We start from the raw sequence: 52,534 nt of genomic DNA on the forward strand, positions 1-52,534 counted from the left end.
TCAACGCTTTATGAAATTATCTTGAGTGTCCTGCCGCCTCCAGCGTCTAAGGAGAATGGGCGGAGGCCAGCTTCATATAGGGATACGGAATGGAATATCGCACATTGGGACGCACCGGGATCGAAGTCAGCCTGATCTGCCTCGGCACCATGACATGGGGCTCGCAGAACAGCGAGGCGGAGGCGCATGAGCAGCTCGACCACGCGGTGGGCCACGGCGTCAACTTCATCGACACGGCGGAGGCCTATCCGGTGACGCCCGTATCCCGCGAGACGCAGTTCCTGACCGAAACCTATATCGGCAACTGGATCGCGGGCCGGAAGCGGCGGGACGACGTCATAGTCGCCACCAAGATCGCCGGTCCCACCCGCGACGCCGTGCGGGAATTTCGCGGCGGCAACAACCGGCTCGACCGGCGCAATGTCGAACAGGCGGTGGAGGACAGCCTGCGCCGGCTGCGCACCGACTATATCGATCTTTACCAGGTGCACTGGCCCGACAGGCCGGTGCCGTCCTTCGGCGCTCGCGGCCTCACGCGACTGGACGATACGCCCGACACCGTGCCCATAGAGGAAACGCTGGGCGCGCTGGCCGACCTGGTGCGGGCAGGAAAGATCCGCCATTTCGGCGTCTCCAACGAAACCCCCTGGGGCGTGTCCGAATATCTGCGCCTGTCGCGTGAGAAGGAATGGCCGCGCGTCGCCTCGATCCAGAATGCCTATAATCTGCTCAACCGCACCTTCGAACATGGGTTGTCGGAATATGCGCTGCGGGAACAGGTGTCGCTGCTCGCCTATTCCCCTCTGGCCGGCGGCAATCTGACGGGAAAATATCTGGGCGGCCGCATTCCCGCGGGTTCGCGCAGGGACGTGAGCCGCCAGTTCGTGCGGTACGACCTGCCCGGACAGCCGACCGCCAGCGCGCGCTATGTCGCCGTCGCGCAGGCCCATGGCCTGCCCCCGGCGCAACTGGCGCTGGCCTTCGTCAACAGCCGGCCCTTCGTCACGTCGACGATCATCGGCGCGACATCGCTGGAGCAGCTCAAGATGGATCTCGCCAGCGTCGACGTCCGCCTGGATGCAGATGCGCTGGCCGCCATCGAAGCGATCCATCGCGAACTGCCCGATCCCTGCCCCTGATCGCGGGGATCGGCGGCGATCCTTTTAGAATGCGTGCCGGCGGCGCGCGCGATCACCGTATCGATGCAAAATACCCCAAGCCGGGCGCGGCAGGAGCGATTCCGGCCAGGCGTTTCCCGCCATCAATCCCACGACCCCTGCCGCGCCCGCTCGCGCATCGCCTCCAGGAACAGCCGCACAGCGGGCATTGCCGCGCGCCCGGCGTCGTAGAGCAGGCTGACCGGCACGGGCGGCGGCGCGTGGTCCTCCAGCAGCCGGACGAGCCGCCCGGCCGCGACCGCCTCCGCAGCCTGGTAGCTCAGGACATTGGCCACTCCCACCCCAGCCTCGGCCGCCGCGATCGTGCCGTCGATCGTATTGACGGTCAGGCGGGGAGCGACCTCGACCGTGCTTTCCGCCTTCCCGCCGAAACGCCAGGCGGCGCCGATCCTGATGCCGCTGCCGACGATGCAGCGATGGCCGGCCAGATCGGCCGGCGTCGCCGGAACGCCATGCGCAGCCAGATAGGCGGGGCTGGCCACGATGGTCTGCCGCACCGAGCCGATGCTCATCACCCGCAGCGCGCTGTCGGCCAGCGGCCCGATCCGCACGGCCACGTCGATCCCTTCCTCGACGATGCGGACATTGCGGTCGATCAGCATCATGCGCGCGCTCAGCCCGTCATGAGCCGCCAGCAGCGCGCCTATGGCAGGCAGCACATGCAGTCGCCCGAACATCACCGGAGCGGTCACGTAAAGCTGGCCGCGCGGCGCCGACCGGCCGCCCATGACGATCTGCTCGGCCTCCCGCAGCTCGGACATGATCCGCCGCGCCCGGTCCAGAAAGGCCGCACCTTCGTCCGTCAGCGACACCGCGCGGGTGGAGCGGTGGAACAGCGTCACGCCCAGATGCCGCTCCAGCGCGGCGACGGCGCGGGTGACGGCGGGCGGGGACATGCCCAGCTTGCGCGCTGCGGCGGCGAAGCCGCGCTGGTCGGCCACCGCGACGAAAGCGGACAGGGCATCGAAGCGATCCATTATTCCCCAAACTGAAACAGTGAAAGCCAATCATCGGCCATTATCATGCAGCGCGCAATGGCTTAGCTTGTCCGGCATGGCACAGGTCTATCTCCACACCATGTTCGGCAACGGCGCACGCGCCATGCAGGAAGCCGCCGGTTCGCGCGCTTCCTATGCGCGCATGGAGGCGAATGCGGGCGCGGCCGACATGCTCACCGACCGGGAGGCGGATTTCATCGCCGCCCGCGACAGCTTCTACATGGCCAGCGTCAGCGAGGATGGCTGGCCTTACGTCCAGCATCGCGGCGGCCCGGCCGGCTTCCTGCGGCGGATCGGGGACAACCGGATCGGCTTTGCCGATTATCGGGGCAACCGCCAATATCTCTCGGCCTCGAACCTCGCCGCCGACGACCGGGTGTCCCTGTTCCTGATGGACTATCCCAACCGCCGCCGCCTGAAGCTGATCGGCCATGCCCATGGCAGCGACGATCCGGCGACCATCGCGGCGCTGATGACGCCCGGCTATGGCGTCGAACCTGAGCGCGCCTTCCTGATCGATGTCGTGGGCTTCGACTGGAACTGTCCGCAACATATCACCCCGCGCTTCACGCAGAAGGAGATCGAGCGCCTCACCGCCCCCCTGGTGGACGAGATCGACCGGCTTCGCGCACGCATTGCCGAACTGGAAGGATAGAAATCATGAAAGACAAACTCACGCGCGGCGTCCATCATGTCGGGCTGACGGTGCCCGATCTCGACCAGGCGCGGGCCTTCTTCTGCGGCGTGCTCGGCTTCGACGAGGTGGGCGGCGTTCCCGATTATCCCTCCATCTTCCTGTCGGACGGCGCGATCCTCCTCACCCTCTGGCGCGCCGCCGATCCGCTGAGCGCCCGGGCCTTCGACCGGCGGGCCAATATCGGGCTGCACCATCTCTCGCTCGCGGTGGCTGACGATGCAGCGCTGGACACCGCGTGGGAGAAGGTGCGCGCCCATCCGGAGGTGGTGGTCGACGCCCCGCCCGGCCCGATCCGCGCCGGATCGGCCACCCGGCACTTCCTGGTCTTCATTCCGGGGGGCATCCGCCTGGAATTCGCCACGCCCTTTTCCTGAACCGCCATCCTCCGATGTGAAAAGGGCTCCGGAGCATGCATGCTCCGGAGCCCTCTCCATGCGACCCGGCGAAGGGATTACATGCGGATGCGCAGGCCCACCGAAACCATGCGCCCGATCGGGTTTGACACGAAGCCGTTATAGCCCCATGCGCCGCCCAATATGCCGTTGGTGTTGCCGTTGTAGAAGGGCGGGTTCTTGTCGAAGATGTTCTGGGCGTCGACATAGATCTGCCATCCCCGGGCGAAGCTTTCACCCTGGAATTCATATTGCAGGTGCAGGTCGAACGTGTCGTTGGCCTTGACCTTGTCGCCGCCGCCGATCGGGTTGCCGATCGAATTGACGATGATCGGTTCCACCGTCGTGCTGATCCAGTTGCGGTAGGAACCCGTATGGTTCCAGAACAGATCGGCGGACAATCCATCCTTGGCCCAGCCCAGTTGTGCGCGGTTCTTGAACCGCACCGACGGGAAGGTGGTGTTGTAACCGGAAGTGTTGAGGATGCTGAAGTCCGTACCGCCGCCGAAATTCTGCCGGAACTTCGTGAAGTAGGTGAAGCCCGTGCCGATCACGAAGCTGCCCAGTTCACCGATCTCCGTGCGATAGTTGAACTGCCCGTCGATCCCCTCCACCGTCAGGTTGAGCGCATTGCGGCTGCTCTGGTCGATCAGGAAATAGACCTGCGGCGGGATCGCGCCCGACACCGTCGCGCCATTGGCGATATTGGCGAACTCGTCGATCTGCGCCTGCGAACAGGTCTGCGGACAGATGGTCAGCAGGTTGCGCAGCCCCGCCGAGTTCACGATGGCGCTGGGGCTGGGGGAGGAGACGCCGCCGATGAACTTGTTGTGGAAATAGGTGAAGGCGGCGGTGAAGCCGGGCAGGAAGCGCGGCGCCAGGTCGATGCCCGCCGACCAGCTGCGGCCCTTTTGCGGGGTCATGTTGGAAAAGCCGCCGCCCAGCTGGCGCCGCATGCCCTGGATCGCCGGCGTGCCGATGGTGCAGGTGGTCGCATTGCACTGCACGCCGGGGATGTTCGCCACATCGGGATAGTTGGCGATGGGCACGGCGATCTGCGTGCCGTTCACGCCGACGCTGCCGGATGCGTAGAGATAGCCCTGCGTCGGATCGCCGATCACTGCTGTCGGCGGCGCCACGAAGGCGCGGGAATAGTTGCCGCGCAGCTTGACGCCCTCCACCGGCTCCCAGTTCGCGGCGAACTTCGGATTGGTGGTCGATCCCACGTCGCTATAGCTGTCGTAGCGGCCGGAGATGCTGAGGTCGAAACTGTGCACCAGCGGAATGCCCATATCCGGTGAAACGACCGGAATATAGAGTTCGGCGTAAAGCGACTTCACGTCGCGCTTGTAGTTATAGACGCGGAAGTTCGAACCGGTCGTGGTCGGGCCGGTATTGTTGGAGCCCGTGATCTTCTGGGTCTGTTCATACCAGAGATATTCGCCGCCGACCGCGATCTTGAGCTTGCCCGCGGGAAGATTGAACAGCGACCCGTTGAGGTCGAGCTTCATCTGGTTGAAGGTGTTGTAGTTCGTATTTTCGCTATTGTTGCGATAGAGCGAGCGGATGACCGCTTCGGAAGTCCGGTTGGTGCCGTCGAAGGGCCGCCAGACGTCCAGCGCGTTCGCCGCCGTCAGCGGCAGGTTGAGCGCGATGACGTTCTGGCCCGGAATGTCGGTCGCCGTGGTGCTGCCGCTCAACTGCGCCGTGCCGTTCAGCGCCAGCAGGGCGCAGGCGGAACAGAAGCCGTTGACGGTGTTGAGCGCCGAGCGGTTCCAGCCGAAGGCGTCGCTGAAGGTCAGCGTCCAGTCGTCATTGACATGATATTCCGCGACGGCGGTCGAATAGATCGAATCCGACTGCGATTCCTGTTCGCCATAATCCGCGTCGGGCAGCAGGGCGAGCCATGTGACCGTCTGCTGCGTGGCGCCGGGCGCGCCCGCGGGCGCCTGGTAGAAGGGGTTGATCTGGCCGCCCCGGCCCGATCCGGGACCGAATACGGTGGCGTTGGTCAGGCCGCCGGGTCCGGACGCATTATGCGTTTCCTGGCGGTTATAGTTCATCATCGCGGTGACGGTGAACTTGTCCGAAAAATCGTTCGTGACCTTGATCATCGCATTCGCGCGGAACTGCGAAGGCAGAAGATTGGCGTAGACCGAATTGTTGCAGGGCGCGTTCGCCTGAATATTGGGAACTGTCGTCGTCGCGCCAGGCGAAAGGAAGACGCCGCTGACCCCCGGCGCGATGATCGTCGCGGGGCTGCACTGATAGCTGTTGGTGTTGGTGCCGCCGACCGGACGATAATCGCCCAGGCTGGAAAAGCGGCGGTCCCTGTTCTTCAGTTCCGACTGGTCGGAATAGGAGCCCGCGACATAGACGCCGCCCGTGTCCCACTTCTTGCCCCAGATGAAGTTGAAGTTGGTATTGTGATAGCTGTCGGCAAAGCCCGCCTGCGCATTCGCCTCGAACCCGTCGAAGGTCCGCCGGGTGATGAAGTTGACCACGCCCGCGACCGCGTCCGACCCGTAAACGGACGATGCGCCGTCGGCCAGCACCTCGACCCGCTGGATCGCGCTGACCGGGATGATGTTGGGGTCGGTCTGGGCGAACTGCGTGCCGCCGCCGGGCAGGCGCAGGCCGTCCAGGATCACCAGAGTGGTGTTGGACGACGATCCCGCAAGGCTGTGGATCTGCGGCGAATAATAGGAATAGGCATTCTCGCCCTGCGCGACCGAACCGGCCGTGGAAATGGACGGCACGGTGTTGACGAGTTGCGACACGTTGACGGGCGCGGTCTTCTCGATCGTATCCTGGCCCACCGAAATCAGGTTGGACCCGACGGGCGCCACGCCCCGAATGGCGGAACCGGTGACGACGATGTCGCTGTCCGTTACCGACTGGCTGTTCTGGGGCGGCGGCGCGATCGTCGCATTGTCTTGGGCCAGCACGGGCTGGCCGGCCACCATCGCCGCCGCGATCGCGATCAGCGAACTGTTCAATCGTGCAGGCAGATATTCTCCCAACATGGCTCTCTCCCTCATTATCATATACTATAGGATTTTTATGTGAGTTTATGGCTGTCCGGAGGCTGAAAGTCTCCGGATTCCGGGGTATTGACGATGGCCCCGAGGGGCGCGGTTCAGTGCGGCTGGAAGCTGTGCAAGCCGCGGGGATAAGGGTTGATCGCGACGCGCGTGGCCATCTGCCCCGGCTGCCCGCCGAAGCTGGCGCGATGCCACCGGCCCTGGGCGGCGGTCACGACGTCGCCGGGCGACGCGGTGAAGAACGGCACGCCTTCGATCTGGTAATCGACATTGCCTTCCATGATGAACCAGAATTCATCATAGCCGAAGTGGAAATGGCCAAGATCGCTGGCCGGCGGAGTCTTGATGCCCTTTCCGCGAATATTGTTCACGAACAGATGATCGCCGGCGATGAATGCGCCGGCTCTTTGCCCGCCGGTCACCACATCCTTGTAATAATCGAGATAAGGCCGGTCGGCGGCGCCATAATGCCCGTCGCCGCCCATCAACGCGGCCTTCACATAGGTGAAGCCCGGCACGTCCCTGGGCTTGTCCGGCCTGGTCGCGGCGGGATAGAGCGGCACGTCGCCCGCGCCGTGCACCTCCAGCCACAGCGCCGGCTCGTCGCCCACGCTTTCCAGGGTGAAAGGCAGGCGGAAGGGAATATTGACCTCTCCGCCCTTGACCGCGACGAAGGGTTCCTGCCCCTTGATGCTCACCCGGAGCTGCCCGCCCCAGACGATGAGGGCGGTCGCATTGTCGGCATACATCAGCGGTTCGGTGCGCTGCCCGGCCGCCATCTGGTGCCAGTCCGCCTCCAGATCGCGGTTGCGGACGATGGCGTGCGTCCAGCTTTTCTGGCCCTTGTGCGCGGCAAGGATGTCGGCGAGCTTCCACCAGGGACGATTGGGCGCGTCATAGGCGCGCGGCGGCGTCCGCTTGGGCGACCAGGCATTTTCCATGGGCGGGCGGGCGGGCGGCGCAGACGGTGCCGGCGCAGATGTCTGGGCCGACGCACCCAGGATGAGCAGGGCGGGCGAACACAGATAGAATGCGGCCTTTATGATTGCCATCAATCCTCCCCTTGAGCAGACTTTTGCGTCTTGCATTTGATCATATAGGATATGATGTTAGAGCATTAGTCAAACAAATTATCACATGAAAAGAGGAGAAGGGCGTGAAACACATCTGGAAACTGGCCGTGATCGGCGGGATTGCGTTGTTTCCGCAATGTGTCGCGCTGGCGCAGGAAGATGGCTGCGCGCGTCTGGACGACCCGTCGGAACGCCTGGCCTGCTACGATCGCCGGTCTGGCCGGGCCGCGCAGGACAGCCGCCCGATTCCCGTCCCCGCGCCCCCCGCCGCGGCATCGGCGGCTGCGATCAACAGCTATCAGGACCGTCGCGACGCCCTCAAGAGCCGCACGGATTTCGACAGCCGCTTGAAGGCGGCGATCCCGCTGCGGCACGGCTATCACCGGCTGGAGCTGGAGGACGGCACCGCCTACGACACGACGACCGTCGCGCCGCCGCCGCCCGTCGGGGCGGCGATCCATGTCCGCCGCACGCCGTTCGGCACCACCTTCTTCGACATGGAAGGGCGCAAGCCCTTCACCGTCAGGCTGTCGCGCCGCCAATAGGCGTCCGGGCGCCTTCCCCGGCCGGCTGCTCCAGCAGCCGGTTCGGGTCCACGATCACCCAGGCGAGCACGCCCGCCAGCACCACGCCGGCCCCCGCGATGAAGGCGGCGGTCCAGCCGAATTGCGCGGCGATCATCGGCGTCAGGGTGGAGGTCAGCGCCCCGCCGATCTGGCACCCCATGTTCATGAAGCCGGACACGACGCCGCTATGCGGGCCCGCTATGTCCGCCGTCACCGACCAGAAGGAGCTTTGCGAGAGGTAGATCGCCCCTGCCCCCCCGGCCAGGATCAGCACCGCGAGCGGCGCATTGTCCACCATCGATCCGCTGGCCAGGAACAGGCCGGTCAGCACGAAGGAGAGCACGCCCAGCCCGGAGCGTCCCCAATAAAGGCCGTAGCGCGCCGACACCCGGTCGTTGATGACCCCGCCCAGCAGGCAGCCGAAGGTCATGCACAGGAAGGGCAGCATGGAGAAGACAGCGCTGGATTTGACATCCAGATGCCGCGCTTCGGCAAGATAGATGAAGAACCAGCTGAAGAAGATCCAGATCACATAGCCGAAGGCGAAATAGCTGACGAACAGGCCCCAGACATTGCGGCTGGAAAATATGGCGCCCCAGGGAATGGGTCCGGCCGACGCCGTTTTGGCAGGGGGCAGGCCCGCCTCGATATGCGCGAGTTCGGCTGCGTTCACCGACGGATGCTCCTGTGGCCGGTCCCGCGCGAGCCAGAACCAGACCGCGGCGGCGGCAAGGCCCATTGCCGCGCAGGCATAGAAGGATGCGCGCCAGCCGCCCCACAGGATGATCGCGGTGATCAGCGGCGGCGTGATGCCGGAGCCGGCGCCCACCCCGGCGAAGATCCACCCGTTCGCCTTGCCGCGCTCCTGCGCCGGTATCCAGCGCGACAGGAACTGGTTGCCGCACGGATAGACGACCGACTCGCCGATGCCGAGCGCGAAGCGGGTCAGCGCCAGCAGCAGCAGCGCGGCGCTGCCCTCCGGATGGATGAGCGCCGTCGCCGCGGTGAACACGCCCCACCAGAGCAGCGCGCCGGTCAGCACGATGCGGGGACCGTAGCGCGCGGCGAGCCAGCCCGCTGGCACCTGGAACAGCGCATAGCCGATCAGGAAGGCGCTGAAGACCCAGCCCAGCTGCACCTGGTCGATGGCATATTCCTTCCGCATCTCCACCCCCGCGACGGAGATGTTGGTGCGGTCGAGAAAAGCGATCGCGCTGATGATGAACAACAGGAAGATCAGGCCCAGCCTGACCCTGGACCGCGCGGCTCCATTCATAACCATCCCTCCCGCTTGGCTTCTGCGCCAAACAATATACTATATGATTCGTGATAAGATGATGTATGTCGGCATAAGCAGGCAAGAGCAAGCATTGGAGAGGGGAAGATGGGCATGGGCACGCCGCGCATGGCGCTGGTCGCAGCGCTGATGGCCTTTGGCGGAACGGCCATGGCGCAGGCCGCGCCGCCGCTGGCGCAACGCATCGGCCACAGCGATCCGGACAAAATGCGGGTTGCGAACGGCGTCCATGGCGGTGCGGGATCGATGAAATTCGGGCCGCTGCTCGGCGCCAATGCGCTCAGCACCAACCTCATCTTCGTCCATCGCGGGACGATCGCGCCGAAAAGCGGCATCGGCCAGCATTTTCACAATGATTGCGAGGAGATGTTCATCATCCTCGACGGCGAGGCGGAGTTCACCATCGACGGCCGCACCTCGCGCCTGGCCGGGCCTGCCGGCGTGCCCGACCGCAAGGGGCACGCCCATGGCATCTACAATCCGACCGACAGGCCGCTGCAATGGCTGAACATCAATGTCGGCATGACCAAGAGCTATGACAATTTCGATCTGGGCGACCCGCGCACCGACGCGACGCTCGATCCCGTGCCGCAGTTCATCAGTATGCGGCTGGACCGCGCCCTCCTGAAGCCGGCGGCGGCCGCCCTGCCCGATGCGACCGGCGGCGTCCTCTTCCGCCGCGCGCTGGGACCGGCGGTCTTTTCGACGCCCTGGTCCTATGTCGATCATGTCCTTCTGCCCGCAAATGCGGCGCTCGGCCGCCGGATGCAGGCGGATATGAGCGAGGTCTATTATGTGATCTCCGGCACGGGCGAAGTGACGCTGGACGGGGAAACCGCGCCGATCAGCGCGGGCGACGCCGTGCCCGTCGACCTTGGCGAGGCGCGGGCGATCCGCCAGACGGGCGCGCAGCCGCTCGAACTGATGGTGATCGGCGTGGCGCGCGATCTGGCGGCGAAGGCCCGCTACCGCGCCGAAGCCGAAGCGCGCATGCAACCGCGGCGGTAACATCGCGCCGATCCTCTCGCGTCCCTCCTTTCGATCATCCAAGAAGGAACCAAAGCCATGTCATCCCGCCTTCGCGCCGCCCTGCTTGCCGCTGCGCTCTGCCCCCTGACCGCGCCATTGCTGGCGCAGGAACCCGCCGCACCGGCCGCCGCGCCATCCTTCGAGCGGCTGGACCCGGCGCTCGACGCGATCATAGCGCCGGGCACGCCGATCGAGCGGGTGGCGACCGGCTTCGGCTTTACGGAGGGGCCGCTATGGCATGAGGGCCGGCTCTGGTTCTCCGACGTCACCGGGGACAGGATGCGGGCCGTCAGCCCGGATGGAAAGGTGGAGGAACTGGTGGCCAATTCAGGCGGCCTGCCCCATCCCCCGGCGGGCGCCAGCATCGGCTCCAACGGCATGGCCCCCGCCCCCGACGGCACGGTGCTGATGACGCAGATGGGCGCTCGCCGCATCGTCAGGGTCGGCAAGGACGGCAGCCTGCAACCCTTCCTGTCGGAATATCAGGGCAAGCGGCTGAACAGCCCCAACGATCTCGTCTACGACAAGAGCGGCGCGCTCTGGTTCACCGATCCGCCCTTCGGCCTGTTCAACGGCATGGACAAGGACCCGGCCAAGGAACTGCCCTTCAACGCCGTGTTCCGCTATGCCGACGGCAGGCTGACGCCGGTCATCACCGACATGACGCTGCCCAACGGCATCGGTTTCTCCCCCGATTTCAAGACCCTCTATGTCGGCAATTACGGCCCCGAAATGTATATTCGCGCCTATGATGTGCGCCCGGACGGCAGCCTGTCCGCGCCGCGCGAGCTGATCCGCTTCCCCGGCGGTCGCGGCGGTCCGGACGGGCTGAAGGTCGACACGGCCGGCAATATCTGGATGACGGGCCCGGGCGGCATCCGCATCGTCACGCCGCAGGGCAAGGTGCTGGGGCAGATCAGGCTGCCGGAAACCGCGGCCAATCTGGCCTTCGCGGAGGATGGGCACACGGTCTATATCACCGGCAGCACCAGCATCTATCGCCTGCGCAGCAAGGTGAAGGGGATGCTGCCGCTCTACGCCGGGGGCCAATGAAGGGCAGCGGGCGGCGACGCGCCGCCCGCTTGGGCCGAACCGCGTTTAACGGCCGCCCGCGCCCGGCCCGGCACCGGGCGCGGGGGCATAATTTTTCGCCAGATAGGCCGTGATCGTCTTGACCTCCTCCGGCGAGACCTCGGCCCCGCGATCGGCCATGCCCTGCACGGTCGCCGCCCATTCCGCCTCGCTCCGCCGCTTCTGGAAAACCTGCCCGGTCGTGTGGCAGAAACCGCAGCGTTCGTTGATCAGGTCCAGGCCAGGGCCGGGCGGCGGCGTCGCCACGGCTACGGTCGCAGGCGCCTGCTGGGCCAATGCCCCCGCCCCGATCAGGGGCAGGGTCAGGGCCATGATCATCAGTCCGACTTTACGCATGTCATGTCCTCAAGGAAGCGCATAGGCCACCACCTCGTCGCTGGTGGCCGGTGAAAAGGCGAAGCCCCCTGTCGCCACGACGGCGACCATCTGCCGTTTCCCCACGGCATAGGTCATCGGCGTTCCGTAGCTGGAACCGGGCAGTTCCGCCGTCCAGAGCAGCTTGCCCGTCTTCGTTTCGAACGCGCGGAAGCGCTGGTCCTTGGTCGCGCCGATGAAGGTCAGCCCGCCCGATGTCGTGAACGGCCCGCCCGCGCTGGTGATCCCCGCATCCTTGAGCGCGGGATGGCCGGTGTCGCCCAAGGGCCGGCGCCACGCCACCGTGCCCTTGGCGACATCTACGGCCACCAGCTCGCCCCATGGCGGCTTGTGACAGGGGAAGCCGGTTTCCATGTCCGCGAAATAGGCGTAGCCGCCCTTCATGCCCCAGCTTCCGTCGGGCTGCTGCTCCAACTGCTGGGGGCTGGCGAGTTCGTTGAGGTTGATGACGTAGAGGCCCAGATCGGGGTCGAACGCGCCCCCGCCCCAGTCCACGCCTCCCAGGCTGCCGGGAAAGAAATTGATCGCGCTGTCGGCGCGCAGCGGCTGGAACGGCTTGCTGGGGGTGATGTTCAGCTTCTTGACCAGCGCCTCGCACCGGGCCTTCAGCTCCGGCGTGACATCCAATATGTCCTCGGCATTATAGGACAGGCGGGTGAGCGGCGGCGGCGCGACCGGCATGGGCTGGGTCGGCCAGGGCTGCTCGCCCGGCACGTCGGTCTCGGTCGGCACCGGCACTTCGCGCACGTCGAACAGCGGCTTGCCGGTCACGCGGTCGAGGATGAACATGATCGCCGTCTTGTTCATCGCCACCAGCGCGGGCGTGACCCGCCCGCCGCGCCTGATGTCGACCAGCGTCAGCGTGGGCAGGTCGAGGTCCCAGATGTCGTGATGCACGGTCTGGAAATGCCAGAGATATTTGCCGGTCGCCGCGTCCACCGCGACCACCGAGTTGGAATAGAGATTGGCGCCCTTCCGGTCAGCGCCCCAGCGGTCGAAGGTCGGCGCGCCGACCGGCAGATAGGCGATGCCGCGCTTTTCATCGACCTGCACGAAGGTCCAGACATTGGTGCCCGATCGCGCCTTCGCGCTGTCGCCCTCCCAACTGTCCGCGCCCTTCTCCCCCGCCTGCGGGATGGTGTGGAAGGTCCAGACCAGCTTGCCCGTGCGCGCGTCCCAGGCGCGCACATCGCCCGCCGCGCCCTTGACCGGCATCTCCTGCACCCGCGATCCGGTGATGACCAGGTCCTTGTAGATGGCGGGCGGGCTGCTCATGCCCAGCGGCGCGGCGCGCAGGCCGTTCATCACCTCGGGCGTCTTCATGTTGACGATTCCCGCCTCCCCGAAAGCGGCGGCAGGCTGGCCGGTCGCGGCATCGAGCGCGATCAGCTTGCCGGACCGGGTGCCGAAGAAGATGCGCGCGCCCTTCCCCCTGGCTCCGGGCCAATAGGCGACGCCGCGAGTCGAGGGCTGGTCCTTGTTCGCCAGCGTATAGGCCCAGCGTTCCTTCCCCGTGGCGGCGTCCAGCGCGACAACGCGATTATAGGGCGTGGCGAGATACATGACGCCGTCGACCACCAGCGGCGTCGCCTCCGACGCTGAGAATCCAGTGGCGAACTTGGCGCGCATGCCGTCCGGCATCGGTCCCACATCGGCGGTCACGCCGGGCGGGCGCATATGATATACCCAGGCCTGCCGCAGCGTGCCCACATTGGCGGTCGTGATCTGCCTGAGGGGCGAATGGCGCGCACCGCCGGGATCGCGGCCATAGGCGGCCCAGTCGGCATCGGCGGACGGCGCCGCCGTGGCTGCGCCGTGCAAGGCGCCGGCGGCAACGGAAATCAGGGAAGCCAGTGCGATGGACCGGCGAAACGAAGATGTGATTTTCAACGACATGCCTCTCCTGAAGGCGGGGTTTGACCTTTGGTCGACAAGCCCGGTTGTTCTTTTGTCAGGGGAATGCTAGCAGAGGGTCAAATCATATACAATATGATCTATGACTCAAAATCGGCGCCCCCATATGGCGTATAAGGGAGAAGGAATATGGCGACGCTGCCATTGGCGGGCATCAGGGTACTCGACATTTCGCAGGTCATGGCAGGCCCGTTCTGCTGCATGCTGCTGGGCGACATGGGCGCCGACGTCATCAAGATCGAACCGCCGGTCACGGGCGATTCGACCCGGCATTCGATGGGCTTCCGCCTGAAGGGGGAGGACAGCCCCGGTTTCCTCGCGCTCAACCGCAACAAGCGCAGCATCGCCCTCAACCTGAAGGACGATGCCGATCGCGAGGTGCTCTATGCGCTGGTGAAGAGCGCCGACGTGCTGGTGGAAAATGCCCGCCCCGGCGTCGCGGCGCGGCTGGGCATCGACTATGACACGCTGGCGAAGATCAATCCGCGCCTCGTCTACGCCAGCATTTCCGGCTTCGGCCAGACCGGCCCATGGGCGCAGCGTCCCGGCTTCGACCTGATCGCGCAGGCCATGTCGGGGATTTTGAGCTCCAACGGCTTTCCCGGCATGGAACCGGCGAAGAACAGCATCGCCGTGGCCGATCTGGGGGCCGGTCTTTTCTCGGCCTATGCCATCCTCTCCGCCATTATCGGCCGGGAAAAGAGCGGGCAGGGCCAATATATCGACGCCTCCCTGCTGGAAGCGGCGCTGGGCCTTTCGATCTGGGAGACGACGGAGCTTTGGGGCACGGGCAAGTCGCCCACGCCCATCGGTTCGGCAAACCGCATGTCCGCCCCCTATCAGGCGATGCAGGCGTCGGACGGCTGGTTCGTCATCGGGGCGGCCAATCAGGGACTGTGGCTGACCTTCCTCGACGTCCTCGGGCGTCCGGAGCTTCAGGACGATCCGCGCTATTCCAGCAATGCCGCCCGCGTCGTCAACCGGCTCGCGCTGATCGATGATCTTGCGCCCACCTTCCTCACCCGCACGCGGCAGGAATGGATCGACGCCCTGCTGGCGGCGGGCGTTCCCGCCGCGCCGATCCTCGACTATGGCGAGGCGGTGACCAGCGAACAGGCCGTCGCGCGGGAGATGGTGATGCAGGTGCCCCATCCGGTGGAGGGCGAGTTCAAGGCGCTGGGCTTCCCGGTGAAGATGCGGGGCACGCCGCAGGAGGTCCGCCTGCCCCCGCCGCTGCTCAACGAACATAGCGACCTGATCCGGCAGGAACTGGTGGAAAAGGGCCTGCTCGCCCCGCAGCGGGAAGCCGCGAAATGAGCGAGGCGCGCCTCATTTACGAGAAGCGGGGCAATCAGGCCCATATCCGCTTCGACAATCCCGCCGCCCATAATGCGCTGACCGGCGCGATGTGGCACGACCTGCGCGATGCGGCGCGGGACATAGCGGCCGACCCCTCCATCCGCGTCGCGGTGTTCCGCGGCGTCGGGGGGAAGGCGTTCATATCCGGCACCGACATTTCCAAATTCGCGGATTATACGACCGGCCGGCAGGGCGTCGATTATGAGCGCGACATCGACGAATGCATGGGCGCGGTCGACGCCATCCCCTGCACCACCATCGCGGTCGTGGAGGGTTGGGCCGTGGGCGGCGGCATCAACATCTCCTCCGCCTGCGATTTCCGGATCGCGACCCGCGATGCGCGCTTCGGCTCTCCCATTGGCCGCACCATAGGCAACTGCCTCTCCGCCGCCAGCGTCGCTCGGATCGGCGCGGCGGTCGGCGTGCAACGGGCGAAGCGCATGGTGCTGCTGGGCGAGATGCTGACGGCGGAGGAGCTGCTCGCCAGCGGTTTCCTGCTGCGGATCGTGGAGCGGGAGACGCTGGATGCGGAGGCCGACGCGCTGGCGCGGCGGGCCGCCGAAAATGCGCCGCTCACCACCCGCGCGACGAAGGAGACGATCCGGCGCATGGCCTTCGGAGCTTTGCCCGATGTCGAGGATCTGATTGCGGAAGTCTATGGCAGCGCCGATTTCCGGCAGGGCGTGTCCGATTTCCTGGCGCGCACGAAGAAAGTGCCGGACTGGACCGGCGCCTGATGGGGAAGCGGGCGGCGGGACGCCGCCCCGCCCTCATTTACCGCATTTGCATTCCGGCGCGGGCTTGGCCGGTTCGGGCCTTTGCGCCACGATCCTGACATTGGGCATCAGCGCCGCATTGGGCGGCAGCGCCAGGTCGCCGGCGGGAAAGCCGTTGGCTTCGAACATATAGGCTTCGATGTCCGCGACCTTCCGCCCGCCCAGGCTGCCCGGCGCGTTGAGCGGCATGGTCGTCTGGATGCGCGCGAACAGATCGCCGGCGGACGTGTTGTTCCAGTTGTTGAGGAAGGTCGGCCCGACCAGAGCGGGCGCGACATCGATCCCGGCGAGCGTTTCGCCATGGCAGGCCGCGCAATTCTCCGCATAGGCGGCCTTGCCGCGCTCGGCCTGATCCTTCGTATAGACCCCGGTCCAGACATGGCGCTCGGGCGCCTGCGCGCGCGTCACGACCGCGCCGCCCGCAAGCAGCAGCGCGCCCGCCAGCCAATATCCCCGCGTCACCTTGCCCATCGAGCCACTCCCGCCATTAAGCCACTCCTGCCATCAAGCCATTCCTGGAAGTCGGAACGCCACCAGTTCGGCGCTGTAATTGCCGCCGCCAATGGCGACGACGATATATTGGCGGTTGTTCAGCATATAGGTCATGGGCGATCCGCTCTGCGGCGCGGGCATGTAGACCGCGCCCTTCTCCTCGCCCGTGGCCTTGTCATAGGCGCGCAGCATCGCGCCCCTGATGCCATATTCATTGGTGTAGAAGCCCGCCTCGCCGCAGATCACCAGGCTCTTGGTGCACAGAGGCCCCAGATTGCCTGCCCGGCCGGTGCGGGGAATCTTCAGGCCCTTGAGCGCCGGGTGGTTGCGGACATTGTCCGGCGTCTCGCCATGGGCGACCTGCCATTTGAGGTCGCCCTTGCCCAGGTCGATGGCGGTGATGCGGCCATAGGGGGGCTTGAGCAGCGGCAGGCCCTGCACAGTCAGGAAACCGGGCGGCGGCCCCGAACCGGGCTTCGCCGCCGGGGGCCGCATGAAGGGCGTCGGCGCCGCCGCGCCCATCGCCACCTGCGGTCGCACTTCGGACCCGGCAATGCCGTGCACATGCGGAAATTCGGAGACGCTGGGGTCTTCGTTCGGGATGATGCCGATCACGGAGGGCTGGGTCTTCGAATAGACGAAGACGGTATGGCTTTCCGGATCGTAGCAGCCGCCCGGCCAGTTGGTCCCGCCCTGGATGCCGGGCGCGGATATGGTGCCCCAGCGGCCGGGCTTGCTGACCACGGGCGGCGTGTAGAGCGGCCCGATCTTGTACTGCTTCACCAGTTCCACCGCCTGCGCGCGCAGTTCCGGCGTGAAGTCGATGAGGTCGTCGATGCCGACGCCCTGCACGTCATAGGCGGGGGGCTTGGTCGGGAATGGCTGGGTCTTGGCATACCATTCGCCCGGCACGTCGCCCGCCTCCACCGGCCGCTCGACAATGGGCCAGATCGGCTGGCCGTTGGTGCGGTCCAGCACATAGAGGAAGCACTGCTTGGTCGGCTGCGCCAGCGCCTTCACCGTCCTGCCGTTCACCGGAATGTCGCACAGGATCGGCGCGCAGGGGATGTCCCGGTCCCACAGGCCGTGATGGACGAGCTGATAATGCCAGCGCCGCACGCCCGTCTCCAGGTCCAGCGCGACCAGCGACTCCCCGAACAGGGCGTTGCCGCGCCGGAACATGCCCATCTCGTCGCCGGTGGGCAGCTCCACCGGCACATAGACCAGCCCCAGTTCCTCGTCGGCGGACATTTCCGCCCAGACGCCGCCATTGCCGGCTTCGTCGGCGTCGCCGTTCAGCCAGCTGTCATAGCCATATTCGCCCTTTTTCGGGATGGTGTGGAATATCCACTTGCGCTTGCCGGTGCGCACGTCGAAGCCGCGCACATAGCCCTTCACATTCTTGCGCACCGCCGGCACGTCGCCCGCCGTATGCGCCGCGCCCACCACCACCGTGTCGCGGGCGACGAGCGGCGTCGCGTGCAGCCCGACATCGGCGGTTTCCGGATCGATCTCCTGATCGAAATCCTTCTTGAGGTCGACCACGCCGTTCACGCCAAAGGCCGGATCGGGGATGCCGGTCGCCGCATCCAGCGAGACGAGCTGATAGCCGATGGTTACGAACAGGATGCGCTCCTGCTTGCCGTCGGTCCAATAGGAGCAACCATGGCCCGAAAGCTGGCGCGGGGAATTGAGCGCGCGCTGCCCCTCGTCCTTGCGGAACATCCAGAGCAGTTCGCCCGTCGCCGCGTCGATGCAGACGCAGTCGCGGCGCGACCCGGCGGTCAGGAACAGCCGCCCCTTGACCAGCAGCGGCGTCGGTTCGAACTGATATTCCTTGCGCGCCCCCAATATGTCCGTCTTGAAGCTCCAGGCCACCTGAAGATCGCTGAAATTATCGGCGTTGATCTGGTCGAGCGGCGAATAGCGCGTATTGGCCTGGTCGGCGGCATAATGGCGCCATTCGGTGTCCGGCCCGCCGGGCAGATCCTGCGCCATGGCGCGCCGCATCGGGGCCGTGCCGATGCTTGCGGCGACGGCGACCGTCCCGCCCAACAGCCTGCGTCGGGTCATCTTGAACATCGCGCTTTCGGCCCCTTCCCTCTCTCTTTTTTGTGCCGTCGACCGGCTGCGGCTTACCAGCTCACCGCGATATATTTCGCCTCGCAATATTCGAGCAGGCCGTGATGTCCGCCCTCCCGCCCGAGGCCGCTCTGCTTGACGCCGCCGAAGGGCGCCGCGGCGTCCGACACCAGGCCGCGATTGACCGCCACCATGCCGGCCTCGATCCGCTCGGCCAGTTGCAGCCCCCGCTTGAGGTCGGCGGTATAGACATAGGCGGCCAGGCCATATTCGGTCGCATTGGCCAGCGCCACCGCCTCCGCCGGATCGTCGAACGGGATCACCGCCGCGACCGGGCCGAACACTTCCGTCTTCAATATCTCCGACCCCGGCTGGACGTTCGCGATCACCGAGGGCGGGTAGAAGAAGCCCGCACCCTCCGGCGTCCGGCCGCCCAGCCTGACCTCCGCGCCGCGCGCCACGGCATCCGCCACCAGATGCTCGATCTTGTCGATGGCCTGCCGGTTGATCATCGCGCCGCACTGGGTCGCGCTCTCCAGGCCGGGGCCCATCTTCATCGCGCCCATGCGCTCTGCCAGCTTCGCGACGAAGGCGTCATGGATGCCGCGCTGGACATAGAAGCGGTTGGCCGCCGTGCACGCTTCCCCCGCATTGCGCATCTTGGCGACCATCGCACCCTCGATCGCCTCTTCGATGTCGGCATCGTCCAGCACCAGGAAGGGCGCGTTGCCGCCCAGTTCCATGGAGGAGCTGATGACCTGGTCCGCCGCCTGGCGCAGCAGGATGCGGCCGACCTCGGTCGATCCGGTGAAGGACAGCTTGCGCACGCGCGGGTCGTGCAGGATGCCGCTGCACAGCGGGCCCGGATCGCTGCTGTTGACGACATTGACCACGCCCGCGGGCACACCCGCCCGGCGCATGATCTCCGCCACGGCGAGCGCCGTCAGCGGCGTTTCCTCGGCCGGTTTCAGGATGCAGGTGCATCCCGCCGCCAGCGCCGGGGCGATCTTGCGCGTCGCCATCGCCGCCGGGAAGTTCCAGGGCGTGATCAGCAGGGCGATGCCGATGGGCTGATATTGCACCATGATGCGGTTCGCGCCGGAGGGCGAGACGGCCAGCTCCCCGTTGATGCGCACCGCTTCCTCCGCATACCAGCGGAAGAATTCGGCGGCATAGGCCACCTCCCCCCGCGCGTCGGGCAGCGCCTTGCCATTTTCCAGCGATATGAGCTGCGCCAGCCATTCCTGCTCCGCCATCATCGCATGGAAGCAGGCGAGCAATATGTCGGCGCGCTTGCGCGGCGGGGTCGCGGCCCAGGCCGCCGCTGCGGCGGCGGCGGCGTCGACAGCGGCGATGCCCTCGGCCGGGCTTGCGTCCGCGACGGAGGTCAACACCGCCTCCGTCGCGGGATTGAGGATGTCGATGCGCTTGCCGCTGGCGGCGGGCACCCATGCTTCCCCGATCAGCAGGTCGGTCGGGATGGCGAAGGGACCGGCATGGCCGTCGGTCGTCGTGCAGCTATAGCTTTGCGTCGTCATGGGAAACCTTGTTCGAGAAGTCAGGCGGACTTGAGCGCCGCCCGCTCGCCGGAAAAGGCGGCGCGGGTGATGCTCTGCATAGCCGGGAGATCGAGGGGACGGGGATTGTTCTTGACCAGCCGGGCGGCGTTCAGGGCGTTTTCCGCCACGAAGTCCTGCTGGTCGGCCTTCAGCCCCAGCGCCGCGAGCGAGGGTGGAATGTTGACGCGGCCAAGCAGGTCCGCGACCGCATCGATGAACGCCTGCGACATGTCCTCTTCCGCCGCATCGGACAGCCCCACCGTCCGCGCCAGTTCGGCGAAGGCGGGGGCGCAGAAGGGCCGGTTGAACTGCATGACATAGGGCAGCAGCGTCGCCACTCCGTCGCCATGCGCGGTGTGCGTCAGGTTGCCGACCGGATATTGCAGCGCGTGCGCCGCCGCCGTACCCGCCGTACCGAAGGCGCAGCCCGCCGCCAGCGCCGCCAGCATCAGCCCTTCGCGCGCTTCCATGTCGCTGCCGTCGCGATAGGCCCGCTCCAGGAAGCGGAAGATGTTGTCGACCGCCAGCCGCGCGAAATGATCCGACAGCAGGTTCTTGCCCACGAACACATGATCCTGCGTCAGCATCGGGTCGGCGGGGCGCGCCAGCGTCGTATAGGCCTCCACCGCATGGGTCAGCGCATCGGCGCCGGAACAGGCGGTCAGGGCGGGCGGGCAGGTGGCGGTCAGTTCCGGATCGCAGATCGCGACCAGCGGGATCAGATGCGGGCTGGCGATGCCGACCTTCACCCCGCGCTCGTCGTCGGACACCACCGCGACCGGCGTCACTTCCGATCCGGTGCCCGCCGTCGTCGGCATGGCGATCAGCGGCATGACCGGGCCGGGCACGGCGAATTCGCCATAATAGGACCGGATGTCGCCGCCATGGGTCAGCAGCACGGCGACGACCTTGGCCATGTCCATCGAACTGCCGCCGCCAATGCCGACCACCAGATCGGGGGCGAAGCCGCGCATCTCCTCGACACAGGCATTGATCGATCCGATCGGCAGGTCGGGGATCGTCCGGTCGAAGACCCGGACCTCCAGCCCATGGGCCTGGAGGTCCGCGACCATGGCGTGGAATTCAGGCTGGGCGGCCTGCCGTTCGTCGGTGCAGAGCAGGGCGCGCTTGCCCAGCTTGCCGGCGGCGGAGCCGAGCGCGTGGCGCTGCCCGCGTCCGAACAGGACGGAGCGGGGCAGGCGGAGCGCGCCGAAGGCGGGAGGGAGGTCGCTCACTTCTTGCCACCATCCGCGCCATATTGTTTCAGATAGGCGATGATGTCGGCGCGATCCTGCGCGGCGGCCATGCCGGGGAAGATCATCTTGGTGCCCGGAACCAGCTTCGATGGACCTTGCAGCAGCTTGTCGATGCTGGCCTCGTCCCATCTGATGCCCGACGCCTTCATCGCGGGCGAATAGCCATAGCCGCCTTGACTGCCCGCCACGCGGCCGACGACGCCGTTCAGCGAAGGCCCCATGGAGCGCGCCGGGTTCGGCCCGACCTTGTGGCACGCGGCGCAGCGCGCGAAAAGCTGCTGCCCATGCGCGGCATTTCCCTTCGGCGCGGGGGCGGCGACCGCCGTGCCGGCGATGACCGCGCCGATGCCCACAGCGAATATCCAAGTCTTCACCTAAACAACCTCCTGTCGTGCGCGCCATGCGCGCGATGTCCGAACCGAAGCGCCGGGGCGCTGCGGATGATTTCCGGCGATGGCATCACGCCTGGGCCCCCTGCCCGTCACGCAGCTTGCGCGAGGCGTCGATGCGCAGGAACAGCGCCGCCGCGATCAGGCAGAGGACGGAGAGGACCGCGAAGGCGGCGAACCAGCCGCTCATGCTGACGATATAGCCGGTGACCGCCGCCGCGACCGCCGCGCCGCTGTTGCCGAGCGTGTTCATGACCGCCGATACCGAGCCCGCATATTCGCCGCCAATGTCGAGCGTCACCGCCCAGGATACGCCGACCGTCAACTCCAGCCCGAACAGCGCGATGCAGAAGCAGAGGATGCTCGCCACATGCCCGTCCATCGCGGCCGCCAGCGGGATCATCGCTGCGGCCGTCAGGAAGCCGACCACCGCGACCGAGCGGCGCGCCATCTTCAACCCCGCGCCGCGCTTCACCAACAGGTCGGACGCCCATCCGCCCATCAGGTCGCCCACCACGCCCGCCATCAGCGGCAGGCTGGCGAACAGGCCCATCATGGCGATGTCGAACCCGCGCGCATCGTGCAGATATTTGGGGAACCAGGTCAGGAAGATGTTGATGCAATAAGCGTAGCAGAAATACATGGCCGACAGCACCCAGAGCTGCGAATTGGCCAGCAGGTGCCGCCATGGCACGCTCACCCGCGCCCGGCCCGCGCCCAGCGCGCCCTCGATCATCGCCAGTTCGGCGCTGTTGACCGAAGGATGCTCGCGCGGCGTGTCGCGATAGTAGAAGAACCACAGGGCCGCCCAGCCGATGCCGACCAGCGCGAAGGCCATGAAGGGCATGCGCCAGCCGAACTGGACGATGAGCAGCGCGACGAACACCGGCGTCACCGCCCCGCCCAGCCGCGCCCCCGCATGGGTGAGGCCCTGCGCCCAGCCCCGTTCCGACGGCAGCATCCAGCGCGAGAGCGACCGGGTGGCGATGGGAAAGGCCCCCGCCTCCCCCATGCCGAAGAGGAAGCGGCACACCATCATCGACCCCGCCGACCAGGTCAGCGCCGTCGCGGCGGTGAAGGTCGACCACCAGAGCACCACGCCGGTCAGCGCCCGGCGCGGCCCGAACCGGTCGCCCAGCCAGCCCCCCGGAATCTGGAACAGCGCATAGGCGATGGAGAAGGAAGCGAAGATCCAGCCCATCGTCACAGGCGAGAAGCCATATTCCTTCTCGATCACCGGGGCCGCCGTGGCGATCACGACGCGATCCATATAGGTGATGAGATAGGCGAGCACCGTCAGCCACAGCACGACATGGCGCGCCCGCGTCGGGCGCGCCGCACCGGCTCCGGCGGCCGCGTCGCGCGGTTCTGCGACGCTTGCCTCGCCGGTCACGGGCGGGGCCCGCAGGCATCGGCCGCGCGGCCGGTGCAGGTCTGCCAGATGGTCGGCACCTTGTTGCCGGCGATATAGACGGCGTCGATGGCGCGGGTGTTGCGGATGTCCGCCGTGGGATCGCGGTCCAGCACCAGCAGGTCGGCCCATTTGCCCGGCGCGACGGTGCCGATGTCCCTGGCGCCCATGAACTCCGCATTGGCGCTGGTCGCGGCCGTGATCGCCTGCATCGGCGTCACCCCGGCCTTCACCATCAGTTCCAGTTCCCAATGCGCGAAATAGCCGGGAAAGCGCGCCGTCGGGCCGCTGTCCGTGCCCATGCCGTAGCGGATGCCCGCCTTCGCCTCCCGCGCGAAATTGTCCATCGCATATTGCAGGGTCGGCGCATATTTGGGGAAATTGGGCGCCGCGCCCAGCTTCGCCGCCCGCTCCGGACTGGCCAGTTCCTTCAGCACGGCGGGCGTCACCCCCCGCGCGAAGAAGGGATCGTCCAGGAAGGGCAGCGTCCTGTAGGTGAAGGACGCCTCGCGGCTCAGCGTCGCGGCCATCTGCCACACGCCCTTCGCCTTCATCTGGCCAAGCAGCGCGTCGTCCACGGCGCGGTCGCGCACGGAATGGGCGAAGGCATCCACCCCTTCCCGCGTCAGTTCGGCGGCGTTGGAATAATAGAAGATGTGGGCGACGGTCTTCTTCCCGTCCTTGTGCGCCTGGTCGATCACGGCGCTGCTGATCCGGGGCGGCATGCGTTCCTCCAGCATGCCGAATTCGTCGTCGACCCACAGCTTGATGAGGTCTGCGCCCTTCGACGCCTCCTTGTCCACCATCGCCCGCGCCTCTTCCGGCGTGGCGACCGACTGGTCGAGGCCGGGGACGCCGCCATAGCTGCCCTTGAAGACCACGCCCTGCCCGACGGTATACACCCGCGACATCGCCGTGGGCTCCTTGCGCCTCTGCTGGATCGGGAAGATCAGGTCCTTTTCCGTCCCCAGCGTCTGGACGGTGGTGACGCCATAGGCGGCGTAGATGCGAAGCTGCTTCTCGATATTCTCAGCCGTCTGATATTGCAGGTTCTGGGTGATGCCGTCGACCAGCCCCAGATGGACATGGCTGTCGATCAGGCCGGGCATCAGATATTTGCCCTTCAGCCTTTCGACCTTCGCCCCGGCCGGCGCCTTCAGCTTCGCGGACGGCCCGACCCAGTCGATCCGCCCATCCGTCATGACCAGCGCCTGGTTCGCCGCCGGCGCCTTGCCGGTGCCGTCGATCAGCGTGAAGTCGCGCAGCACCCTGGTTTCGGCCAGCGCCGCCGCCGGAAGTCCGGCAAGCATCGCGACCGTCAGGCTGACAAGTGAAAAACCGGCTTTCATGGCTGACCGCATTACCCATCCTCTCCAGGATCTATTTCATATCCTATATGATCCTGTGCGACCGTGGTAGGTGGTTGCCGCGGGCCCGTCAAGGGGCTTTCCCACGTCGTTGAACGTTCGGCCGATACGTGATGCCTCCCCCCTTTCCGGGGGTTGCGCGATCAGCGTCGAGACGTGCCGTTCGCCCGGTCCATCCGCTGCTGCGAACAGGTGAGATGGTCGCGCACCGACTGCTCGGCCGCGACGGGATCATGCGCCAGCAAGGCGGCGATGATCGCCTGATGCTCCCGCGCCGCCACTTCGGGCGCATTGGGCTGGGCGCTGTTCTGGTAGAGCGATCGGAAGATCTGGAGATGCGCGTGCAGCCGCTCGATCGTCTCCTCGATCAGGCGGTTCCCGCTGCCCTTCGCAATCAGCCGGTGGAGCTGCGCATCCGCCTCCGCGAAACGGGCATAGGCCTGTTCGTCGCGCTCGACCACGGCGTCCATGTCGGCCTGGATCGACTGCAGGACGGAAAGCGTCTCATCGTCGATCTGCTCGGCTGCCCGGGCGGCGGCATAGGGTTCGATCAGCAGGCGCAGCGTATAAAGGTCGTGCACCTCCTCCGGCGTCATCTGCGGGCTGGCGCGGTAGCCGACATTGGTGGTCTTGTAGACCAGCTTCTCCGCCTCCAGCTGGCTCAGCGCCTCGCGAATCGGCGTCTGCGAGATGCCGAGCTGGCGCGCGACGGTATCGATGGGAATGCGTTCCCCCGGCGCGATCTTCACCGTCATCAGCATGGAGAGAAGATGCTCATAGGCACGCTCCACCAGCGTCGGTCCGGAGGCGGCGCGTGCCGAGGAACCAAGGGCGCCCGCGGGCTGTGACATGTTGTGAAGGTCGGACATGGAGGCCGCTTATAAGGTCAGATGCGGAACATATAGGATATTTTCGTCGCAATGGCGATGGCCATCTTGCAGGAGACAGGGCCGGCGCGACGATCCGTCACCGTCCTGCTACAATGAAGGTGCAATATCGATTATGCTCCATTGGGCCAGCCGGCCGCTTCGGCTTTTCTATAATTTGGAACGAATAGGTAGATTTTATACGCCTGTTTCGCAGAAGCGAGGGAAAGTAGACCGACATCAGCCCGAACGACGGGCCCCTGCACTTTCAAGGAAGGAGACCCGCCATGTCGATCACCGCCATTCCCACCCCCGCCGATGCGCTGCTGTCCCCCGACGACCACGCCCTGATTCTGATCGACTTCCAGTCGCAGATGGCCTTCGCCACCAAGTCGATCGCGCCCGAAATATTGCGCAACAATGCCGCCCTGGTCTCCAATGCCGCGGCCGGATTCCACGTCCCCACCATCCTCACCACCGTTGCGGAGAAGAGCTTTTCCGGCCCGATGTTCAGCGAGATCGCCGACGCCTTTGGCGACCAGCCGATGATCGACCGCACCAGCATGAACAGTTGGGAAGACGCCGCCGTGATCGGGGAGGTGAACCGCATCGGCAAGGACCGCCTGGTCATCGCCGGACTGTGGACCAGCGTCTGCATCGTCGGCCCGGTGCTCTCCGCGCTCGAACAGGGTTTCGAGGTCTATGTCATCACCGACGCCAGCGGCGACATTTCCGAGGAAGCCCATGACCGCGCCGTGGAACGCATGATCCAGGCGGGCGCGCGCCCGATCACGGCGCTGCAATATCTGCTCGAACTGCAACGCGACTGGGCGCGCGCCGAAACCTATGCGCTTACCACCGGCATCGCCCGCCAGTGGGGCGGCGCCTATGGACTGGGCATCACTTATGCCAGCACCATGTTCGGCGCCTCCGAAGGCGGCCACTGATCCCCCTTCCCCTACAGCCGGGCCGCCCTTTGGCCCGGCTGCCCCTTCTCCCGCACCCCCCAAGCCAGAGCGATGAAAGGATTTCCCGATGAGCAATTTCGTCACCACCCCGGACGGCGTCGACATCTTCTACAAGGATTGGGGCAGCAAGGACGCCCAGCCGATCATGTTCCATCATGGCTGGCCGCTTTCCGCCGACGACTGGGACACGCAGATGCTGTTCTTCCTTGCCCGGGGCTATCGCGTCATCGCCCATGACCGGCGTGGCCATGGCCGCTCGCAACAGGTCGATTCCGGCCATGACATGGCCCATTATGCCGCCGACGCGGCCGCCGTGGCCCGGCATCTCGATCTGCGCGACGCCATCCACATCGGCCATTCGACCGGCGGCGGCGAAGTGGCCGCCTATGTCGCCCGTCACGGCCTGCCCGAAGGGCGCGTCGCCAGGGCGGTGCTGGTCAGCGCCGTGCCGCCGATCATGGTGAAGACGGACCGCTATCCCGGCGGCCTGCCGATCGATGTGTTCGACGGGCTGCGCGCCGGCCTTGCCGCCAACCGCGCGCAATTCTTCCATGAGGTTGCGGCCGGCCCCTTCTACGGCTTCAACCGCGAAGGGGCGGAGGTGAAGCCCGCCGTCGTCGACAATTGGTGGCGGCAGGGGATGATGGGCAGCGCGCTCGCCCATTATGAAGGGATCAAGGCCTTTTCCGAAACCGACCAGACCGACGATCTGAAGGCGATCACCGTTCCCACGCTCGTCCTGCACGGCGACGACGATCAGGTCGTGCCCTACAGGAATGCAGGCCTGCTCCAGGCCGAAATCCTGCCGAACGCCACGCTGAAAATCTATGAGGGCTATTCGCACGGCATGCTGACGGTGAACGCCGATGTCCTCAACGCCGACATTCTGGCATTCATCAAGGCCTGACGCAACGAAGGAACGGACCCATGAAAGCCTATATATTCTCGCTGGGCGCCGGGCTGCTGGTCGGCATCGTCTACAGCCTGCTCGGGGTCCGTTCTCCAGCCCCGCCGGTCATCGCGCTGGTCGGGCTGGCAGGCATCCTGGCCGGCGAACGGGTCGTGCCGGTCGCCGGCAGCCTGTTGCGCGGCAAGCCTTTCACCCCCGCGCAACAAAGCGCCGCCGCCCTGCCGCCAAAGCCGGAGCAGGAGCAGTGATCACCCGCCGCCGGGCGCTTGCCGGCGCCAGCGCCACCACCCTGTCCACCGCCACGGAAAGCTTCGCCATGACAGCCAGGGACGTCATCATCATCAATGCCAGGGTCACGACGCTGGACCGGGAAAATCCGGTCGCGCAGGCCGTGGCGATCCGCGACGGCACATTCCTGTCCGTCGGCGGCGAGGGCGAAGTCCGCGCCGCCGCCTCCCCCGACGCGCAGGTCATCGACGCCGGGGGCCGCCGCCTCATCCCCGGCCTGATCGACAGCCACATCCATGTCATCCGGGGCGGCCTCAACTATAATATGGAATTGCGCTGGGAAGGCGTTCCGACATTGGCCGACGCCATGGCGATGCTGAAGCGCCAGGCGGAAATCACGCCGCCGCCGCAATGGGTGCGCGTCGTCGGCGGCTTCACCGAGCATCAGTTCGCGGAAAAGCGCCTGCCGACCCTTGAAGAGATCAACGCCGCGGCGCCCGACACGCCGGTCTTCATCCTCCATCTCTATGACCGCGCGTTGCTGAACGCGGCGGCGCTGCGGGCGGTGGGCTATGCGAAGGACACGCCCAACCCGCCGGGCGGCGAGATCGTCCGCGACGCGCAGGGCAATCCGACCGGCCTTTTGCTGGCGCAGCCCAATGCGACCATCCTCTACGCGACGCTGGCGAAGGGCCCGAAGCTGCCGCCCGAATATCAGCTCAATTCGACCCGGCATTTCATGCGGGAACTGAATTCGCTGGGCGTCACCAGCGTGATAGACGCGGGCGGCGGCTCGCAAAACTATCCCGACGATTATGAGATCGTGGAGAAGCTGCACAGGGACGGCGATCTCACACTGCGCATCGCCTATAACCTCTTCACTCAGAAACCGAAGGAGGAGCTCAGGGACTTCGCCAACTGGTCGACGAAGATCAGGCCCGGCGACGGCGACGACAGCTACCGCCACAACGGCGCGGGCGAGATGCTGGTCTATTCGGCCGCGGATTTCGAGGATTTCCGCGTCGCCCGCCCGGACATGCCGCCGGAAATGGAAGGCGATCTGGAACCTGTCATCCGCCTGCTGGCCGAACGCCGCTGGCCCTGGCGCCTGCACGCCACCTACGACCAGACCATCGGCCGCGCGCTCGACGTGTTCGAGAAGGTGAACAGGGATATTCCGCTGCAGGGCCTCAACTGGTTCTTCGACCATGCCGAAACGATCAGCGAACGCAATATAGACCGGATCGCGGAGCTGGGCGGCGGCATCGCCGTGCAGCACCGCATGGCGTTCCAGGGCGAATATTTCGTGGACCGCTACGGCGCGAAAGCCGCAGAGTCCACGCCGCCGATCAAACGCATGATGGCGGCGGGCCTGCCGGTCGGCGCGGGCACCGACGCGACCCGCGTTGCCAGCTACAATCCCTGGGTGTCGCTGTCCTGGCTGGTGACGTCGAAGACGGTCGGCGGGCTGGCGCTTTATCCGGTGCGCAACCGGCTGGACCGCGAAACGGCGTTACGGCTGTGGACGGAGAAGAACACATGGTTTTCCAATGAAGTCGGCAAGAAGGGGCAGATAAAGGCTGGGCAACTGGCCGACCTGGCGCTGCTGTCCGACGATTATTTCACCGTGCCGGAGGATGAGATCGCCCATCTGCGGTCGGTGCTGACCGTGCTGGGCGGCAGGATCGTCTATGGCGAGGGCGATTATGGCCCGCTCGCCCCGGCCGCGCCCAAAGCGATGCCCGACTGGTCGCCGGTCGCGACCTTCGGCGGCCATTATCGGAAGGATGCGACGGCCAGGAAGATGGCGTCGGCCTGCGGTTGCCATTCCGCCTGCGCCGTCCACGGTCATGACCATGCAGCGGCGCTGGGCGCATCGGCTCCCGCCGCCGAGGTCCAGAGCTTCTGGGGCGCGCTCGGCTGCGGCTGCTGGGCAGTGTGATTTCGCCTGCCGACCGGATAAACGCGCCCAGCCCCCTTTAACAGCCAAGCGATTCGAGGACATCATGACCGCTCCCAACGGCCCCGCCGCGCCGCTGCCCTGGCTGCTCCTCCTGCTCTCCGTCACCACAGGCCTGGTCGACGCGATCAGCGTGCTGGGCCTGGGCAAGGTGTTCACCGCCAATATGACCGGCAATATCGTCTTCCTGGGCTTCGCCGCCGTGGGTACGCCGGGGTTCCACGCGCTCTCCTATCTGGCCGCCATCGCCGCCTTCCTGATCGGGGCGCTGGTGGCGGGGCGCGTGGGCAGGCATCATGTCGGGCTGCCGTTGCGCCGCTGGCTGATGGTGGCCGCGCTGGTAGAGGCTGTGCTGCTCTGGATCGCGGCGGGCGTCGCCACCGGCTTCGACATCGCCAGCCAGTCGCCCGGCAGCGCGCTCTATGCGATCATCGCGCTGACCGGTCTTGCCATGGGCTTCCGCAACGCGACCGTCCGCCAGCTCAAGGTGCCGGACCTCACCACCACCGTTCTCACCCTCACGCTCACCGGGCTGGCGGCGGATTCGGCGCTGGCGGGCGGCAGCAGCCCCAATCGCGGCCGCCGCATCGGCGGCGTCGCCGCTATCCTGCTGGGCGCGGCCATCGGGGCCTTGCTGGTCAATCGCGCCGGCCTCGTCGCGCCGCTGGTCCTCTCGGGCGCGCTGGTCCTCTTCGGCACCGCCGCCTGCGCGCTGCACCCGGACGCCAAGGCGCCCGCCTGATCAGATGTCGCCCATGCCCTCCACATCCCGGTCCAGCGCGCCCAGCGCCACGAACTGATCGAGCAGCCAGGAGGCGGCCGGCCCCGGCGGCGTGTCGCGCCGCCAGATGGCGGAGAAACGGTACATGCCCCCGTCATGGTCGGGCATGGCGAGCCGCACCAACGTCCCCGCGACCAGATCCGGCTCGATCATCGGCAGCGGCATATTGCCCCATCCGATGCCTTCCCGCAGCAGCGCATGCTTGGCGCTGAGGTCGGCAAGGCGCCAGGTCTTGGGACTGCGCACCGAATAATCCCGCCCCTCCGTGAATCGCGAACGGTCCGTCAGCACCAGCTGTATATGGTCGCGCCCCGCGCCCGGCGCGATGGCCTCCATCCGTCCCAGCGGATGATCGGGCGCGGCGACCGGCACCATCGCCACTGCTCCCGCCGTCCGGCTCTCGATCCCCTCGACCCCTGCGGACAACGGCCCGGATATGCCGACCACCGCCGCGCGGTCCAGCACCATGGCGGTGATCGCGCCCAGCGCCTCGGCATGCAGGCGAAGCTGGACCGTCGGGAATTCGCGGGCGAAGGCGCGCAGCACGCGGCCCAGGCGCTCCGACGGCAGCATCACGTCGACCGCCAGGTCGACCTCCGCCTCCAGCCCGTCGAGCAGCCCCTTCACCTTAGCGCGCAGGCCGTCGACGCCGTCGGCGATGCTGCGCGCCTCCGCCAGCAGGGCGCGGCCGGCGACGGTGAGTTGCGGCTTGCGCGTCCCCTCCCGGTCGAACAGCGTCAGGCCAAGCTGCGCCTCCAGATTGGCGATGCCATAGCTGATGACGGACACGGCGCGGTTCAGCCTGCGCCCCGCCGCCGCGAAACTGCCGCTGTCCACGATCGTCAGGAAGATGCGCAGCTGGTCGAAGGTCGGCATGCCCGGATTGTTCACTGTTCCATTTCCTCGAACGGTTCGATGCAATTTATCCCACTGAACGGGAAAGCCGCACGCCTGTAAAGAGATGTTCAACAGGGCAAGGCCATTTCCGGCCCCCGCCCGATGAGGAGACAAGACATGATCGAACTGCGTCCCTTCGACAGCCTCGGCGGCGCCAATCACGGCTGGCTCGATGCCAAACATCATTTTTCCTTCGCCGGCTATCACGATCCCGCCCGCATGCACTGGGGCAATCTGCGCGTCTGGAACGACGACACCATCGCGCCCCAGACGGGCTTTCCGCCGCACCCGCACCGCGACATGGAAATCATCACCTATGTCCGCGAAGGCGCGATCACGCATCAGGACAGCCTGGGCAACAAGGGCCGGACAGAGGCCGGCGACGTCCAGGTGATGAGCGCGGGCACCGGCATCCGCCATTCGGAATATAATCTGGAGGATGTGACGACCCGGATCTTCCAGATCTGGATTCTGCCCACCCGCGACGGCGAAGCGCCAAGCTGGGGCGCCCGGCCCTTCCCCAAGGGCGACCGCGCCGGTCAGTTCGTCACCCTTGCCTCCGGCTACGACAATGACAATGACGCCCTGCCGATCCGCACCGATGCGCGGGTGGTGGCGGCGACGCTGAAGGCCGGGGAGAGCGCGGAATATCCGATCGGCCGCGACCGCAAGGCCTATCTGGTGCCGGCAACCGGCGCGATCCGGATCGACGACGTGCGCGTCAACGCCCGCGACGGCGCGGCGATCAGCGACATGGACGTGATCCGCGTCACCGCGATCGAGGACAGCGAGATCGTCCTGGTGGACGCGGCATAACGAAAGCAGGAGCGGACGCGGCCCTTGGGCCGTGTCCCTTCACCCTGCGCATGAGGAGGACGGCCATGCTGAATATCGCCCCGCCCGAGCTCAGCCCCGCCGAATGGCGCGATGTGAAGGCTGCCCTGATCGCGGTGGCCGATTGCGGCTGCGGCGATCCGGCGCCCGCCGGACCGCTGCGCGCGCGCCTTTCCCATGCGCTGAACGCGATCATCGGCGCGCCCCGCGCCGCCCGCACGCCGCCCGCCGATCTTCTGCCCCTGCGCGATTTCCTGTGCGAGACCGGCCGCACGCGGCAGATTGCCGAACGGCACATGCCCGCCCTTTACGAAAGAGGCTTTTCCCGGCGGCAGATCGATGCGCTGGCGCTCCTGGGCGCCTGATTTCGTCGCGACGGCCCACCGCGGGAGCGCGGTCGAACCGGCGATGAAAAGCGCGTCCGAGCGATAGAGACACAACGCGGCCTCCAGATGAAAGGGGTGGCCGCGACGAAGCCGTTGCGGCTGCCCTTCAAGCCGATCCTGCGATGCACCGGCGAAACGCCCTGCCCTGTCACGCCGCAACGACGCCGCCCGCATGGCGGCGGACACCCGGCGCAACCGCTTGCGAAAAATGCATTGACATGCACTTTTTATGCTTCTAGCGAATTATGCATCACAGTATATATTTGAATAACAAACCCTTCCAGCGAGAGGAGACTTGGGATGAAGCTGTCCGTTGCGTCCGCCACATGCGTCGGTGTGAGCTTGCTGGCACTTGTCGCTCCGGCCATGGCGCAGACCGCTCCCCAGGTCGACGGCGCCCAGCTCCGGTCGGAAGACCCGGCCGACGCCGGCACGGACGCCGGCGCCAGCGACATCATCGTCACCGGATCGCGCATCGTGCGCGACGGCTATACCGCGCCCACCCCCGTGACGGTCGCCACAACGGAGGATCTGGTCAAGGCGACGCCCACCAACGTGCCCGATGCGCTCAACAAGCTGCCGCAGTTCCAGAACAGCTCCAGCCCCTCGCGCAGTTCCCATAACTTCGCCAACAGCGCCAGCCATGGCAATGTCCTCAACCTGCGCGGCGTCGGCGGCAACCGCACGCTGATCCTGTTCGACGGCATGCGCGTGGCGCCCACCACCTATCAGGGCACGGTCGACACCAATGTCATCCCCAACGCCCTGCTCCAGCGCGTCGACATCGTGACGGCGGGCGCATCGGCCGCTTATGGGTCGGACGCCGTGGCGGGCGTCGTCAACTTCGTCCTCAACCGCAAGTTAACCGGCCTCACCGGCAGCGTCCAGGCCGGCGTGTCGCAGCGCGGGGACAATGGCAATCAGCGCATCAGCCTGGCCGGCGGCATGGACCTGTTCGGCGGGCGCGGCCATCTGCTTCTGTCGGGCGAATATTATAATAATGACGGCATGCTGCGGTCCGACCGCAAGGGCGGCAATTCCAACTATGTCTATGTCGGCAGCGTGCCCGGCAGCAGCGCGACGCCGGGTTCCAACGCCAATCCACGCATCCTTCAAAACAATATCCACCTGATCTTCGCCAGCGACAACGGCAAGATACTGGACGGCCCCTTCGCCAATTACCAGATCAACGGCGACGGCACGATCCGGCCCTTCGACAACGGCACGCCGACCGGAACGGCGGCGTTCAACATTGGCGGCGACGGCTTCGTCATCCCGTCGGACGTCCATGCGGTCGCGCCGCTGCGCACCTACCAGACCTTCGGCCGGTTCAGCTACGATGTGACGGACGACATCAATTTCTTCGTGCAGGGCAATTTCACCCGCAGCGAACTCAGCTATATCAGCCAGTCCAATGCCTGGGTCGGCACGCAGAACGCCCCCGTCTTCCAGGGCAACCCCTTCATCCCCGCCCAGATCGAGGCGGCGCTGACCCCCGGCCAGCAGTTCAATATCGGCAAATATTCGGGCGACAGCGCGAAAAAGCCCTTCACCCAGGAACGCACCGATTTCTGGATGGCAACGGCGGGCCTCGAAGGCAATCTGGGCGACGGCTGGAAATGGTCGGTCAACTATACCCATGGCAGTTCCAGGCACAGCGTCGACCAGCATGGCCTCTACGACTATCAGAAGGCCTATGCCGCGCTGGACGCCGTGCGCGACACCAACGGCAATATCGTCTGCCGCCCGACGCTGAGCGCCGATCCCGTCATCCGGGCGCGCTTCGCCGGATGCCAGCCGCTCAACATCTTCCTGACCGGCGACGCCTATACCAACCAGCCGGGCTATGATTATGCGACCGGCACCATGTCCTATGACGCGCGGATCAAGCATGACGCCGCCGCGCTGCAGTTCCAGGGTTCGCCCTTCGAACTGCCGGGCGGTCCGGTGGACATCGTGGTCGGCGGCGAATGGCGCAGGCAGTCGCTGGACCTCACCAGCAACAGCGATCCCTCGCTGCTCGACACCGCCGCTGAACGCAGTGAATATTTCGCCGGCCTGCGCGGCGTGTCCTCGACCTCCCTCTTCTACTGGCTGACCAATGTGGGCCAGGCGCAAGGCAGCGTGACGGTCAAGGAAGCCTTCGGTGAAATCAACCTGCCGATCGTCAGGGACATGCCCTTCCTCAACTCGCTGGAACTGAACGGCGCGGGCCGCATCACCGACTACAGCACGTCGGGCCAGGTCGAAACGTGGAAGGTCGGCCTCACCTGGAAGCCGGTACAAGACATATTGCTGCGCGGCACCATCTCCCGCGACATCCGCGCGCCCACTTTGTTCGACCTGTTCGCGGGCGACCAGAGCGGCATCGGGCTGCTGACCGATCCGGTGTCGGGCCAGAGCGGCAACGTCTCCACCGTGTCGGGCGGCAACCGCCTGCTCGATCCGGAAAAGGCGAAGACCAGGACCTTCGGGTTCGTGCTGACGCCGCGCTTCCTGCCCGGCTTCAGCCTGTCGGCAGACTATTTCAACCTGAAGATCGACGGCGCCATCGGCACGCTCGACACCACGCGGATCGTGCAGAACTGCGTCGCCAATGCCTCTGCGCCCGAATGCGCGCTGATCACCCGGCCAAGCCCGACCGCCTTCCCCAGCCTGGTCCGCATCGCGGCCGCCAATATCGCCAGGCTGGAAACGGCGGGCGTCGACATCGACGCCAGCTATGCGACGCGCCTTGGCAACGGCAATTTCAGCGCCCGCGCCTATGTGAGCTGGCTCGACAAATATGTGACGCAGAGCGCGGCGGTGCCCGCCTATGACTCCGCGGGCTACGGCATCAACAATGGTCCCATCGCCCGGCCGAAATGGCGCGGCACGCTGAACCTCAACTATGTCAGCGACGGCGGGCTCACCATCTTCGTCTCCGAACAATATACCGGTCCGGTGAAGGTCGGATCGCGCGAACCGAACAACAATTATTCCGGGGCGAAGGCGCCTTCGGTCTGGTACACCGACCTCACCATCAGCCAGAAGATCGAGGGTTGGGGCGGCAGCCTGGAGCCGTTCATCACGATCAACAATCTGTTCGACCGCGATCCGCCGCTGGTGGCCGCCGATATTCCGGGCGTGAACCTGCCGACGATCATCTCCACCTATGACACGGTGGGACGGGCGTTCGCCGCCGGCGTCCGGTTCAAATTCTGATCACGGGGCAGGCGGCGCACCGAAGGGACGCAGCCCGCCCTTCATGGGGAGAGATGGGGTGAAGGCAGCAGCATTTCTGGCGGGCGCCGCCTGCCTTTCGTTGGTCGGCGGCAGCCTGGTCGCGGCCGCTCCGGCAGGTCCGGTGGTGGCGACCGCATCCGGACCCGTGCGCGGCGTGGCGCAGGGCGAAGGCGGCGTCTTCAAGGGCATCCCCTTCGCACAGACGACCGGCGGCTACCATCGCTGGACGCCGCCGCGCCCGGCCGCCCCCTGGACCACCCCTCGCGACGCCTCCCGCTTCGGCCCGATCTGCCCGCAGCCCGAGACCCCCCATGAACGCGGCGCTCCGCAAAGCGAGGACTGCCTGTCGATCAATGTCGCCACCCCCTCGTTCGACGGCAGGATGCCGGTTCTGGTGCTGATCCATGGCGGCGCCTTCTTCGTGGGTTCGGGCGCGGAACTGTTCGACGATGCCGCCCGGGTCTATAACCGGCGCGGCATATTGGTGGTGTCGCTCAACTATCGGCTGGGGCGGCTCGGCTTCTTCTCGCACCCCGGCCTGCGCGCGGAGCAGCCGGGGGCGCCGACCGGCAATTACTGGCTGATGGACCAGGTCGCCGGTCTGAACTGGGTGCGCGACAATATCGCGCGCTTCGGCGGCGATCCGGACAAGGTCACGATCATGGGCTGCTCGGCGGGCGGCTCCAGCATCAACGCGCTGGTCGCCTCGCCCCGATCGCGCGGCCTGTTCGCCCGCGCCAGCGCGCATAGCGGCGGCGGCATCAACAATGCGACCCGTCCGCAGGCGCAGGCGGAGCGGGAGGGGGTCGCCTTCGCCGCGCGCGCGGGCGTGACCGGCGAGGGCAAGGAGGCCATCGCCGCCCTGCGCAGGCTCGATCCGGCGGCGGTCATGGCGGCCGATCCCGGCCCCCCCAATTTCGGCGCGGTGGTCGACGGCGAGATGATCCCGGAGGAAACCGCCATCGCCTTCGCCCGGGGGCATATCGCCCGCGTCCCCTATATCGCCGGCTCCACCAGCAATGAAGCGAGCATCTTCGGCCTGATGGGCTTTGACGAAAGGGTGCTGAAGGACCGCTTCGGCATCGACATGGCGGCGGTGCGGAAGGTCTATGATCCGCAGGGCAGGCTGCCCCCGGCGGAACTGCTGCGGCAGGTGCAGACCGATTTCATCTTCACCGCGGCGGCGACCGCGACGGCGGCTCTCGCGGCGCGCTGGCAGCCAAGCTGGTCCTATCATTTCGCCTATGTCCCGCCCGCCGAGCGCGGCAAGGCGGCGGGCGCGCCGCATTGCGCCGATTTCGGCTATACGCTGGGCGCGGCCAAGGCGTCGCAGGGCGCCGAAAACGCGCGTCTGGCCGCGATGATGCAGGATTATTGGGCGAATTTCATCAAGGACGGCGACCCCAACGGCCTTGGGTCGGGCAACAGGACTCTGCCGCGCTGGACGGAATATGAAGGCCCTCATCGCGGCCCGCTGCTGATCGACCGCAGGACCGCCGTCGCGCCCGATTTCCGGGCCGGGCAGATCGCCTATTGGTGGCGACTCTGGGCCGGCCGCACCGGCCAGACCCTGCCCTGAGCGAAGGAAGACGATGGCCCGGCGTCCGATCTGACGCAGCGTCCTCCTGGCCTCAGCCAATGGGTCCGATGCGGACGGACCCGCCGGTGGCAGGAACCGCGCCAAGGCCGCGATAGTCGACAATGGCGGGATGCGGGGTCTCCATCGGCCGGTGATGGGTCGCGGTGACGACCAGGATGCTTGCGCCCGCACGCTCCGCCGCCATGATTCCCGCCACCGAATCCTCGATCACCAGACAGCGGTCCGCCGTCGTTCCCAGACACTCGGCGGCCAGATGGAAGCAGTCCGGCGCGGGCTTGCCGCGTTCCACATCCTCCGCCGCGACCAGCAGCGGCGGAACGGGCAACCCAGCGGCCTGGATGCGGCGCAGCGCAAGCTGCCGCGGGGCTGAGGTGACGACGGCCCAGCGGCAATCGGCCAGCGCCGCGAGAAACGCCGCCGCGCCCTCGATCGCCTCGATCCCGTCGACCGTATCGATCTCCGCCTGGGTGACGAGCGCCGCCTCCGCCACGGGATCGACGCCGGGCAGGCCCAGCCGCCCGATCGTCTCCACCGACTGCACGCCATGGACGGTCGGCAGGAAAGCCTCGACATCCAGTCCATGGCGCAGCGCCCATTCGCCCCAGACCCGTTCCGCCACCTTGATGGAGTTCAGGATCGTGCCGTCCATGTCGAGCAGCACCGCATCCACGGACCTGTGTTCCATCGGCACCGCCATCCTTGCGAAAAGACCATGCGGGCGGACCGGCATCCGCCCCCCGACCGCCTCCTACACAGGACCGCCGCGAAACGCACGCCCGTTTCGATCCGGCGGCTCGCCGCCGGATCGCCAGGTCACTTCGCCGTCGTCTCGACCCTGGCGTGGCTGCCCTCCTCGCTCGGGCGTATCCTGCCGCCGAACAGCATCTTGAGCTTTCCGGTCAGCGACACGTCCGCCTCCCACAACTCCGCCTCGTCGATGTCGAAGCGCAACAGGGCCAGATTGGGGTCCGACCTGCCGCCCGGGAACCAGGCTTCGACCGTCGTCGACCACAGCTTGTCGATCATCGCCGGATCATTGTCGATGCGCGCGCGACCGGCGAAACAGGCGAAGAAATCGTGCCCCTTGGAAACGAACTGGCCCATCGCCGCGCCGCCGCCGGCCAGACGGTTGTCCTTGCCCACGAAGAACCACAGCGTATCCACCTGGTCCTTGTCCAACTGGACGGTCAGCGGCTCGCTATGCTGCCCGCTGCCGGTCAGGCCCAGCATCATGAAGGGGCTGTCCGACATGCGATCCCACAGATGTTCCTTCAGCTTATGCGCATCGCTCATGATCATCTCCCGATTATGGAACGGACTATACGAATGGCGGGCGCGAAGGGTCCGCCCGCGCGGCGGGATGAAGCCGATCCGCCGCCCGGGCGTTGTCCCCCCGATGCAGGGAAGAAGGGAAGGAGAAGAAGTCAGATGACGATCCGCTGGCCCGCCCAATTGATCATCGCGCGCCATGGCCAGAGCGCCGGCAATGTCGCGCGGGACGCCGCCCATGAAGCGGCGGCCGACCGCATCGCCCTGTCCATCCGCGATGCCGACGTGCCGCTGAGCGATCTGGGGCGGGAACAGGCCGCTTCGCTCGGCCGCTGGTTCGCGCGCCAGCCAGAGGATTGCCGTCCGGATGTGCTGCTGTCCTCCCCCTATTTGCGCGCCTGCCAGACCGCCCGGCTCTTCCGCGAACATGGCGGCGCGGCGGGGGAGGAGCCGATCTGCTTCGACGAGCGGCTTCGCGAAAAGGAGTTCGGCATATTGGACGGCCTCACCACCGGCGGCATCCGCAACATCTTCCCCGACCAGGCCGAATTCCGCCGCCTGCTGGGAAAATTCTATCATCGCCCGCCCGGCGGGGAGAGCTGGTGCGACGTCATCCTTCGCCTGCGGTCGGTGATGGACACCATCTCGCTCCACTATGCCGGGCGGCGGGTGATGATCTTCAGCCATCAGGTCGTGGTGCTGTGCATGCGCTATATATTGGAGAGCCTCACGGAAACCGAGATTCTCGCCATCGACGCGAAGGGGGACGTCGCGAACTGCGCCGTGACCGATTATCGGCTGGAGGCGGATGCGGGCCGCGACGGCCGGCTGGTCCTTCAGCGCTACAATGTCACCGCGCCGATGGAGGAGGACCGCACGCCCGTCACCAAGGCGCCCGACGCCATTGCGGGAGCGCGCGGATGAGCCCGCCGCGGATCGACCGCCGCTGGCTGTACGACCATCCGCTGCCGGGGCTCGCGGACGCATCGGACAAGAATGAGCGCGGCCGCGTGGTTGTGATCGGCGGCGCCGAATTCGTCCCCGGCGCCCTGCGCCTGACGGGCGAGGCGGCGCTCAGGGCGGGGGCCGGCAAGGTGCAGCTGGCGACGGTCCAGTCGGTCGCGACCGCGCTGGGCGTGCTGGTGCCCGAGGCGTCGATGCTGGCGCTGCCGTCCGACCGCAATGGCGAGATCGCCGCCCAGGCCGTGGCCATGCTGGAGGCGCATGTCGGACGATGCGACGCCATGGTCCTGGGACCGGGGATGAGCGTCAGCGACCGCACCGACACGCTGGTGGCGCGCCTGCTCGCGTCCCCGCGCCAGGGCCTTGGCGTCGTGCTGGATGCGGCGGCGCTGACCTCCGCCCGCGACCTGGCCCCCGTCATCGCCAGCCATGAGGGCCGCGTGATCATGACGCCCCATCGCGGGGAGATGGCGATCTTCGCGGGGATGGATGAAGCCGCCGTCGCCGCCGATCCCGAAGGCGTCGCAGCCGACATGGCCGGCCGCTTCCGGTCGGTCATCCTGCTCAAGGGGCAGGAAAGCATATTGGCCGATCCGTCCGGCCGGCTGCTCCGCTTCGACGGGGGCTGCGTAGGCCTGGCCACGGCGGGATCGGGCGATGTTCTGGCGGGCATCATCGGCGGCCTGCTGGCGCGTGGGGCCGATCCGTTCCGCGCCGCCGCCTGGGGCTGCTGGCTGCACGGGGCGGCGGGACGGGTGCTGTCGGAAGAGATCGGCAGGATCGGTTTCCTGGCGCGCGAACTCGCCGCCGTCGTCCCCCGCCTGCTGGATGAGACGATGACCCCGCCGCAGGATGGGTGAGACGGAAGCGGACTTCGCTTCGCTGCCCTCGTCCCGCCTCATCCCGGCCGGGCCATGGGACCAAAGGCCGGAGAGAAGAGGCTGGCCGCCGGCAGGCCCTGCTGATAAGCCATTGGCCGGGCCTCCATGCCCTGGGGAGACATGCCGCCGATGATCTTTGCCGACTTCCTCCGCAATCGTCGCCGCGAGCAATTGTCGGATCAGGATCTCGCGGCGCTGGAGGCCAGCGTCAGCCAAGTCCGCAAGACCCATGCGCGCCAGCTGCTCGCCCATGCGGGCGAACCGATCGCATGCAGCACTTACCTGATGGAAGGGTTCATCTGCCGCTACATGGACGACCGCAACGGCCTACGCCAGCTCGTCGCCGTCCACGTCCCCGGCGATTTCGTCGACCTCCACGGCTATCCGCTGGGGCGGCTGGACCATGATGTCGCGACCCTCAGCGCTTCCAAGATCGCCATGGTCCCGCATGAGGCGCTGGACGGCCTGCTGGCCCAGCGGCCCAATCTGACGAAGCTGCTGTGGTTCAGCACGCTGCTGGACGCCGCCATGCACCGGGAATGGATATTCCGCCTCGGCCGGCTCGACGCCGTCGCGCGGATCGCGCATTTCTTCTGCGAGATCGAGGCGAAGCTGCGCGCCGTGGGGCTGAGCGACGGCAGCCGGTTCGCGCTGCCGCTGACCCAGGCCGATCTGGGCGAGGCGTGCGGCATGACGTCGGTGCACATCAATCGCATGTTGCGGGAACTCCGGGAACGGGAACTGCTCCAGGTTCAGCGCGGCAGGGTCACCATCTCCGATCTCGCCGCGCTGCGGCGGCTGTGCGATTACGACCCCTCCTACCTGTTCATCGGCGGCTGAGGGAACCGCATCCGTCTGCGGAGCGTCCTTCCCACATGAACGGAAGAGGATGGTCCATGCCCCGAGACGGCGTTTTCGATGAATCCGGCAAGGCCTATGCAGAGGAAGGACAGGTGATGCTCGACGGCCCGGACGGTGTCGCCATCAGCATGACGCCGGATGCCGCGGAAGAAACGGCGAACGAACTCATCAGGGCGGCGTCGGAGGCGCGGCAACAGATCGACGACAGGGAGAGCGGCGCGTCCGGCTCGTGACGCGCATCGGACAGGCTTGACTTGATCGAAATCAATCTGCGACGCATTCAGGGCGGCCGCTTCCCATGGTAATCGCCGATGCTCCTGCCCTGAAAGGAGATGACGTGGAGACCTATTCGACCGAACAGGCCCTGGCGGGGGTGGATGGCCTTGACGACATTCTCTCCGGCGGGCTCACCCGCGGCCGGGTCTTCCTGCTGGAAGGCAGTCCGGGCACGGGCAAGACCACCATCGCGATGCAGTTCCTGATCGAGGGCGCTCGGCGCGGCGAACGCTGCCTCTACATCACCCTGTCCGAAACCGAGGACGAGATGCGCGAGAGCGCGGCATCGCATGGCTGGACCCTGGAGGGGGTGGACCTGTTCGAACTGGTGCCGCCCGAAAGCCTGCTGGACGAGCAGCAGCAGCAAAGCCTGCTCTATTCGTCCGACCTGGAACTAGGCGAGACCACCCGCCGCATCTTCGATGCGTTCGAGCGGGTCCGGCCGGACCGGGTGGTGCTGGACAGCCTGTCTGAAATCCGCCTGCTGGCGCAAAGCTCGCTGCGCTACCGCCGCCAGATACTGGCGCTCAAGCACTTCTTCTCGAAACAGAATGCGACGGTGCTGATGCTGGACGACCTGACGGCGGAGGTGGCGGACAAGACCGTGCACAGCGTCGCCCATGGCGTCATCCGGCTGGAGGAACTGTCGCCCGGCTACGGCCCGGAGCGCCGCCGGATGCGCATCATCAAATATCGCGGCCGGCATTTTCGCGGCGGCTTCCACGATTTCGTCATCGAGAAGGGCGGCGTCCGTGTCTTTCCCCGGCTGGTGTCGGCCGAACACAAGACCAGCTTCGTTCGCGACGTGCTGAAAAGCGATTCCGGCGAACTCGACGCCCTGCTGGGCGGCGGGATCGAGCGGGGCTCCAGCGTGCTCGTCCTCGGCCCGGCGGGCACCGGCAAATCCCTGCTCGCCCTCACCTTCGTCACGGCGGCGATCCGGCGCGGGGAAAAGGCGGCGATGTTCGTCTTCGACGAGGAGATGGGCCTGCTCTTCAAACGCGCCCTGGGCCTTGGCATCGACATGCAGGCCATGGCCGGGAGCGGCGACCTGATCGTCGAGCAGGTGGACGCGGCCGAACTGTCCCCCGGCGAATTTGCCCAGCGGGTGCGCAACTGCGTGGAACGGCATGGCGTGAGGACCGTCGTCATCGACAGCCTGAACGGCTATCAGTCCGCCATGCCGGAAGAAAATGCGCTGGTCCTGCACATGCATGAGCTGCTGCAATATCTGAACCGGCAGGGGGCCACCACCTTCCTGACGGTCGCGCAGCATGGGCTGGTGGGCGACATGAAGACGCCGGTCGATGTCACCTATCTGGCCGACACGGTCATCCTGCTGCGCTATTTCGAAGCGCTGGGCCGGGTGCGCCGCGCCATGTCGATCATCAAGAAGCGGACCGGATCGCATGAGGACACGATCCGCGAATTCCGCATCGGATCTTACGGCATTCGCCTGGGCAAACCGCTGGTGGGCTTCCAGGGCGTGCTGCGCGGGGTTCCGCATTTCGTCGGCAGCCCGCCGGCGCTGCTCGAAGACAAGAAGGCGTGATACCGCATCTTTCCGAACGGGCGCTGATCCTCGCTCCCGTCGGGCGCGATGCGGAGATCGCGGCATCGATGCTGGCCGAGGCGGGATTGCGGTCGCAGATCTGCCGGGATCTTCCCGCCCTGCTGAACGGCATCGACCATGGCGCCGGCTTCGCGCTGGTGACGGAGGAGGCGCTGCACAATCGCGACCTGCACCCGCTGGTCGGTTGGTTGCAGGATCAGCCGGAATGGTCGGACTTCCCCTTCATCCTGTTGACCCGCCGCGGCGGCGGGCTGGAGCGCAACCCATCGGCGTCGCGCTATCTGGAGATGCTGGGCAACGTCAATTTCCTGGAGCGGCCCTTCCACCCCACCACGCTGATCAGCCTTGCCCGTTCGGCGCTGCGCGGCCGCCGGCGGCAATATGACGCCCGCGCGAGGCTGGAGGAACTGCATCGCGGCGCGGAGAAATATCGCACCCTGTTCGATTCGATCGAGGCGGGCTTCTGCATCATAGAGATGATCTTCGACGAAGCGGGGAAGCCGGTCGACTATCTCTTCATAGAGACCAATCCCGCCTTTGCGCGCCATACCGGGCTCAGCGATGCGGTGGGAAAGCGGATGCGCTCGCTCGTGCCGGAGCATGAACAGCATTGGTTCGACATTTACGGCCAGGTCGCCTGCACCGGCGAGGCCGTCCGCTTCGAGGACGCGGCCGATGCGCTGGGCGGCTATTGGTACGACGTCTATGCCTTTCGCGTGGGCGACCCCAGGGCGCCCCAGGTCGCCGTGCTGTTCAACGACATCACCGAACGCCGCCGCATGGAGGCAGCGCTTCGCCAGAGCGAGGAGCGCCTGCGCGCGCTCAACGAAACGCTGGAGGAGCGAGTGCAGCAGCGCTCGCATGAACTGGAACTGGCGCAGGAGGCGCTGCGCCAGTCGCAGAAGCTGGAATCCATGGGCCAGTTGACCGGCGGCGTCGCCCATGATTTCAACAACCTGCTGACGCCGATCGTCGGCAGCCTCGACCTGCTCCATCGCCGCGGCCTGGGCACCGATCGGGAACGGCGACTGATCGAAGGCGCCCTGCAATCGGCCGACCGGGCGAAGATGCTGGTGCAAAGGCTGCTTGCCTTCGCGCGGCGGCAACCGCTGCAGCCCACCGCCATCGACATTGGGGGATTGGTGCGGGACATGCGCGACCTGATCGTCAGCACGTCGGGCCCGCGCGTGCAGGTCGAACTGGCGGTGGCGGACGACCTGCCCGCCGCTCATGCCGACGCCAACCAGATCGAAATGGCGTTGCTGAACCTGGCGGTGAATGCGCGCGACGCGATGCCGGACGGCGGGCAGCTTCGCATCGGCGTGAACTGCGACAGCATGGCGGCCGACAACCGGCTGCATCTGCGGGAGGGGCGATATGTCAGGCTGTCGGTGGCCGACACCGGCATCGGCATGGACCAGCAGACCGCAGAAAAGGCGATAGAGCCCTTCTTCACGACCAAGGGCGTGGGTCAGGGGACCGGCCTTGGCCTATCGATGGTGCATGGCCTGGCCGCGCAGCTGGGCGGCGGCCTCACCATCGAAAGCGCCGTGGGCCATGGCACGACGATCAGCCTCTGGCTGCCGACCAGCGAGATCGAGGCCGGGAAGGAAGCCGCCGGGCCGGACATCGCCCCGGTCAAGCTGGACCATGGCATGGCGCTGGTGGTGGATGATGAGGAACTGGTGCGCGCCAGCACCGTGCACATGCTGCGCGAACTGGGATATGACGTGCTGGAGGCCAGCTCCGCCGAACATGCGCTCGCGATCATGAAGGCAGAGCCGGGCATCGACGTGCTGGTCACCGACCATCTGATGCCCGGCACGACCGGCACCGACCTGATCGAGCAGGCGAGGGCGCTGAAGCCGGAGATCAGGGCGCTGCTGATTTCCGGCTATGCCGAAAATGCCGGAATTTCGGCGGAACTGCCACGGTTGACCAAGCCCTTCAAGCAGATCGATCTGGCCAAGAGCCTTGCGGCCCTGTGAAGGCGGCGTGCGGCTGCCGGCGTCCGACCGTGGGTTTCAGGCACATTATGCATGGAATTGCGGAGGTTGGCGTGGAACTTTTCTGACGCGACTGCGTAACGACTCCACGATGCGCGGGCGATCCTCGCGCCGGGGGCAAGCGCAATGGGCAGCGCAGGGGGATGAACGAAAATGGCATGGGCTTTTGGCGGCGCGGCGTTCGGCGGAGTGGCCGTGGGCCTTCTGTCCCTATACGGTACGGCCGCCCAGGCGCAGAGCATCGAAGAACTGCGCGACATGCCGATCGCCGCGCTGTCGAAGCTGGACGTCACGTCCGTCACCCGGTCGGCGGCTTCGCTGGCCGACTCCCCGGCATCCATCTATGTCATCACCCATGACGACATCGTCCGTTCAGGCACGCTGACGCTGCCCGGCATTCTCCGGCTCGCCCCCAATCTGCAGGTCATGCGCGGCGGCCCCAACGATACGGTCGTCGCCGCCCGCGGGCTTGGCGGCAACGACGCCGCTCAGAATTTCTCCAACAAGCTGCTCGTGCTGATCGACGGGCGCAGCGTCTATTCGCCGCTTTATTCCGGCGTCTATTGGGACATGCAGGACATATTGCCGGAGGATGTCGACCGCATAGAGGTGATCTCCGGCCCCGGCGCCACGCTCTGGGGATCGAACGCCGTCAATGGCGTGATCAACATCATCACCCGCGACGCAGGGGCGACACAGGGCCTGTACGGCACCGGCGTGGTCGGCAACAGCACCTATGATCTGGGGCTGCGCTATGGCGGCCATGCCGGCGGCAACGCCAGCTATCGCCTGTTCGTGAAGCGCCATGAGAATTTCGAAAGCGCGTCGAACGCGGACGACGGCAACCGCCGGACCCAGGGCGGCTTCCGCTTCGACTGGAACGCGACCCCCGCCGACGCGCTGATGGTGCAGGGGGACGGCTATTACGGCTCCCGCTCGCGGGGGACCGCGCCCGACGAGAGCCTGCACGGCTACGACCTGCTTGCCCGCTGGCGCCATGGCGCGGCGTCCGGCGCGACGCTTCAGCTCCAGGCCTATTACGACCACACCGCCCGCAAGATCGAGGATGACGGCGGCCGCTTCGCGCTCGACACCTTCGATGTGGAGGGGCAGCACAGCTTCACCCTGGGGCGCAACCACAGCATCGTCTGGGGCGGCGGGGCGCGCCTCGGCCGCTATGTGATCCGCGACATTCCCGGCCTGGACTTCGTGCCCGAGCGGCGAAACCTTTTCGTCGGCAATCTGTTCGCGCAGGACAGCATCGCCCTGACGCCGTCCATCACGGGCACGGTCGGGGCCAAGCTGGAGCAGCGCAGCTACATGGACCTCACCTTTCTCCCCAGCGTTCGCCTGTCCTGGAAGCCCGACCCCGGGACCCTGGTCTGGGGCGCGGTCTCCCGCGCGGTGCGTTCCCCCACCCCCTTCGACGAGGATGTGGTCGAATCCATCGAAGGCACCGTCTTCCTGACCGCCCTTCCAAGCTTCCGCTCCGAAAAGCTGACCGCCTTCGAACTGGGCACGCGGCTGATGCTCTCGCCCCGCGCGTCGCTTTCGGTCTCGGCCTTCTACAATGTCTATGACGACCTGCGGACGGTGGAGCCGGCGCCGGAGGGGCTGCTGCCGCTGCGCTGGGGCAATGGGATAAAGGGCGACAGCTATGGCTTCGACGCCTGGGCCGACATCCGTCTGGCAAGCTGGTGGCGGCTCAAGCCCGGCTACAGCCTGCTGATCCAGAAGTTCCGCTTCAAGCCGGACTCGGTGCCCCTGCTCGGCGTGTCGCAGGTCGGCAACGATCCCAAACACCGCGCGACGCTGCGCTCCTCCATGGACATCGGGCCGGAGGTCAATGTCGATTTCGACCTGCGCTATGTGTCCGCCCTGCCCGACCCCCATGTGCCGGGCTATGTGGAGCTGGGGGCAAGACTGGGCTGGCAATTCGATGAGCGCGCCGAACTGTCGGTATCGGGCTTCAACCTGCTGCACCGCCGCCACCGTGAGCTTCCCGCTTCGCAGGCGACGCCGCTCCGCCGCAGCGTGTTCGTGGCGCTCAAATGGACGATCTGAACCCTTCACCGCGCGGCAGGCGGGCACGACGCCGGCGATGGGCCGCCCTGTCCTGTCTCGCGGCGGCCGCGATCGTCGTTCCGGCGCCGGTGCCGGCCAATTCGCCGACGACGCTGGAACGCGCAATCCAGGCGAATTTCCTGTTCAAGTTCGCGCCCTTCGTGGAATGGCCCCCGGCGGCATTTTCCGGGACGGAAAGGAATTTCGTCATCTGCGTCGTCGGAGAGGACCCGTTCGGCACCCTGCTCAACGAGGTGGTGCGCGGCCAGAAGATGGTCGGCCGGCCGGTGGTGGTGCGGCGTGCTGGCGGCGAAGCGGGCCCGGCCGGCTGCCACATCCTGTTCGCCGGACACTCGACCGATCCCGGCTATGCGCCCTTCGCGACGACCGAGGGGCAGCCGGTGCTGACGGTCGCGGACAAGAGCGCGGGGCCCAGCGGCGCGATGATCGAATTCGTGCGGCAGAGCGGCCGGGTGCGGTTCCAGATCGATGACGGCGCGGCCCGGGCCAACGGCCTCAAGATCAGTTCCAAATTGCTGGGCCTTGCCATCGCGGTGAACCGGAAATGAAGCAAGCGACCCCAAGCCGGCTCAGCCTGGGCAAAGTCGTCGGACAGATGGCGACGCCGCTTTCCGCCGTCCTGATCGCCTTCCTGCTACTGGCCGCCGGGCTGGCCGCCGCCATCCAGCTCGAACAGCTCGGCCGCGTCGAAAAGCTGCGGCAGACGACCGTCCAGGCGCAGGTTCTGGCCAATGGGATCGCCGCCCCGCTGGCGTTCGAGGACGATGTCGCGCTCCAGGAATATCTGAACGCGCTGAAGGCCGATCCCCAGATCGTCGCGGTCGCAGCCTATGACGGCAAGGGCGCCTTCGCCGCCGGCTTCGCGCGCCCTCCCGCCCGGCTGCCCAAGCGGGCGGAGGAGGCCAGCCGGGACGCGCCGCCCGCCGCGCTCGCCGTCACCGTTCCGGTGAAGCAGGGCAGCACGCGGCTCGGCTCCGTCTATCTCCAATCCACCATGGACAGCCTGTCGCGCCGCCTGACCCGCTATCTGGGCATCGCCGTCATCGTCATCGCGGCGTCGGTGCTGATCGTGATGCTCGCCGCCTCCTATTCCTCGCTGCGCCGCGCGCACCAGGCTCTCCAGGCGGAAATCGCCAGCCGCCAGCAGGCCGAAGAGGCGCTGCGCCAGTCGCAGAAGATGGAGGCGATGGGCCAGTTGACCGGCGGCGTCGCGCATGACTTCAACAATCTGCTGATGGTCGCTTCCGGCGGTCTCGACCTCATGGAACGCACCCAGGACGCGGCCAGGCTGGAAAAGCTGCGCGCCGGGATACGCCAGGCGCTGGACCGGGGCGCGAAACTGACGCGGCAACTGCTCGCCTTCTCCCGCCGCACCCCGCTCAACCCGGAGGTCGTCGACCTGCGGGAGCGGATCAGGGGCATGGATGCGCTGCTCGAACGATCGCTGGGCGAAAGCATAGGGGTGACCATGCACCTTCCCGCGGACCTCTGGCCGGTGGAGGTGGATGCGTCGGAACTGGAGGTGGCGATCCTCAACATCGCCCTCAACGCCCGGGACGCCATGCAGAAGGGCGGCACCATCGTCATCGAAGGCGCGAACCGCCCGGTCCATGGCGACCTGCCCGACCGGGTGCAGATCGCGGTGACGGACAGCGGCGCCGGCATCGCGCCGGAACTGGTCAACAAGATCTTCGAACCCTTCTACACGACCAAGGCGGTCGGTCAGGGCACGGGGCTTGGCCTCAGCCAGGTCTACGGCTTCGCGCGGGCGTCGGGCGGGGAGGTGCTGGTCGACAGCATCGTCGGCAGGGGGACGACCATCACCCTGCTGCTGCCGCGATCCCTGCTCGCGCCCCGGGAAAGCGACAGGCCGGCCGAACCCGTCGGCGCCTCCGGCAGGCAGCGCATCCTGCTGGTGGAGGATGACGACACGGTGGCCGACACGGTGGGCGGCATGCTGACGACGCTGGGCTATGAGATGGAGCGGGTCGACAATGGCGACGCGGCGCTGCGCCGGCTGGAGCGGGCGGACGATTTCTCCCTGATCCTTTCCGACATGATCATGCCGGGCGAGGTCGGCGGCATGGAGCTGGCGCTGCGGATCAGGAAGCACTGGCCGCATCTGGGCACGATGCTGATGACGGGCTACAGCGCCGCGGCGGCCTCCGCCGCGAAGGAGGGCGTGCCGCTGCTGGCCAAGCCGTTCACGATCCAGGACCTGTCGGTCCACCTGATGGCGGCGCTGGACCACAGCAAGGCGTGACCGCCGTCCCGCCACAAGCCGCGCCTTCACCCCCCTCAGCCCGGCAGCTTGGCCAGGATGATCGCGCAAATCGCGATCACCAGTCCGAACGACAGCGTCGCCAGAAAGACGACATCCAGCGATTGCCTGACCCGATCCACCATCGACATCTTGTTTCTCCCTCATCGAAAACCCGCTTCGCGCCGCCATTCTGGAGCGCGCCGCGGTGAACCGGACGCAAGATCGCGCGCGCCGGATCTTTATCGCCGCATCCCTTCAGGCGGAAAGCCGGTTGCCGCCTTCGACCGGCTCAGGGCGTGATCAGGACCTTCAAGGCCTGGGTCTTCGCCGCCCGCCCGAAAACGTCATAGGCGTCCAATATGGCGTCCAGCGAAAAGCGGTGGGTGACGAGCTGCCCGGCGTCGATCTTCTCCGCAGCCACCGTCTTCAGCAGCATCGGCGTGGTCACCGTGTCCACCAGCCGGGTCGTCACCGTGATATTATGCGACCAGAGCCGTTCGAGATGCAGGTCTGCCTTCCTGCCATGCACGCCGATATTGGCGATCACCCCGCCCGGCGCGACAAGGTCCTGGCAAAGCTCGAATGTGGCAGGGACGCCGACGGCCTCTATGGCTGCGTCGACGCCCTGTCCGTCCGTCAGGCCCCTGACGATCTCCACCGGGTCTTCGGACCGGCTGTCGATGGTGCGTGTGGCGCCGAACCGCCGCGCCACGGCCAGCCGGTTGGCGTCCATGTCGATCATGATGATCTGCGCCGGAGTATAGAATTGCGCGGTCAGCAGCACCGCCAGCCCGATCGGCCCCGCGCCCACGATCGCGACGCTGCTTCCGGGCGCGACCTTGCCGTTGAGCACGCCGCATTCGAAGCCGGTCGGCAGGATGTCGCTCAGCATCACCAGCGCTTCCTCGTCCATCCCCGCCGGAATGGGATAGAGGCTGGTGTCGGCATGGGGTATGCGGACATATTCCGCCTGCGTCCCGTCGATCTCGTTGCCCAGCAGCCAGCCGCCGGTCCTGCAATGGGAATAGATGCCGCGCCGGCAATAGTCGCACCGTCCGCAGGCAGTGATGCAGGAAATGAGGACATGGTCGCCGGGCGTGAAGTTGGTGACGGCAGGCCCGACGGAATCGATCACCCCGACGCCTTCATGCCCCAATATGCGGCCGGGCGCGCAACCCGGCACATCGCCCTTCAGGATATGAAGATCGGTGCCGCAGATGGTGGTGTGCGTCACGCGGACGATCGCGTCGCCGCCCTCCGCGATCTGCGGCTTGGCCCTTTCGCCCAGGCTCTTCTCGCCCGGTCCTCCATAGATCAAGGCTTTCACGATGGCCGATCCCTTCCAGATGGTTCGCCTCAGTGGCGATCCCCCGGAAGTTCCTCTCACCGGCCCTTCATTCCTATCCGTAGATTCCCGGACGGCGCCTGCCTGAACGCGCAAGCGGTCCTTGCCTCATCCTCTTGCCCGCCGGCCCGTGCCTAGAAGGCGACATTGTCGGCGCCCTTGAGGTCAAGGATGGCGCGGGTCTCCTCCGCCGTCGCGACCTCCAGCGACAGAAGTTCGAGGATGGACCGGATCAGCGCGACCTGCTCCGCATTGGATGTCGCCAATTTCCCCTTCCCTGCGAACAGCGAATCCTCCAGCCCCACCCGGACATTGGCGCCGTTCAGCGCCCCCATGGTGACGAACGGCAATTGAGCCGCCCGCTCGCCATCACATCTTCCGCTATGGCGGGCGCTTCCTGACGGACAACTTCCCCTGTTCCCGAATCCGGATCGTGCCGCTGGACCGCGACCGGATGGTGGGGCTTTTCAACCTCGGCATCGAAATACCGTTAGCGCCCTTCTTCGGCAGCATGGGCGTGGCGCGGCCGACCGCACGCGGCAGGGTCGATTCCTCGCCGCCCGCCATCCATCGTGGTAATATGGACAGCCACGCCACGCGCAAGGCGCTTCGCAACATGATCGACTTTCTGGGCGAGGCAGCGTTGCGGGCGATGGCTCGTCGACCGCAACAAGGGCGTGCATGTCGTGCTGCCGAAACGGTTGTTCGCGCAGTAGCGGCCGCTTCCCTGCGCGACAGGGCCGCTCCCTACAACGCCCGCAAGGCGCGGGCCGGCCGCACCGACATCAGCGGGATCGACCCCAACAGCCCGATCCCCAGTGTAAGCACCGCCCCCGCGCCCAGGGTCGAGAGTACGAGCAGCCAATCCGGCGCCCAGTGGAAATCGAATATCCGCACGATCACGAACCAGCCCGCGCCAAGGCCAAGGCCAAGCGCCACCAGCGCCAGCACACCGGCCAGCAGCGCATATTCAATGCCCTGCGCGCCCAATATCTGCCAGCGGGTCGCGCCCAGCGTCTTCAGGATCACACTGTCATAGGCCCGTGCCTGGCGCGACGCCGCAATCGCCCCGATCAGCACCGCGATCCCTGCCAGGATCGCGACCGATCCCGCCAGCACGATGGCCGTGGACATCTGCCCCAGCAGCACCGTGACCTGCGCCACCACCTCGCCCACGGCGATGATCGAGACGGAGGGGAAGGCCGCCAGCAGCGTGCGCGTCATCGCCCCTTCCGACGCGCCCTTCATCGTGATCGTCGCCGACAGGCTGTGCGGCGCGCTGCGCAGCGTGTTGGGGGAGAAGACCATGATGTAGTTGAAACCCATCGTCTCCCAATTGACCTGCCGCAGGGAGGCGATGCGCGCCTCGATCTCGCGCCCCAGCACGGACACGGTGAGCGTGTCGCCGATGCCGACGCCCATCACCTCCGCCGCCTCGCGGTCGAGCGAGACGAGCGGCGGCCCGGCATCGTCGCGGGGCCACCATTGCCCTTCGACCAGTTCCGACCCCTCGGGCAGAGCCTCGCTATAGGTGACGCCCCGCTCACCGCGCAGGAACCAGGCGCCCTCGGGCAGTTCCTTGAGGTCCGCCACCCGCTGCCCGCCATAGGCGACGATCGTCCCGCGTAGGGTCGGCACCATATTGACCTTGGCACCCGGCGCCTCCCTGCCGACCAGCGCAAGGAACCTGTCCCTGGCGGCGATGGGGATGTCCAGCACGAACTGGTCCGGCGCGGTGCGGGGCACGGTGTTGCGGATTTCGGCGCTGAGGCTCGACTGGATCGCCGCCAGCGTCACGAACAGCGTCAGGCCCAGCCCCAGCGCCACCACCAGCGCCGACGTCTGCGCACCGGGCCGATGGAGATTGGCGACCGCCAGCCGGGCAAGCGGACGACGCGGCGCGGGCAGCCGACGCGCGACGCGCCGGACCAATAGGCCGATGCCGGTCAGCAGCGCCAGCATGGCCGCGACCGCGCCCAGCATCGCCGCCGCGAACCAGGGCTCCCGCGCC

The 52,534-nt window shown here is 66.8% G+C and carries 45 protein-coding genes and 1 pseudogene; 26 read left to right on the forward strand and 20 right to left on the reverse strand.

The window, feature by feature from the left end; genetic code table 11:
• Positions 1 to 89 precede the first annotated feature (89 nt).
• Entirely contained in the window at positions 90 to 1,139 is a 1,050-nt protein-coding gene (locus A8G00_RS15625; RefSeq protein ID WP_025550663.1) for an NADP(H)-dependent aldo-keto reductase, read from the forward strand.
• Positions 1,140 to 1,261: 122 nt separating this feature from the next.
• Here A8G00_RS15625 and A8G00_RS15630 read toward each other — a convergent pair whose 3' ends face one another.
• Entirely contained in the window at positions 1,262 to 2,155 is an 894-nt protein-coding gene (locus A8G00_RS15630; protein ID WP_099186675.1) for a LysR family transcriptional regulator, read from the reverse strand.
• Positions 2,156 to 2,231: 76 nt separating this feature from the next.
• Here A8G00_RS15630 and A8G00_RS15635 point away from each other — a divergent pair, with 76 nt between their 5' ends.
• Positions 2,232 to 2,831 (forward strand): pyridoxamine 5'-phosphate oxidase family protein, encoded by a 600-nt coding sequence (locus A8G00_RS15635; protein ID WP_103001101.1) that lies wholly within the window; start codon positions 2,232 to 2,234, stop codon positions 2,829 to 2,831.
• A 5-nt stretch (positions 2,832 to 2,836) separates the two neighbouring features.
• The gene (locus tag A8G00_RS15640) at positions 2,837 to 3,247 is read left to right on the forward strand and encodes a VOC family protein (protein ID WP_025550669.1); all 411 of its coding nucleotides are present in this window, start codon (positions 2,837 to 2,839) and stop codon (positions 3,245 to 3,247) included.
• Between the two features lie 77 nt (positions 3,248 to 3,324).
• Here the strand turns inward: A8G00_RS15640 and A8G00_RS15645 are convergent, their stop codons facing one another.
• Both A8G00_RS15645 and A8G00_RS15650 read right to left on the reverse strand, forming a co-directional pair.
• Positions 3,325 to 6,291: a TonB-dependent receptor gene (locus tag A8G00_RS15645; RefSeq protein WP_061937418.1), complete on the reverse strand. Its 2,967-nt coding sequence runs from the start codon at positions 6,289 to 6,291 to the stop codon at positions 3,325 to 3,327.
• Between the two features lie 113 nt (positions 6,292 to 6,404).
• Complete coding sequence (locus A8G00_RS15650; RefSeq protein ID WP_099186673.1) at positions 6,405 to 7,361, reverse strand: cupin domain-containing protein; 957 nt, start codon at positions 7,359 to 7,361, stop codon at positions 6,405 to 6,407.
• A gap of 104 nt (positions 7,362 to 7,465) precedes the next feature.
• Between A8G00_RS15650 and A8G00_RS15655 the strand changes: the two genes are divergently transcribed.
• The gene (locus A8G00_RS15655; RefSeq protein ID WP_044660922.1) at positions 7,466 to 7,927 is read left to right on the forward strand and encodes a hypothetical protein; all 462 of its coding nucleotides are present in this window, start codon (positions 7,466 to 7,468) and stop codon (positions 7,925 to 7,927) included.
• On the opposite strand, the gene A8G00_RS15660 is transcribed toward A8G00_RS15655, so the two are convergent.
• Positions 7,905 to 9,224: an MFS transporter gene (locus tag A8G00_RS15660; protein WP_025548689.1), complete on the reverse strand. Its 1,320-nt coding sequence runs from the start codon at positions 9,222 to 9,224 to the stop codon at positions 7,905 to 7,907. The two genes, A8G00_RS15655 and A8G00_RS15660, sit on opposite strands and share 23 nt — an antisense overlap.
• A gap of 108 nt (positions 9,225 to 9,332) precedes the next feature.
• Here A8G00_RS15660 and A8G00_RS15665 point away from each other — a divergent pair, with 108 nt between their 5' ends.
• Positions 9,333 to 10,253, forward strand: a complete 921-nt coding sequence (locus tag A8G00_RS15665; RefSeq protein WP_048576753.1) for a cupin domain-containing protein — start codon at positions 9,333 to 9,335, stop codon at positions 10,251 to 10,253.
• 57 nt (positions 10,254 to 10,310) lie between these two features.
• Positions 10,311 to 11,327 carry an SMP-30/gluconolactonase/LRE family protein gene (locus tag A8G00_RS15670; RefSeq protein WP_099186672.1) on the forward strand — a complete coding sequence of 339 codons (1,017 nt, stop codon included), beginning with the start codon at positions 10,311 to 10,313 and terminating at the stop codon, positions 11,325 to 11,327.
• A 45-nt stretch (positions 11,328 to 11,372) separates the two neighbouring features.
• On the opposite strand, the gene A8G00_RS15675 is transcribed toward A8G00_RS15670, so the two are convergent.
• Both A8G00_RS15675 and A8G00_RS15680 read right to left on the reverse strand, forming a co-directional pair.
• Entirely contained in the window at positions 11,373 to 11,702 is a 330-nt protein-coding gene (locus tag A8G00_RS15675; RefSeq protein ID WP_025548694.1) for a cytochrome c, read from the reverse strand.
• A 9-nt stretch (positions 11,703 to 11,711) separates the two neighbouring features.
• Positions 11,712 to 13,637 carry a pyrroloquinoline quinone-dependent dehydrogenase gene (locus A8G00_RS15680; RefSeq protein ID WP_099186671.1) on the reverse strand — a complete coding sequence of 642 codons (1,926 nt, stop codon included), beginning with the start codon at positions 13,635 to 13,637 and terminating at the stop codon, positions 11,712 to 11,714.
• Positions 13,638 to 13,784: 147 nt separating this feature from the next.
• On the opposite strand from A8G00_RS15680, the gene A8G00_RS15685 reads away from it, so the two are divergent.
• Positions 13,785 to 14,972, forward strand: a complete 1,188-nt coding sequence (locus A8G00_RS15685) for a CaiB/BaiF CoA-transferase family protein (protein ID WP_025548695.1) — start codon at positions 13,785 to 13,787, stop codon at positions 14,970 to 14,972.
• Positions 14,969 to 15,751, forward strand: a complete 783-nt coding sequence (locus A8G00_RS15690) for an enoyl-CoA hydratase (RefSeq protein WP_099186670.1) — start codon at positions 14,969 to 14,971, stop codon at positions 15,749 to 15,751. Before A8G00_RS15685 ends, A8G00_RS15690 begins: the two co-directional genes overlap by 4 nt.
• Before the next feature lie 33 nt (positions 15,752 to 15,784).
• Here A8G00_RS15690 and A8G00_RS15695 read toward each other — a convergent pair whose 3' ends face one another.
• The 8 genes from A8G00_RS15695 to A8G00_RS15730 all read right to left on the reverse strand — a co-directional run bounded on the left by A8G00_RS15695 (position 15,785) and on the right by A8G00_RS15730 (position 25,197).
• Positions 15,785 to 16,261: a c-type cytochrome gene (locus A8G00_RS15695; RefSeq protein WP_025548698.1), complete on the reverse strand. Its 477-nt coding sequence runs from the start codon at positions 16,259 to 16,261 to the stop codon at positions 15,785 to 15,787.
• A 33-nt stretch (positions 16,262 to 16,294) separates the two neighbouring features.
• A complete protein-coding gene (locus A8G00_RS15700) occupies positions 16,295 to 18,364 on the reverse strand; it encodes a PQQ-binding-like beta-propeller repeat protein (protein WP_044660931.1) in 2,070 nt (689 codons plus the stop codon).
• Between the two features lie 53 nt (positions 18,365 to 18,417).
• Positions 18,418 to 19,902 carry an NAD-dependent succinate-semialdehyde dehydrogenase gene (locus tag A8G00_RS15705; RefSeq protein WP_099186669.1) on the reverse strand — a complete coding sequence of 495 codons (1,485 nt, stop codon included), beginning with the start codon at positions 19,900 to 19,902 and terminating at the stop codon, positions 18,418 to 18,420.
• A 20-nt stretch (positions 19,903 to 19,922) separates the two neighbouring features.
• Positions 19,923 to 21,158 (reverse strand): iron-containing alcohol dehydrogenase, encoded by a 1,236-nt coding sequence (locus A8G00_RS15710; RefSeq protein WP_025548700.1) that lies wholly within the window; start codon positions 21,156 to 21,158, stop codon positions 19,923 to 19,925.
• Positions 21,155 to 21,553, reverse strand: a complete 399-nt coding sequence (locus tag A8G00_RS15715) for a c-type cytochrome (RefSeq protein WP_048576760.1) — start codon at positions 21,551 to 21,553, stop codon at positions 21,155 to 21,157. Before A8G00_RS15715 ends, A8G00_RS15710 begins: the two co-directional genes overlap by 4 nt.
• Positions 21,554 to 21,638: 85 nt before the next feature.
• Positions 21,639 to 22,961: an MFS transporter gene (locus A8G00_RS15720; protein WP_061939135.1), complete on the reverse strand. Its 1,323-nt coding sequence runs from the start codon at positions 22,959 to 22,961 to the stop codon at positions 21,639 to 21,641.
• A complete protein-coding gene (locus A8G00_RS15725; RefSeq protein ID WP_103001102.1) occupies positions 22,958 to 24,328 on the reverse strand; it encodes an amidohydrolase family protein in 1,371 nt (456 codons plus the stop codon). Before A8G00_RS15725 ends, A8G00_RS15720 begins: the two co-directional genes overlap by 4 nt.
• A 161-nt stretch (positions 24,329 to 24,489) precedes the next feature.
• A complete protein-coding gene (locus A8G00_RS15730) occupies positions 24,490 to 25,197 on the reverse strand; it encodes a GntR family transcriptional regulator (protein WP_253258016.1) in 708 nt (235 codons plus the stop codon).
• Between the two features lie 302 nt (positions 25,198 to 25,499).
• Here A8G00_RS15730 and A8G00_RS15735 point away from each other — a divergent pair, with 302 nt between their 5' ends.
• The 5 genes from A8G00_RS15735 (at position 25,500) to A8G00_RS15755 (ending at position 30,020) form a co-directional block, all read left to right on the forward strand.
• A complete protein-coding gene (locus tag A8G00_RS15735) occupies positions 25,500 to 26,159 on the forward strand; it encodes a hydrolase (RefSeq protein WP_044660935.1) in 660 nt (219 codons plus the stop codon).
• An 88-nt stretch (positions 26,160 to 26,247) separates the two neighbouring features.
• On the forward strand, positions 26,248 to 27,087 hold the full coding sequence (locus tag A8G00_RS15740) for an alpha/beta fold hydrolase (protein WP_061939141.1): 840 nt from the start codon (positions 26,248 to 26,250) through the stop codon (positions 27,085 to 27,087).
• Between the two features lie 20 nt (positions 27,088 to 27,107).
• Positions 27,108 to 27,338 carry a DUF1427 family protein gene (locus A8G00_RS15745; protein ID WP_025548708.1) on the forward strand — a complete coding sequence of 77 codons (231 nt, stop codon included), beginning with the start codon at positions 27,108 to 27,110 and terminating at the stop codon, positions 27,336 to 27,338.
• On the forward strand, positions 27,335 to 29,260 hold the full coding sequence (locus A8G00_RS15750; RefSeq protein ID WP_103001104.1) for an amidohydrolase: 1,926 nt from the start codon (positions 27,335 to 27,337) through the stop codon (positions 29,258 to 29,260). Before A8G00_RS15745 ends, A8G00_RS15750 begins: the two co-directional genes overlap by 4 nt.
• Positions 29,261 to 29,324: 64 nt before the next feature.
• Positions 29,325 to 30,020, forward strand: coding sequence for a YoaK family protein (locus A8G00_RS15755; RefSeq protein ID WP_099186665.1), 696 nt, complete (start codon positions 29,325 to 29,327; stop codon positions 30,018 to 30,020).
• On the opposite strand, the gene A8G00_RS15760 is transcribed toward A8G00_RS15755, so the two are convergent.
• Positions 30,021 to 30,950, reverse strand: a complete 930-nt coding sequence (locus tag A8G00_RS15760) for a LysR family transcriptional regulator (protein ID WP_025548711.1) — start codon at positions 30,948 to 30,950, stop codon at positions 30,021 to 30,023.
• 123 nt (positions 30,951 to 31,073) lie between these two features.
• On the opposite strand from A8G00_RS15760, the gene A8G00_RS15765 reads away from it, so the two are divergent.
• The 4 genes from A8G00_RS15765 to A8G00_RS15780 all read left to right on the forward strand — a co-directional run bounded on the left by A8G00_RS15765 (position 31,074) and on the right by A8G00_RS15780 (position 36,980).
• Positions 31,074 to 31,772 carry a pirin family protein gene (locus A8G00_RS15765; protein ID WP_025548712.1) on the forward strand — a complete coding sequence of 233 codons (699 nt, stop codon included), beginning with the start codon at positions 31,074 to 31,076 and terminating at the stop codon, positions 31,770 to 31,772.
• A gap of 65 nt (positions 31,773 to 31,837) precedes the next feature.
• Positions 31,838 to 32,155: a hypothetical protein gene (locus tag A8G00_RS15770; protein WP_025548714.1), complete on the forward strand. Its 318-nt coding sequence runs from the start codon at positions 31,838 to 31,840 to the stop codon at positions 32,153 to 32,155.
• A gap of 321 nt (positions 32,156 to 32,476) precedes the next feature.
• Complete coding sequence (locus tag A8G00_RS15775; protein WP_103001105.1) at positions 32,477 to 35,380, forward strand: TonB-dependent receptor; 2,904 nt, start codon at positions 32,477 to 32,479, stop codon at positions 35,378 to 35,380.
• Positions 35,381 to 35,438: 58 nt separating this feature from the next.
• Positions 35,439 to 36,980 carry a carboxylesterase/lipase family protein gene (locus tag A8G00_RS15780; RefSeq protein ID WP_099186663.1) on the forward strand — a complete coding sequence of 514 codons (1,542 nt, stop codon included), beginning with the start codon at positions 35,439 to 35,441 and terminating at the stop codon, positions 36,978 to 36,980.
• 52 nt (positions 36,981 to 37,032) lie between these two features.
• On the opposite strand, the gene A8G00_RS15785 is transcribed toward A8G00_RS15780, so the two are convergent.
• Entirely contained in the window at positions 37,033 to 37,686 is a 654-nt protein-coding gene (locus tag A8G00_RS15785; protein ID WP_253258017.1) for an HAD-IA family hydrolase, read from the reverse strand.
• Between the two features lie 128 nt (positions 37,687 to 37,814).
• Positions 37,815 to 38,294: a pyridoxamine 5'-phosphate oxidase family protein gene (locus A8G00_RS15790; protein WP_025548719.1), complete on the reverse strand. Its 480-nt coding sequence runs from the start codon at positions 38,292 to 38,294 to the stop codon at positions 37,815 to 37,817.
• A 135-nt stretch (positions 38,295 to 38,429) separates the two neighbouring features.
• Between A8G00_RS15790 and A8G00_RS15795 the strand changes: the two genes are divergently transcribed.
• From A8G00_RS15795 to A8G00_RS15835, 9 genes are all read left to right on the forward strand, one after another.
• Entirely contained in the window at positions 38,430 to 39,194 is a 765-nt protein-coding gene (locus A8G00_RS15795) for a histidine phosphatase family protein (RefSeq protein ID WP_103001107.1), read from the forward strand.
• Positions 39,191 to 40,093, forward strand: a complete 903-nt coding sequence (locus tag A8G00_RS15800; RefSeq protein ID WP_103001108.1) for an NAD(P)H-hydrate dehydratase — start codon at positions 39,191 to 39,193, stop codon at positions 40,091 to 40,093. The genes A8G00_RS15795 and A8G00_RS15800 overlap by 4 nt, the downstream gene beginning before the upstream one ends.
• 150 nt (positions 40,094 to 40,243) lie before the next feature.
• Positions 40,244 to 40,954, forward strand: a complete 711-nt coding sequence (locus A8G00_RS15805; RefSeq protein WP_025548724.1) for a Crp/Fnr family transcriptional regulator — start codon at positions 40,244 to 40,246, stop codon at positions 40,952 to 40,954.
• 56 nt (positions 40,955 to 41,010) lie between these two features.
• Complete coding sequence (locus A8G00_RS15810) at positions 41,011 to 41,208, forward strand: hypothetical protein (RefSeq protein WP_044660946.1); 198 nt, start codon at positions 41,011 to 41,013, stop codon at positions 41,206 to 41,208.
• Between the two features lie 104 nt (positions 41,209 to 41,312).
• On the forward strand, positions 41,313 to 42,803 hold the full coding sequence (locus tag A8G00_RS15815) for an ATPase domain-containing protein (protein WP_044660947.1): 1,491 nt from the start codon (positions 41,313 to 41,315) through the stop codon (positions 42,801 to 42,803).
• Positions 42,800 to 44,812, forward strand: coding sequence for an ATP-binding protein (locus A8G00_RS15820; RefSeq protein ID WP_025548728.1), 2,013 nt, complete (start codon positions 42,800 to 42,802; stop codon positions 44,810 to 44,812). The genes A8G00_RS15815 and A8G00_RS15820 overlap by 4 nt, the downstream gene beginning before the upstream one ends.
• Before the next feature lie 171 nt (positions 44,813 to 44,983).
• A complete protein-coding gene (locus tag A8G00_RS15825) occupies positions 44,984 to 46,894 on the forward strand; it encodes a TonB-dependent siderophore receptor (protein WP_025548730.1) in 1,911 nt (636 codons plus the stop codon).
• The gene (locus A8G00_RS15830; RefSeq protein WP_025548731.1) at positions 46,882 to 47,463 is read left to right on the forward strand and encodes a YfiR family protein; all 582 of its coding nucleotides are present in this window, start codon (positions 46,882 to 46,884) and stop codon (positions 47,461 to 47,463) included. Before A8G00_RS15825 ends, A8G00_RS15830 begins: the two co-directional genes overlap by 13 nt.
• Positions 47,460 to 49,178, forward strand: coding sequence for an ATP-binding protein (locus A8G00_RS15835; RefSeq protein WP_025548733.1), 1,719 nt, complete (start codon positions 47,460 to 47,462; stop codon positions 49,176 to 49,178). The genes A8G00_RS15830 and A8G00_RS15835 overlap by 4 nt, the downstream gene beginning before the upstream one ends.
• 289 nt (positions 49,179 to 49,467) lie before the next feature.
• Here A8G00_RS15835 and A8G00_RS15840 read toward each other — a convergent pair whose 3' ends face one another.
• From A8G00_RS15840 to A8G00_RS15855, 3 genes and pseudogenes are all read right to left on the reverse strand, one after another.
• Positions 49,468 to 50,505, reverse strand: a complete 1,038-nt coding sequence (locus A8G00_RS15840) for a zinc-dependent alcohol dehydrogenase family protein (RefSeq protein WP_025548735.1) — start codon at positions 50,503 to 50,505, stop codon at positions 49,468 to 49,470.
• Positions 50,506 to 50,657: 152 nt separating this feature from the next.
• A pseudogene (locus tag A8G00_RS15845) lies at positions 50,658 to 50,876 on the reverse strand (3-keto-5-aminohexanoate cleavage protein); the annotation flags it as partial.
• A gap of 394 nt (positions 50,877 to 51,270) precedes the next feature.
• Positions 51,271 to 52,534: FtsX-like permease family protein (locus A8G00_RS15855; RefSeq protein ID WP_146032599.1), on the reverse strand; the 1,264-nt coding region annotated here is incomplete at its 5' end.

The sequence above is a fragment of the Sphingobium sp. SA916 genome, assembly GCF_002894065.1.
Lineage (GTDB): Bacteria > Pseudomonadota > Alphaproteobacteria > Sphingomonadales > Sphingomonadaceae > Sphingobium > Sphingobium fuliginis.

Excerpts from the sequence above, each read along its gene's own strand:
- A8G00_RS15665 (WP_048576753.1), top strand. The coding sequence starts at position 9,333 with ATGGGCATGGGCACGCCGCGCATGGCGCTGGTCGCAGCGCTGATGGCC.
- A8G00_RS15685 (WP_025548695.1), top strand. The coding sequence starts at position 13,785 with ATGGCGACGCTGCCATTGGCGGGCATCAGGGTACTCGACATTTCGCAG.
- A8G00_RS15785 (WP_253258017.1), bottom strand. The coding sequence starts at position 37,686 with ATGGAACACAGGTCCGTGGATGCGGTGCTGCTCGACATGGACGGCACG.
- A8G00_RS15825 (WP_025548730.1), top strand. The coding sequence starts at position 44,984 with ATGGCATGGGCTTTTGGCGGCGCGGCGTTCGGCGGAGTGGCCGTGGGC.
- A8G00_RS15810 (WP_044660946.1), top strand. The coding sequence starts at position 41,011 with ATGCCCCGAGACGGCGTTTTCGATGAATCCGGCAAGGCCTATGCAGAG.
- A8G00_RS15670 (WP_099186672.1), top strand. The coding sequence starts at position 10,311 with ATGTCATCCCGCCTTCGCGCCGCCCTGCTTGCCGCTGCGCTCTGCCCC.
- A8G00_RS15660 (WP_025548689.1), bottom strand. The coding sequence starts at position 9,224 with ATGAATGGAGCCGCGCGGTCCAGGGTCAGGCTGGGCCTGATCTTCCTG.
- A8G00_RS15705 (WP_099186669.1), bottom strand. The coding sequence starts at position 19,902 with ATGACGACGCAAAGCTATAGCTGCACGACGACCGACGGCCATGCCGGT.
- A8G00_RS15650 (WP_099186673.1), bottom strand. The coding sequence starts at position 7,361 with ATGGCAATCATAAAGGCCGCATTCTATCTGTGTTCGCCCGCCCTGCTC.
- A8G00_RS15695 (WP_025548698.1), bottom strand. The coding sequence starts at position 16,261 with ATGGGCAAGGTGACGCGGGGATATTGGCTGGCGGGCGCGCTGCTGCTT.
- A8G00_RS15635 (WP_103001101.1), top strand. The coding sequence starts at position 2,232 with ATGGCACAGGTCTATCTCCACACCATGTTCGGCAACGGCGCACGCGCC.
- A8G00_RS15735 (WP_044660935.1), top strand. The coding sequence starts at position 25,500 with ATGTCGATCACCGCCATTCCCACCCCCGCCGATGCGCTGCTGTCCCCC.
- A8G00_RS15740 (WP_061939141.1), top strand. The coding sequence starts at position 26,248 with ATGAGCAATTTCGTCACCACCCCGGACGGCGTCGACATCTTCTACAAG.
- A8G00_RS15730 (WP_253258016.1), bottom strand. The coding sequence starts at position 25,197 with ATGTCACAGCCCGCGGGCGCCCTTGGTTCCTCGGCACGCGCCGCCTCC.
- A8G00_RS15675 (WP_025548694.1), bottom strand. The coding sequence starts at position 11,702 with ATGCGTAAAGTCGGACTGATGATCATGGCCCTGACCCTGCCCCTGATC.
- A8G00_RS15680 (WP_099186671.1), bottom strand. The coding sequence starts at position 13,637 with ATGTCGTTGAAAATCACATCTTCGTTTCGCCGGTCCATCGCACTGGCT.
- A8G00_RS15640 (WP_025550669.1), top strand. The coding sequence starts at position 2,837 with ATGAAAGACAAACTCACGCGCGGCGTCCATCATGTCGGGCTGACGGTG.
- A8G00_RS15755 (WP_099186665.1), top strand. The coding sequence starts at position 29,325 with ATGACCGCTCCCAACGGCCCCGCCGCGCCGCTGCCCTGGCTGCTCCTC.
- A8G00_RS15830 (WP_025548731.1), top strand. The coding sequence starts at position 46,882 with ATGGACGATCTGAACCCTTCACCGCGCGGCAGGCGGGCACGACGCCGG.
- A8G00_RS15775 (WP_103001105.1), top strand. The coding sequence starts at position 32,477 with ATGAAGCTGTCCGTTGCGTCCGCCACATGCGTCGGTGTGAGCTTGCTG.
- A8G00_RS15625 (WP_025550663.1), top strand. The coding sequence starts at position 90 with ATGGAATATCGCACATTGGGACGCACCGGGATCGAAGTCAGCCTGATC.
- A8G00_RS15795 (WP_103001107.1), top strand. The coding sequence starts at position 38,430 with ATGACGATCCGCTGGCCCGCCCAATTGATCATCGCGCGCCATGGCCAG.
- A8G00_RS15800 (WP_103001108.1), top strand. The coding sequence starts at position 39,191 with ATGAGCCCGCCGCGGATCGACCGCCGCTGGCTGTACGACCATCCGCTG.
- A8G00_RS15725 (WP_103001102.1), bottom strand. The coding sequence starts at position 24,328 with ATGAAAGCCGGTTTTTCACTTGTCAGCCTGACGGTCGCGATGCTTGCC.
- A8G00_RS15770 (WP_025548714.1), top strand. The coding sequence starts at position 31,838 with ATGCTGAATATCGCCCCGCCCGAGCTCAGCCCCGCCGAATGGCGCGAT.
- A8G00_RS15700 (WP_044660931.1), bottom strand. The coding sequence starts at position 18,364 with ATGTTCAAGATGACCCGACGCAGGCTGTTGGGCGGGACGGTCGCCGTC.
- A8G00_RS15765 (WP_025548712.1), top strand. The coding sequence starts at position 31,074 with ATGATCGAACTGCGTCCCTTCGACAGCCTCGGCGGCGCCAATCACGGC.
- A8G00_RS15805 (WP_025548724.1), top strand. The coding sequence starts at position 40,244 with ATGATCTTTGCCGACTTCCTCCGCAATCGTCGCCGCGAGCAATTGTCG.
- A8G00_RS15690 (WP_099186670.1), top strand. The coding sequence starts at position 14,969 with ATGAGCGAGGCGCGCCTCATTTACGAGAAGCGGGGCAATCAGGCCCAT.
- A8G00_RS15630 (WP_099186675.1), bottom strand. The coding sequence starts at position 2,155 with ATGGATCGCTTCGATGCCCTGTCCGCTTTCGTCGCGGTGGCCGACCAG.
- A8G00_RS15645 (WP_061937418.1), bottom strand. The coding sequence starts at position 6,291 with ATGTTGGGAGAATATCTGCCTGCACGATTGAACAGTTCGCTGATCGCG.
- A8G00_RS15790 (WP_025548719.1), bottom strand. The coding sequence starts at position 38,294 with ATGAGCGATGCGCATAAGCTGAAGGAACATCTGTGGGATCGCATGTCG.
- A8G00_RS15835 (WP_025548733.1), top strand. The coding sequence starts at position 47,460 with ATGAAGCAAGCGACCCCAAGCCGGCTCAGCCTGGGCAAAGTCGTCGGA.
- A8G00_RS15745 (WP_025548708.1), top strand. The coding sequence starts at position 27,108 with ATGAAAGCCTATATATTCTCGCTGGGCGCCGGGCTGCTGGTCGGCATC.